Here is a 51,939-nt window from a genome sequence, read left to right on the forward strand (position 1 = left end):
AAGAGACTAAACAAGCGGAAGGTGTTGGCTCCGAAAACCATGCGGCATGGGGGAGTGTAGAGCCCGAGGCGATGGGCCAACAGCTCTGGCCCCTGTTTTCCCCAGTAGCCACCCCAATCGCTGCCTGCACTGCCGAAGCCATCAAGGCTGCTGAACACGTCAAAGGTATAGGTGGCACTCATGGCAAGCCTCCGAAGCTGATCCGCTAGGTGCCACCTAGGATACGCTCAGGCGCTGGGCATATCTACGTTTTGGGTGCGCAATTGTCCGCGCGAGAGTTCCTTTCCGCTGGCCTCGTCGGTGATGACAACTTCCCACAACTGCTGGGTCTTGCCTTGGAACAGCGCCTTGGCCGCAACCTGCACGCGCGCACCGGTAGTGGGACGCAGGAAGTCGGTGGCATTGTGAACGCCCACAGCAAATTGATTGCGCTCTGAGACCGCGTAGCTGGCGCCAACGCTGCCGGCGCTTTCAATCATGGAGGCATAGACACCTCCATGTACGACGCCCCACGGGGTGTGGTGCTCTTCATTGAGATCGGCATGGCCTCGCACGGAAGTGGCGGTGATGTCGTCAAAGACCAGGCCAATGCTGTCAGTGAAGCGGCTGGTCTTGTCGGGGATTCGCTGTGCTGGGGAACTCACGGGTGACTCCAAAAGTGTCGGGGCGCGGTGCGCCTGTTCGAGTGGTGGGGCTTGCGGTTCAATTATTTGCACTTTACCTGCTGAAGTACGCGGCAATCCTTGCGGGAAGATCCTTGATGGCGAACCCTGGCGCCGATTTTCCACGAAGCGCAGATGCCGGAAGATATTTAGCCGTGCCATAAGTTAATGCGTTACGACGAAGATCACACCTTCATGGCCGGCTGAAGTGCCTGAAGCGGTCCGAATTGGTGAATAAAGGACTGTTCCGTGACCCTAAAACTGAGCCACTGTCGAATATTTTGTTGAATATTGCGATTTGAGAAGTGAATTGTTTGACGGTGCTTCGTCATGAGTCATATTGTTTTAAGCAGAATCAAGAGCATCAGCTAAAAGCCCTGGCTTGCTGATCGGCAACCCTCTCAACGGTAGTGGGGTGCTCCAGGTGAGGATTCGGTTTTGCGCCAAATAGTGTCAGAACAAGTACCGCGCACGGCGTGAAACCTCAGTGGCAACCGGATTCGGATCATCCCGAACCGCTGTTCCCGCTGGGTCTGACGCGGTGGGCAAGAACCGAAGGAATCGAGCCATGTCATTGAATCGTGAACTTGACCCGCTAACCCTACGCAAGGTTTTCGCTCAACATCCCTCAGGCGTGGCCGCTCTGTGTGCAGAAGTGGACGGCGTGAAAACCGGCATCGTTGCATCCTCATTCACTGTCGGGGTTTCGCTGGAGCCGGCATTGGTGATGTTTGCAGTCCAGAAGACCTCCAACACCTGGCCGAAACTGCGCGAGGCCAGCCACATTGGTGTTTCGGTTCTCAGCGATCTCAATGGAGGGGTCTGCGCGCAGATCGCTTCGAAGAAGGGCGATCGATTCCTCGGCGTGGATACCGTGGTTTCCGAGCAGGGCGCTCTGTTCATTGAAGAGTCCACCCTCTGGCTGGAAACGTCGATTTACAACGAAGTCGAAGCTGGTGACCACTGGGTTGTGCTTTTGGAGGTGCATGGGCATCACACATCACTGCACTCGCCGCAGATCTTCCATGATTCCCGATTTCATTCAATCCCAGTTCCTGAGCTCGTCTAAATCTTCTGAGGGGTAGTTTCCCGAAGGCCCGGCGTGGATTCCCTGATGGTGATCTGCTCCGGGCCTTGTCGCGTTTCGGGACGCGTTCAACGCCAGGCAAATAGTTATCCACGGTGTGGATCGCGACCGCTACGCGAAAATGTGGACTATTGGCCATAACTTGCCGAGTTGGCCGTGCTAAAGGCCGGTGACTAAGCCTTTTATGATTCCGTAGATATCCACATGGTTATCCACACGACTGTGGGCATGATGTGCAGAACTGTGTGAAAACTGCAATAAACCCTGTATTGCGGGCGTTTTTGGGTGTTGATAACTACTGGGAACATATCGCTATCTTCAATAAAATATTTACCTGTCCACAGATGTGAAAATACAAAAAGCCTAGTCAATAACTATTACTGTTGGGTACTTGACAATAATCCACAGGGTTCTCCCCAGACAGTGAACAGGCTAGTCCACAGCTGAGGGTATGTTATGCACAAGACCTGTGGATAATGGGGTTTACGTGGGTAAACATCGGCCCTACTGTTGGCTTTGGGGCAGAAATATCCACAGACGTAATCCATTGAACTGTTGGCATCAACTAGCAGGTTGGAACGTTGCCATCTGGCAAGGAAGATTTTTCCCCCTGGGGTCAATAGGGGATGGAAGTGTCTGCAATGAGTGCTGAGCCGGTTTACGAAGGACGAGAATCCGACGCAGGGCGCAAGCCGCCACAGGACGTCGAAGCCGAGATGTCCGTGCTCGGTGGCATGATGCTATCCAAGGACGCCATCGCCGACGTCGTTGAGGCGCTGCGCGGAACCGACTTCTACCGTCCGGCTCACGAATCCATCTACGAAGCCATTATCGATTTGTACGGCCGAGGCGAACCTGCCGATGCCGTGACCGTGGCCGACTTGCTGACCAAGCGCGGCGAAATTTCCCGCGTGGGTGGCGCTGCCTACCTTCACAACCTCATTCAGCAGGTGCCCACCGCCGCTAACGCCGGCTACTATGCAGAAATCGTGCGCGAGCGCGCCGTCTTGCGCCGCCTGGTGGACGCCGGAACCCGCATCGTCCAGATGGGCTACTCGCCCGATGGAGAAGTCGATGCCATTGTCAACGAAGCGCAAGCCGAGGTTTACAAGGTTGCGGAAAACCGCAGCAGCGAAGACTACGTACGCCTCTCGGACATCATCGAAGGCACCGTAGACGAAATCGAAAACGCCGCGAACGCCGGCGACGGCATCACCGGCGTGCCCACCGGGTTCTACGAATTCGACGAGCTGACCCAGGGCCTGAAGGGCGGCCAGATGATCATCATCGCGGCCCGTCCTGCAGTGGGTAAGTCGACCTTCGCACTGGACTTCGCCCGGTCCGCCGCCATCAAGAACAACATGGCCACCGTCTTCTTCTCCCTGGAAATGGGCCGCAATGAAATTGCGATGCGCCTGCTTTCGGCAGAAGCCTCCATCCAGCTCCAGGACCTGCGCAAGGGTTCGGTGGAGGACGCGCAGTGGACCAAGATTGCCACCACCATGGGCCGGTTGAATGAAGCGCCGCTGTTCATCGACGATTCGCCGAATATGTCCATGATGGAAATCCGCGCAAAGTGCCGCCGCCTGAAGCAGCGCAATGAGCTGCGCATGATCATCCTCGACTACCTGCAGCTGATGAGTTCGGGCAAGCGCGTGGAATCACGCCAGCAGGAAGTTTCCGAGTTCTCGCGTAACCTCAAGCTGCTGGCCAAGGAGCTCGATGTTCCGCTGATCGCGCTGTCGCAGCTGAACCGTGGTTCCGAACAGCGAACCGATAAGCGGCCAATGGTTTCGGATCTTCGTGAATCCGGTTCCATTGAGCAGGACGCCGATATGGTAATCCTGCTGCATCGTGATGATGTGTATGACAAGGAAAACCGTCCAGGCGAGGCCGACGTGATCATCGCCAAGCACCGTGCCGGTCCCACCAAAACCATCACCGTGGCATTCCAAGGCCACTACTCGCGCTTCAGCAATATGTCCTCCGAGGGTTAATCCCAGTCAGAACCGACATGGCAGCTACTAAGCCGGCGGCTTGCTGGCTATAGTGGGTGCCATGTTCGCTTCTTTGCAGGCCTTGCTTTGGGGCACGGTAGCCGGATCGGCGCTGTTGCTGGGATCTGGCGCCGCCTGGTGGCTGAAAATTCCGAAGGTCTGGGTTTGCGCGATCATGGCCTTCGGCGCAGGAGTGCTGGTCAGTGCACTGAGCTTCGAGCTTGTACTCGAGGCCTTCGAAACTGGCGGGCTCCTGGCAACCGCGGCCGGTGTGGTGGTGGGCGCCGCGCTGTATTTCTCGGCCAATCGGGTACTGGCCTGGCGCACCACAAGGCGTCAAAAAGCCTCGGGCAGCGCTCGGGGCGGCGAACCTGCGGGCACCGCTTTGGCGGTGGGAGCCTTGATCGACGGCATTCCCGAATCCGTGGCACTGGGCCTGAGCGTTGTAGCTAGCGCGAGCATCAACCCCGCCATGCTCATTGCCATTTTCATTTCCAACATTCCCGAAGGGCTGGCCAGCACGGCTCAAATGAAGAGCGCCGGCCGCAAAGGTTCCTCGATTGCCCTTCTGTGGGGTTCCATCGCGATTTCTTGTGGGCTGGCTGCCTTTGTCGGGGCACTGGCCATGCAATCCATGCCTGAAGAAGCCCTGGCCTTCGCCACGGCAGTTGCCGCAGGTGGAATCCTGACCATGATTGCCGACTCGATGATTCCCGAAGCCTATTCTGTTGAACATGACTACACCGGGCTGCTGGTCACCGGAGGCTTCCTGTCGGCCTTCGCCCTGCATGTTCTGGGCGGATAGCAGAAAACTGGCATGATTAGGGCATGCCCCTAAGACGTAGTAGCCACAATCCTGCGCCAGCTACAGAAACCATTTACGCACCGCAATTCTTGGCCACCACCATGGGCATGTTTGTTCTGGTGTTCCTCGTTGCCTTTGAATCCATGGCGGTCACCACCGTGATGCCGATGGTTAGCGAACTGCTCAACGGCGAACGCTATTTTGCACTGGCCTTTGCCGCCCCGATTGCCAGTGGCATGCTCGGCATGGTTGCCGCCGGTGAAGTCACCGACCGCTGGGGACCGAAGCATCCCTTGTTCATTAGCGTCGCGATTTTCTGCGTGGGCTTGCTGATCTGCGGTTCCGCAGCGAATATGCCGATGCTTATTGGCGGGCGCATCCTGCAGGGCGTCGGAGGCGGTGCCATCACCGTGGCTATCTACGTGCTGATTGCCCGTGCCTATCCAGGCCAGCTGCATTCAAAAATCTTTGCACTCTTTGCCACCGCGTGGGTGCTGCCAGCGATGGTTGGCCCATGGCTGGCCGGCCTGATGGCGGTGCACCTCGGCTGGCGCTGGGTCTTTTCCGGCGTGGCCGTCTTGGTGATCGTCGCCTTCTGCGCAATGGTTCCGGTGCTCAATTCCCTGGATTCCGAGCGCAACCAGGAACTTGGTCCGGTATCGGTCAAGCGCCTGGGGCTTGCCGGGCTGACCGGGCTTGCCGTGATCTCCATGAATCTGCTGGGCAATTCGAACAGCCGCTGGTCGCTGGCCGGATTAGCGCTGGCGCTGGTGGTCGCATTGGTGGCGATTCGCCCGCTGCTGCCGCGTGGGACGTTCCTGGCGCGCCGCGGCCTGCCTGCTACCATCACCACCAGGATCTTCATTACCGGCGCCTTCTTCGGGGTGGAGGTTTATCTGCCCTATCTGCTTCGCGAGGACTACCAGCTCGCCCCGGACCGGGCCGGATTGATCCTGACGGCCTCGGCCCTTTGCTGGTCGATGGGTTCATGGCTCCAGGGAAGGCTGGGGGAGAAGGTCGCTTCCTCAACCTGCATCACCGTGGGCGCAGTGGCCGGGAGCGTGGCCATAGCCACCGCATTGGCCACCGCGCTCTTCCACCCGCCGGTGCTCGTGCTGGTGTGCGGCTGGGCGGTCGGAGGCTTTGGCATGGGGATGATTTTCCCCCGCCAAAACGTCAACATGCTGGCCTTGTCCACCAAGGAAGAACAGGGCTTCAACTCTTCGGCGATGTCCGTGGCGGACTCGCTGGGCAATGCCGGGGCCACAGCCATCGGCGGCGTGATCTTTGCGCTGGCCGCTGCAGGCACGGGCTTCGTTGCGGTCTTCAGCTTCAGCCTGGTCCTGGTCCTGGTTTTGATCGCCATTTCGCCGCGGACCAAGGGTGCCCCGGCCCTGGCAGCACGCTAGCCGCGCGGCAAGATCTCCAGGTGCGCCCTGGTTGGCTTCGCAAGATGCTGGTCGTACTCGCTGTGCTTGGCCACGTAGCCCTTGACATAGGGGCAGACCGCCACGATTTTCGCTCCGCTGGCGATGGTGTTCTGCAGCGCGAATTTCACCAGGACGCTGGCTAGTCCCTGTCCGGCGTAGTCCTCATCCACGGTGGTGTGGAAGAAGATCCGCTCGGTTCCTTCGGCTCCATCAAAGTCCCGGTAGTGTGCCGCGCCGATGATCTTGCCGTTATCGTCAAGGGCGAAGCGCTGGCGCTCGGGAAGGAAGACTGGCTGGATTTCACTCATGTTTGGTGTCCTTTGGGTCAGGAAGGGTTCACGCGCGGACGCAGGCGAACGGTGGGAAGGGCTGGGGCGGGCAGGGCCGCCGGGGTGCCAGGCGGAAACGGTCCGAAGCGATCCTCGGACGCATCTCCTGGTTCTGCTCCGATCTCGGCTTGCCACTGCGCGCGGAAGGCGAGGACTTCCTCGTGGGTGCGGCCCACAAAGTTCCACCACATCAAGATGTCTTCCTTCAATGGTTCTCCGCCGATGAGCAGGGCCAGCACCGGTTCGTCGCCGGAAGCCAGGCGCAGGGTGGTGGAACCAGTGCGCACGAACCCGAGATCGCGTGGGGCCAGCTGGTGCCCGTTGAGCTGCAGGGCGCCCGAATCCAGGAGGATTCCGTGCTCATGATGCTCCGGGACCAGGATCTCAATCTGGGTGTTCGGCTCCAGACGCAATTCAGCGCCGCCCAGCTCCGAGTGGGTCACGATCGGGGAGGCGGAGCGCTGCCCGGAGATTTCGTAGCTGCCCATGAAAACGGACATGGACCAGCCTGGCCCAGAGAGCGGTTCTGGCCGATAATTTTCAAAGGTGTGTTCCATGTCCCGGGCGTGCTCGGGCAGTGCAGTCCACAGCTGGGCGCCGTGCAGAATGGTGGTGCCATCGGTGAGGATTTCGGAGTGGCTAATGCCGTGCCCGGCGGTCATGAGGTTGACCTCGCCCGGGCGCACGGTGGCTTTGAAGCCTGCCGAATCCATGTGGTTGATTTCTCCGGTGAATAGCCAGGAGACCGTTTGCAGCCCGGTGTGGGGGTGGCGTGGAACGTTCATGCCGCCGGTGGCTTTGACGTCGTCGGGGCCGTAGTGGTCCAGGAAACACCAGGCACCGATGAGGCTGCGCTGCTTTTGCGGCAGGGTGCGGAATACTGTCATGGCCCGGGGACCGCCCAACGGGACCTCTCGAGGCGTCAAGACTTCAACCTCGGCATGGGATGTGACTTCACTGCAGTTGACTTCTGCCGGGCTGTGCTCGAGATTGCTCATAAGCCAAGGTTATTCACTGCACCGGGCTTTGGCTACAATCGACTGGCGGTTAGGCCGGGGTACGATCAAGGCACCGGTATTGCCCCGATTTCAAGGAGTTTGCAGCAACGTGGACAGCACTATTCTTCCGGAGGATGATCTTCTCAAGCTGGAAAAGCAGGTGTGCTTTGGTCTGGCGGTTGCCTCTCGAACGGTGATCTCTGCCTATAAGCCCGTGCTGGATCCACTGGGCCTGACCCACCCGCAGTACCTGGTGATGCTGGCGCTGTGGGATTCTGGCCCGATGAGCGCCCGTGAACTGAGCGAGCAGTTGCACCTGGATCCTGGAACACTGTCTCCGCTGGTCAAGCGGTTGGAGGCCGCCGGCCTGGTGGACAAATCCAAAAATCCGCAGGACGAGCGCGCAGTCGTCCTCCAGCCCACTGGCAAGGGTGCTGAACTTCGCAAGGAGGCGCTGAAAGTTCCGCTGCAGATGATGTCTCGACTCGAGCTATCAGAGAAGGACGTTGTCGAGCTCAGGGGCATCCTGGACCGCCTGATCGCCGCTGGCGTCAATGCGCCGAAGGAGTAGCCAGCCATTTAGTTGGTGCACCAACTAATAAGGTATGCTGGGACAAAAGCACCAACACCCACGCATACTGCAGAGGACCACTCGCATGGATGAATCTCCGCTGCCAATCATCACCGACACCACCGGGTTGAGCATTGGCTATCGCATTCTCTGGCGCCTGAAGTATTTGGGACTGAGCATTTTCGGTCCTGCGGAACGCCGCGTGGAAGCCAGCCCTCGCGAGCGGATCAAGTGGGACCGGGCCATGAAGGTCAAGGCGGCCCATGAGGCCGCGGGGACCCAGCCTGATGAGCAGACGCTGTACACGGCCAGCCGGCTGGAACCGCGTCGCCGCCAGCAGTAGCCAGACACACCATCTCCATGAGCAAGGCCACGTCGCCCAGGGTTGATCCGGGCACAGCTTCGCAGGGTGCGGCAAGAATGCCGCGATACCATTTAACTCATGGAATCGATGACTGAACTGGTGATCGCACGACAGTTTTCCGCCCCGAAAACCGCCGTGTGGGCAGCCTTCGTAGAACCCGAAATCATTGCCCAATGGTGGGGACCACAGGGGTGGGCCGTCAACGAGGAATCGGTTGTTTTTGAAGCCAAGGTCGGCGGCCGCCATGAACTGGAAATGGTTCAGATCGAAAACCCGGAGGCCAAGGTTCCACTCAAGGCCGTGCTGACTTCCTTCGATGAATACGAGTGCCTGGTCAGCGCCGATGGCCCGCATGAGATGACTCTTGACCTGGTCATTGAGACTCGTATCGAATTCAAGGAGTTTGCGGGGCAGACCATGCTGACCCTGACCCAGGGACCGCTGCCCTATGAAGTAGTTGATTCCAGCACCAAGGCTTGGCATTCCGCCTTGGGCAAGCTTGAAGCGCTGCTGGCCGAGTACTTCTAGATCTCTAACCCGATGGCCGGCTGCTGCACGAAGTAGCTGCGGATTTCCTTGATTTTTGCGGCTTTGGCGGCAGACGCGAATTTCAGCACATGGCTGAAGTGGACCACTGAATGTTCACTGTCGCAGGACCGGCCGTCGGCGCTTCCTTCTGGACCGTGGGTCAGCACGCTGAAAAACTGCACAGACCCGGCGGCCGGTGCTTCGAGTATCCACTGCCGCACCGCATCGAAGCCCTCCAAGGACCCTTTGCCCGCGATGTTCCACTGGATATCCTCTGAAAACCACTGTTCAAGCAGGGGCAGGTCTTTGCCATAAGCCGCAGCCAGGACGTCGGTAATGATCCGATGGCGTGGAGCGTTGCCGCAGGTTGCCGGAATCTCGACATGCATGGTTTCCTCCTAGCCTCGTCCGATATACGGCATGCCACCGGCCGTGATGGTGAATTGGTTGATTGAGGTGCCCAGGGGCACGCCGGCGATATAGGCGATGGCTTCGGCGGCCTGTTCCAACGGGAATGTCGGTTCAACAATCCGTTGCCCGCTGGGCTGCAGGGCGCCGTTATTCGCCCCGAAATCATCAAGCAAGTCGCTGGCCGTGTTGCCGATATCCACTTGAGTGGCACGGATCCGATGCGGGCGGCCATCAAGTTCCAAGGCCTTCGTTAGCCCCGCGATCCCGTGCTTGGTCACCGTGTAGGCCACCGATTTCACCCGTGGAACCTGTGCAGAAATCGACCCGTTGTTGATGATGCGGCCACCGCCGTTGGCCTTGAAGTGCGCAAAGGCGCTGCGTGCGGCGTTGATGGCTCCGGTCAGATTGATCTGGCACACCTGATCCCACTGTTCAGGGCTCAACTCGTCTATGGAAACCGAGGGGCCAAAGATGCCAGCGTTATTAAAGAGCACGTCGACAGTTCCAAAACGGTGTTGTGCTGCCGAGAACAGCTCATCGACGGCGCCGGGATCGGTGACATCGGCGGGATGAACCAAAGCCGAAGAATGGGACTGCGCGGTTTCTTCCAAGGTGGTCTTGGTGCGTCCCGCCAGAGCGACATTCCATCCCTGGGATAGGAGCAGGCGAGCCGTGGCGCGGCCGATGCCCGTGCCAGCGCCAGTGATCACGATTGTGCGGCCTTGCTCAACTGGGCGAGAGGACTGGGGCATCATTTCTCCTTGCAGGATTCCATCAACATCGGTGTTAACGTGCGTGCTCCCATCCTAGGAATCCGCGCTCGCAATGCCCAGCCGGTGTACCGGATGTTGCGTGACCACCAGATTTCTTGCGTTACAGTGAGCGATAAACTGGGTTTCTAATCCTGATGGCCCATGGCGAGGTGGCGGCAGTGCAAAAGGAATTCAATGATTCGGCGGCGACTGCGGATGAGCGAGCCGCGATGCTCAAGGAGCGCGTGTATGTCACCTTCACCGCGCTCGCCGTGATGATTGCTGCCGGTTCCCACGGTAGCGCCCCCACTGCTGGCGGTGCCGCGCTGAGCCTGGTGGTTACGGTGGCAGCGGTGCTGATGGCGGGCCTCGTTGCAGATGTCATTGCGCACTCCGCTATTCACGCCGCGTTGGTTACGCGAGCGGAGCTGAAGCATCTGCTCAAGGTGGTGTGGGGCGCAGCCGGTGCCGTTTTCGGCCCCTTGGCTTTGCTTGGGCTCAGCGCGCTCAATGTTCTTGAGGTTCCGCTGGCGTTGCACCTGGGCCAATGGTGGCTCGTTGCGGCGCTGGCCTTTTTTGCATTCCTGGCGATGCGTCGCATGCGCCTGGGCTTATGGCGCACTGCGGTGCTCATGCTGCTGCTGGCCGCGGTTGGCGTGGTGGTCATCTTGCTGCAATTGCTGGCGCATTCCTAAGCAAGCATGACCCGGGCTGCCGGCACTAGCGGTCGGTGGCCGACCCGAAAATCTTGTTCCACAGCGACGGTGCCGAGCTGGTGATTTTCGGCTGCCGAACAATATCGGGATCCAGATTGTCGATGGATTGGAACAGTCCCGTGCGCAAAGCCGCGGTGCCGCCCAGCGGGCGATTCCCTTCGGTTGGGCAGGTAATCTTTGTCTGGTTGATGGTGGCCATCGTTCCCTCCTTCGTGTTGCAACACTTCCGCATTGTGAAATCTATATTTTATCTAGTGAAACTAGTATGCGAGCTTCGAGGTGCCGTTGGCAAGGGGTCTGAGCAAATAGTTTCCGGGCTACGTGAAAGCCTCGAAACAAAATAAGGGCGTGTAAATTTTTTGGTTTTGCTCTTGACGCACCCGCTGTGAAATGGATTACAGTTGAGCAACAAGGTTCCACGAAACCAGCATCGAGTCGAAACCGAAATCAATATTTTCGGTGGTAAGGGTGTTCAGCCAAGGTCCGTGGAATGTCGACCGATGAAATGAGCTGATCACCCGATGCACCTCGACGCATTCAACGAACTCTCCGCAGCTGAAGCCGAAGCCCTTCTTCGGCCCTGCGTTGATGCAGACCGTTGGATCCACGAACTGATCTCGGCTCGTCCCTTCGCAACTCGGGACGAGCTGACTTCTTATGCCATGAATGGCATCGCCCCCTTTGATCCGCAGGAGCTGGACGCCGCTTTGGCGCAGCACCCCCGCATCGGTGAACGTGCCGAGGGCCAAAGCAAAGAAGCAGATCTTTCTCGTGGTGAGCAGGCCTCGCTGAACCTGGACGACGATGCCGCCGCGCGCTTGAAGGTGGCAAACCGGAACTACGAACAGCGATTCGACCGCGTGTTCCTCATCCGTGCCGCGGGTCGCAGCACCGAAGAAATCCTGGCCGAATGCGAACGCCGACTGGACAACGACGAAGCAACCGAACTTGCCGAAGCCGCCACGCAGCTACGCGAAATCGCGGTCCTTCGGCTCAACGACCTCCTTACCAAATAATTCCCTCCGACTATTAGGAGACGACCATGGCAGATGGCAGCGCAGAACGCAGTCACATCACCACCCACATACTCGACACCGGGACCGGGAGGCCTGCCTCCGGTGTCAAGGCCACGCTGGAAGCCAAGACGGCATCCGGCTGGCAAGAAATCGGAACAGGTTCAACCGATGCCGATGGACGCATCAAGAACCTTGGACCGATACAGGTTGAAGAAGGCCGCTACCGGATTTCTTTTGAAACCGGGGACTACTTCGGGAAGCAGGGAACGGAAAGCTTCTTCCCCGCGGTAAGCATCGATTTTTTCGTGAACAACGTCGATGAGCATTACCACGTACCTCTTCTTATCAGCCCGTTTGCCTATTCCACATACCGAGGGAGTTAGAACAATGACTACCGAAATCACCGCCCCAGCCCAGACCAAGATCGTGCTCGGATCCAACCAGTACGGCAAGGCGGAAGTTCGCCTGGTCAAGATCACCCGCGACACCGATCGCCATCAGATCCAGGACCTGAATGTCACCAGCCAGTTGCACGGCGACTTCACCGCCGCGCATCAGGACGGCGACAACGGCCGTGTCGTCGCCACCGACACCCAGAAGAACACCGTCTACGGGCTGGCCCGCAACGGCGTTGGAGCCATCGAGGAGTTCCTGGTGCAGCTCGGCGAGCACTTCACCGGAGAATTCGACTGGATCACCGGAGGCCGCTGGGCAGCCCAGCAGTTCTTCTGGGACCGCATCAACGACCACGACCACGCCTTCTCGCAGAACAAGTCCGAGGTCCGCACCGCAGTGCTGGAAATCGACGCACAGGGCAAGAAGTCGATCGTTGCTGGTCTTGAAGACCTCACGGTCCTGAAGTCCACTGGCAGCGAATTCCACGGCTTCCCACGGGACAAGTACACCACCCTGAAGGAAACCACGGATCGCATCCTTGCCACCGACGTGACCGCACGCTGGCGCTACACCGAGGAGGCTGTCACCGAAGGCATCGACTTCGACGGAGTATATGCCTCGGTGCGCAACCTGCTGCTGACCCACTTCGCGCAGACCCACTCCTACGCACTGCAGCAGACCATGTTCCAGATGGGCCAGGCAGTGCTTGAAGCCCATCCGGAAATCGCCGAAATCAAGATGTCCCTGCCGAACAAGCACCACTTCCTCGTGGATTTGGAAGCCTTCGGCCAGGACAACCCCAACGAGGTCTTCTTCGCTGCCGATCGCCCCTACGGCTTGATCGAAGCGACCATCACCCGTGAAGGCACCGAGGCGAATCACCCAATCTGGGCCAATATCCCGGCATTTATCTAACCTGACAGCGTTGAGGGTGTGCCGGTGCGGACACACCGGCACACCCTTGGCAGCGACTGACGTAGGAGGTCAGCCTTGAGCGCTACACCTGATGAATCTACCAAAGCCATCCGGCCTGAGGACGCAAAACTTTCCGTCGGGAAGAGTTTTGCCTATGGCTTGCAGCATGTTTTGACCATGTACGGCGGCATCATCGCCCCACCACTGATCATTGGCAACGCAGCTGGCGTCTCACCGGCAGAGATCGGTCTCTTGGTAGCGTGCTGCCTCTTCGTTGGCGGACTGGCCACTATTCTGCAAACCGTCGGCATCCCGTTCTTCGGAGCGCAACTGCCACTGGTTCAGGGCACGTCCTTCGCGTCCGTGGCCACGATGGTGGCCATCGTCAATGGTGGCGGGGGTATCCAGGCGGTCTTCGGCGCCGTGCTGGTCGCAGCGCTCATCGGCTTCCTCATTGCCCCGTTCTTCGCCCGAATTATCCGCTTCTTCCCGCCGGTAGTCACCGGCGTGGTCATCACGATGATCGGCATCTCGCTGACCCCGGTGGCCGCCAACTGGGCCATGGGCGGGGACGCCAAGGCCGATGACTACGGTTCGTTGTCAAACATCGGGCTGGCCGCTGGAACGCTCCTGGTAGTCCTGCTGCTGTCCAAGGTCGGCAATGCCGCGATCTCCCGGATGTCGATCTTGCTGGCCATCGTGCTGGGCACGGTAGCTGCAGCGTTGCTGGGCATGGCGGATTTCTCCCAGGTCGGGAACGGCGCGATTTTCGCCTTCCCGCAGCCGCTGGCCTTCGGCATGCCGGTGTTTGAAATCGGCGGCATCATTTCCATGACCATCGTGGTGCTGGTGATTTTGACGGAAACGACCGCGGATATCCTCGCGGTGGGCGAGATTGCCGGGTCAAAGATTGATTCCAAGCGCATCGCCAACGGCCTTCGCGCCGATATGGCTTCCTCCGCTGTGGCACCGATCTTCAATACCTTCACCCAGTCGGCCTTCGCCCAGAATGTCGGACTGGTGGCCATCACCGGCATCACCAGTCGTTTCGTGGTGGCAGCCGGTGGCGGCATCCTGGTGGTGCTCGGACTGTTGCCGGTCCTCGGACGCGTGGTCGCAGCCATCCCGACTCCGGTGCTTGGCGGCGCAGGCATCGTGCTCTTCGGCACGGTAGCGGCCTCGGGAATCCGAACTTTGTCCAAGGTGAAGTACGACGGCATGAACCTGGTGATTGTCGCGGCCTCGATTGCCTTCGGCTGCATTCCAATCGTGAAAACTGACTTCTACGCAGGATTCCCGACTTGGTTTGAGACCATCTTCCATTCCGGAATTTCTTCAGCAGCCATCATGGCGGTACTCCTGAACTTGCTGTTCAACGAATTCACTTTCGGAAATACCAAGAATGCTTCGGTGTTCTCAGCGGCACCGCCGCGGATGGTCAAGCGGGACGAAATCTGTGGCTTGATCGAAGGAGATCATTTTGAAAACGGCAAGCTGATCGACAAGGAAGGCTACGAAATTCCTGTCGTCTCGCCGGATGAATTCGAGAAGATTCAAACCGGGCAAATCCAGATGCCCCTGCCAAAACTGAATCAGCCTGGCCTAGAGCACTGATAACTTGGGATGCAGCCGACAGAATCATCTGTCGGCTGCATCTTTTTGTGAACCGTGGATCAGTTGATGAACACGTTGTTTATGGCGTCATTGGTCTTGTCCAACGTGGACGCCGGCTTGCGATTGGCCCATAGATCCTCCATCGCCGGAATGATCAGGGCGGTCACATCGGCGCCATAATCGGTCACTGGCAAGTAGAACGTATTGCCTTCTTTCACAGGACCGGTAAATGCCTCTGGATCCAATCCCTGTTCCGCATAGATCTTCGAAGTTATCTCGGTTGCATCCCGCCGCGAGGGGAAAACAACGCCCGCCTTGGCAACGATGGTTTGGCATTTCTCACCGGCCATATAGGCCACCCAACGAGACGCGGCTTCAGGATTGTCGCTGCTTTTCACCACTGAGTCGGCGAGGCCGTTGATGGCGGACTTGCTCGTCCCATCCGGGCCCTTGGGCAAACGGGCTGCGCCGATCTTCGTTTCGCCCGAGGCATACGAGGCGTTCATCCAGGCCCCATCGGTGACCATGGCAACCGAACCAGAGGTAACCTGTCCGATCACGCCATCGGCAGAGTTGAACTGGCCGTAGCGTGGCATGAAACCCTTGTCTGAGAGGCCGAAATACCAGTCGAGGGTCTCATGGATTTTTGGATCGTCGTAGTTGTAGTGGGTTCCCCACAACGGCTGGTTTGTTGCTTGCCACCCATTGGTAGCCGCGAAGCCGGCCCACTGCGATTGTCCAGCGTTATCCCCGCCGGCGCTGGACAGCCCGAGGCCGTACACCTTGACGTTGTTCTTGTCGAAGCCTGGCTCGTCGCCGCGCACTCCATTCGCGTCAATGCTCAAGTGTGCAACGAGCTTCTCAAAACTGCCGCCGTCGGACGGGCTCCATTGGGAATTGGAGACATCTTCAGCCTTAACACCGGCTTCGGCGAAGATCTTCTCGTTGTAGTACACAGCGATGGTGTCCCAATCCTTGGGCATGCCGTACTGCTTGCCGTCTTGCCCGGTCCACAGGTCCTTGAGCCCGTCCTGGAAGGCGCCTTGGTCCACCCCTTGGATGTCCTTGAAACCATCGAGGGGAGCCAGAACATCCAGCGAAACGAATTGCGGATACTTCGACACGTGGTTGGTAAAGGTGTCGGGTCCTGTGCCGGCAATGAAGCTCGCGGTGAGCTTGCTCCAGTAGTCATCCCAGCCGTACTGGGTGATCTTGACCTTCAGCTCGGGATTCTCCTTTTCAAACTGGGTGGCGCATTTTTGGTACGCCGGCAGCTGGCTGGTGTCCCACAGCCAGTAGTCGATGGTGTTGGAGGACGAAGAATTCTCGACGTCAGCGGCGCATCCTGTCAGAGCCAACGCAGCGGTGGCGAGCACCGCAGCCATACGGCGTCCGCGGGTGGAGGAACGAAGTTGAGTGGGTTTCATGACAATCTCCTATTTGATGCCGCTGAAGCCGATGGAGTTAACGATGCGCTTGGCGAAGACACCGAAGAGAACAATCATTGGCAGTGCCGCGATGAGCGTTGCCGCCATAAGCCCGGCCCAGTCAGTTCCCGATTGCGGAGACTGGGAACGGAAGACGCCCAAGGCGACGGTGAGCACCCGCGAAGAATCCGTGTACGAGACCATCAAGGGCCAGAAGTAGTCATTCCACGAAGTGATGTAAGTCAGGATTCCCAGGGTGGCAATTGGCGAACTGGACATCGGAAGAACCACGCGGAAGAAGATCCCCACCTTGGAGACTCCATCAAGCAAAGCAGCCTCTTCGATTTCCTTGGGCACATTCAGGAAGAACTGCCGGAAGAAAAATACCGCAAAAGGGGTCATGAACATGGTGGGCAGCGCAATTCCCACAAGGTTGTCGATCAGGCCTAGTTGCTTGATCAAGACAAAGTTTGGCAGCAGGGTGAAAATCGAGGGAACCATCAGGCCGCCGATGAAAATGGCAAAAACCTTGTCTCGTCCAGGCCAGGTCAAGCGGGAAAAAGCGAAGGCTGCCATCGCGGAGAACGCCAATTGGCACACGGTGATAAGTGTTGAGACAAATACCGAGTTCAGCAGGTACCGCCAGAAATTCAGCTGCGTGCCCGACCCGCCTTCGGCAATTGCCTGCTCCGTGTCCTGCAGGCCCAATACCCGCTCAAAGGCGCCCAGGGTGAATTCTGGCGGCAACCAGGAAGCCGGATTGGCCTGCAGCCCGGGATTGGTGGACAGTGCGGTGCGCAGCATCCAATAGAAGGGGAACAGGGTGACGATAATGACCAGGATCATGACCGCCCAGGCCACAATTCGTCCCGGTGAGACCTTCCGGCGATTTTTTGTAAGCTTTGGTGCCACATCCATCGCTGCGCGTCGAGCTGTTGTTGTTGTCATGGTGAACCGCCGTTAGTTCATGTCGCTAGACCCGGCGCGGGTCAAGCGGAATTGGATGAAGGTGATGATGCCTAGCACGAGAAGCAGGGCTACAGACATGGCCGAGGCATATCCAAACTGGAAACGTCCGAAGGCAACGTCATAGATGTAGAGCTGCAGGACGTTGGTGGCGTTGGCCGGACCGCCCCCGGTGGTCACCGCGACGGTGTCGAATACCTGGAAGGAGCCGATGACCGTCATGATGAGCACCAGTGCAAGGATGGGGCGAAGCAGCGGCACTGTTATCGAGAAGAAGGACCGGAATTCGCCGGCTCCGTCTAGCTTGGCTGCTTCAAAAACATCGTTGGGCAGCATCTGCAGACCGGCAAAGATCAACAGCGCCGTGTAGCCGACGTGGCGCCATACGTTGATCAACGCGATGGTTGGAATCGCCCAGGTTTCATCGGAGAGGAAGCCAATCTTGTCCACGCCAATCCACTCGAGAATCTGGTTGGCTACACCAAACTGGACATCCAATACCCACAAGAAGACGATCGCCGTGACCACGTTGGACACCAGGTAGGGCATGAGCACGATGCCGCGCAGAATTGTGGACTGCGTTAATCGGTGCATGAGCAGCGCAATGAGCAGTGCGACCGCTGTCTGCAAGCCAATATTGATCACCACATATTCGACGGTGACCCGCATGGATTGCCAAAATACGGGGTCGCCGAACATGCGCGTGTAGTTGGAGAAGCCGACAAATTCGGCGGGGGTCAGCAAGTTGTAGGAGGTGAAGCTGAGCCAGATTCCCCGCAGGGTTGGCCAGACCAGAAACACGAGAAAGCCAATGGCTGCTGGAGTCAGGAAGATCAGGGCCAGGCGCAAGTCCTGGCGTGAACGGCGGCTGCGCTTTGCGGCGCCCAATGAACGGTAGGGGGCGGTGGAACTCATTTGGATCCTTCATTGCTGACGGCGCGCAGGTGCAGGATGCGCAGTGATTCTGGGTTGAGCCAGGGGCTGAAGACTCCGGCTTTTTGCAGCCCTGCTCCATTGAGCGTGGCTGGTTCCTCCACTGGCCACCAGCCTGGCAAACGCATGTTCAATTCGCGGTGAGCGGACTGCGGGTGGCGCTTCTGGTACTCGGCGCTCGCCGGGAATCCGGGTGTGACGTCGACGATTTCGTAGTTCAAGGAGTTATCCAGCCCGGCAAATCTGAACTTCCCGATGGGATCCGTGTCCGCCAGGGCCAGGCTCACGACGGCAAAGAGCGCTTCGGTGCGGTCTTGGCTGACGACTCCGTGGATGTCCAAAGAGGAATCGAACTGGTCAACGCGCACGAGGCGCCCGGTGTGCAGCAGCTCGCGATGCAGCTTGTGGAATTCAATCCAGGCTCGCAGTTCCTGCATGTCCTCCAGATCAGCTTCTGTCAGGTCCCACTCGATGCCCATATGTCCCCAGAATGCGGTGCCGGCACGGTAGTGCAAGCTGTGATTGCGGTGGGTGGTGTGCGATGCGCCCGAGGCAACATGCGACCCCATGAGTTCTGCGGGGATCAGCTGCTGGGTCCAACGGTGGATCTGCTGGCGCTCGAATGGATCAATGTCGTCAGATGCCCAGACGCGGTCCGTGTATTCCAGGACTCCGAGATCCACGCGGGCACCGCCTGAGGAGCAGGATTCGATTTCCAGCTCGGGGAAGCGTTCCTTGAGCTCGGCCATCAGCCGGTACGCGGCGTGGGTCTGGGCATGCACAGATGCCTTGCCAGTGAGCTGATTGCCGGCTTCAAGCAAATCGCGGTTGTGGTCCCACTTGATGTAGGCAATGTCGTGGGCCTCAAGTACGGCAACCATCTGGTCGCGCACGTGCGCGTAGGCTTCTTCAATGGCCAGGTTCAGCACTTGCTGGTTTCGGCTTTCATGCGGAAGCCGGCCGCTGGGCGCCATGATCCATTCGGGATGGCTGCGGGCAACCTCGGAATCCACGTTGACCATTTCTGGTTCAAACCACAGGCCGAACTCCATGCCCAAGGAGGTGACGTGCTCAATCAAGGTGTTCAGGCCCTGCGGCCATACCTCGGGTGACACGGTCCAGTCGCCGAGGCCTGAGGTGTCATCCCGGCGTGAGCCGAACCAGCCGTCATCAAGTACATAGCGTTCTACGCCAAGTTCCGCAGCGCGATCAGCCAGCAGCTTGAGCTTGGTTTCGTCGTGGTCGAAGTACACCGCTTCCCAGACATTGAGTGTGACTGGACGGGCGCGACGCGGGTGCGCGGGGCGGGCGCGCAGCCAGCTGTGCAGCCGGTGGGCCTGATCATCCAAGCCGTCGCCGTAGACACCGTAGATCCACGGGGTGCTCAGGCTCTCGTCCTGGTTGAGCTCGATTTCTCCGGGCATCAGCAATTCGCTGGCGCCAAGCGCGCGGTTGCCATCGTAGAGTTTTTCGGCCCACACGCGCTGATTGCCTGAATATCCCAGGTGCAGGCCCCAAAGCTCTCCGCTGGCAAAATTGAACCCTGGTTCTCCAACGTTCAGCACATAGCTGGAGTCGGCTCCGGTGCGCCCCTTCCGGTTTTCGCGCAGGTGGGTGCCGATGGTGAGTTCGCGACGTTGTGGAACGCGTTCTTTGCCCCAGTGGCCGGCGAAGTCGAGGATTTCGCTGGCATTGGTAGGCAGTGGGAGCAGCAGCCCAAGCTCATGGACCTGATACGTGCTGGCTTCGGTATTGCGCAACGTCCCACGGGCCCTGAGGACTCCCTGTTCGGTGAGTTCGATATCAACGTCCAGCTCAAGTCCGGACTCGGTGTCCGAGGCGTTGACGCTCAACGTGGCGGCGGCAGCGGTTGTCAGCTCTCCGGCCAGGCGGGCCTTTTGCGTATCTGCGGTTTCGAGCGTTGCCGAAGAAACAGTGAACTGTGGCGACCAGTCCCGACCTGCCCGGGTGCCACTGAGCCCGGGGCGTCCTGCCCAGCCGGCGTGCTGGGAGCCGAGGATGTCTGCGCGCACCGCCAGGTCCTGGTTGTTCGAGGTGAGGTGGTTGATGTTGGCGTCAGCGAGGCTGCGAGCCTGATGGGAATTCAGCTCTCCGAGGCTGGCGCCCCAATGAACGATGGATGGCAGTTGTTGCCAGCCAAGATCGATCAGCACTGACACGTTGCCACTGTTCAAATGAACAAGGCGCTGTGCGTCAATGTTTAGTTGTTCCGCATGATGAGTCATGGTGCGTTCCTCTTTGAGTAGCGTAGGGCAACGTTGTCAGTTGGTGTGCGTTAGATCATAATAGAATGAACATAATCAAACAACAAGGGTGTTGAAATAAACAGACTTGTGTTTATATTGTGAAGACGAACCAACAGTGTCGCGCTGTGGCGAGGAAGATATGGAGACCCTGTGAGTGAGAACCTGCCCGGCCGTCGCCGACAACTGATTCTTGAGCGCGTGCGCGCTGCCGGAGCGGCCAAGGTTGCGGACCTTGCCGCCGAATTTGGCGTATCAGACATGACGGTGCGACGTGACCTCAACCAGTTGGTCAAAGACGGAGAGCTGCACAAAGTTCACGGTGGCGCCGAGTTGCAGCCCGGATCTTCGGCGGATGAGCCGGGGTTCCACAGCAAATCTGCTCTTCAGCTGCCTGAAAAGGCAGCCATTGCAACGGCGGCTGCCAAGCTGGTTGAACCAGGAATGTCGGTCTCCCTAACCTCGGGAACCACCACTTTTGCGCTGGCACGAGCCTTGCGCCAGATCCCGCGCATCACTGTCGTGACCAACTCGCCACGCATCGCCGACCTGCTCCAAGACGCTCCTGCAGAAGGCCAAACCGTTCTCTTAACCGGTGGCCTGCGCACCGTGTCAGATGCCCTGGTGGGGCCCTTGGCGACGGCAGCGATTTCTTCCCTGCACGTGGACCGATGCTTCATGGGTGTCCACGGATTCAGCATCGAGGATGGCCTGAGCACGCCAAACATGATGGAAGTCGAAGTAAACCGCCTCTTCCTGGAACGCAGCAACAGCCGCATCTTGCTGGCCGACCATAGCAAGTGGGGCACCAAGGGCCTGTATCGAATTGCTGAACTCGACGCCATCGACACCCTCATTACCGATGACGCCCTGTTGCCAGCGGACGTCGAAGCCCTTGCCGAACACATTCAAGACCTGAGACTGGAGAAAGCCTGATGGCAGCCGAGAACCTAGCGTCCACAATTCACGCCGGACAGTGGGCCAGCCATCGCTTGGCCGATGGCCGGGAAGCCGTGTTCTTCGCGGACGCGGGCCACGCGCTTCCCAAGCAAATCACTGATGAACGCGAACTGGATCCTCGAGGCGAACCCGGTGAACTGCGCTATGACCGGCTGACCGGCGACTGGGTGGCCGTGGCAGCGCACCGCCAGTCGCGCACCTACCTTCCGCCCAAGGACCAGTGCCCGCTGTGCCCGAGCGTTGATGGGCGGCACAGCGAGATCCCCACCGAGGATTTCAACGTGGTGGTCTTTGAAAACCGCTTCCCATCCCTCGGACCAGCCCTTGGCCAGCTGCCAATGCCATCAACGGATGCCCAGCTTCCAGACGCACCGCACAGCGCCGTAGGGCGTTGCGAAGTCGTAGTTTTCACTCCTGATCACGCAGGCTCCTTTGGCTCCTTGAGCGATACCCGTGCCCGTACAGTTGTGGAAGCGTGGGCGCAGCGAACCCGCGAGCTCTCGGCCCTGGACGGCATTGAACAAGTATTCATTTTTGAGAATCGCGGCCAGGATATAGGTGTCACCCTGCATCACCCGCACGGCCAGATTTACGCCTATCCGTACGTGACGCCGACAGCCAAGAAAATTGCTGCGCAGGCCCGCGAATACTACGAGAATACGCACAAGACCTTGCTGGGGCAGATCCTGGAATCAGAGATCAACGACGCAGATCGCATTGTCGCTCGTGGTGAGCATTTCACCGTTTTTGTTCCCTATGCAGCACGATGGCCGTTGGAAGCCCACCTCGTCCCGCACCGGCATGTGCCGGATTTTGCGGCCTTGACCGAAGAGGAAAAAGACGAATTGGCGATCATGTATCGGGATCTGCTGCGCCGTTTTGACGCGCTCTATGACACGCCAACCCCATACATCGCAGCCTGGCACCAAGCACCGCTGAATGAAGCAGACCGGGCCGCCACTCGATTGCACCTTCAGCTGACCAGCCCGCGGCGAGCCGAAGACAAGTTGAAATTCTTGGCCGGATCCGAGGCAGCCATGGGCGCCTTCATCAATGACATTACGCCGGAACAGACAGCAGCAAGACTGCGCGAGGTAAACCTATGAACAACAGCGACAGCCCGGAAACGGCACAACGAATTGCCAACTTGCGGCAGAAGTTTTTCAAGCTTTATGGTCATCACCCCGAGGGCATCTGGCGTGCGCCGGGACGCGTGAACCTGATCGGCGAGCACACCGACTACAACATGGGCTACGTCCTGCCCTTTGCCATCGACAAGAATGCCCTGGTGGCCATCCGGCGCAAATCCCAGCTGGAGCCGGAGCCGAACATCCTGAGTTTTGCATCAACGTATGGCCAAAACACGTCTCCCGAAGTCACCAGCGTTCCAGTCGATGGCCTCGCGCCAACTTCCATTTCCGGCTGGGCTGCTTATCCTGCGGCGGTGGTGTGGGCGTTGAACCAGCTGGAGGGTGTCGAGCTGGCCGGTTTTGAGTTGCTGGTGGATTCTGATGTTCCGGTGGGTTCGGGGCTGTCTTCTTCCCATGCGCTGGAAGTCGGAACGATTGTTGCGCTCAACGACCTTTATGAGCTGGGGTTGTCGCTCACGCAGATGGCGCAGTTGACGCAGCGGGCTGAGAATGAGTTTGTGGGTGCTCCGACGGGGATCATGGATCAGAGCGCTTCGCTGATGTCCCATGCTGATCATGCGTTGTTCCTGGATTGCCGTTCCATGGATTCCCGGGCGGTGCCGTTGCCGTTGGCGCAGAATGATGCTGTGGTGTTGGTGATTGATACTCGGGTGGAGCATTCGCATGTTGATGGCGGGTATGCGGCCCGCCGGCGCAGCTGCGAAGAAGCCGCCGCGGCTCTGCAGGTTTCCTCGTTGCGCGAGGTCGGCAGCGTTCTTGAGCTCGAGGATGTCGAGGACCCCTTGGCTCGACGCCGCGCAAAGCACATTGTCACCGAGAACCAGCGGGTTTTGGAAACCGTGGCTGCCCTCGAAGCAGGCGACCTGGAAGCGGTAGGCAAGCTCTTGTACCAATCCCATGTATCCATGCGTGATGACTACGAGATTTCCTGTGAAGAACTGGATGCAGCGGTCGAAGCATCCTTGAAGGCTGGCGCAATTGGCGCACGAATGACCGGCGGCGGTTTTGGCGGAAGCTCCATCGCGCTGATCAAGCGCGACCACATTGCATCGGTCAGCCAAGCGGTTAATGACGCATTTGCGAAGGCCGGATTTGAAACCCCAAATATTTTCACTGTCATAGCTGATGAAGGAGCGGGCAGGGCATGAGCTGGCTGGTAACCGGAGGAGCCGGATATATCGGGTCGCACGTGGTCCGTTCACTTTCCAAAGCTGGAATGGACCCGGTCATCGTTGACTCCATGTCCAGTGGCGTACGTCGATTTGTCCCGGAGGACCTGCCGTTCTATTCGGCCAGCGTCTTGGATGCCGACAAGCTCGCCGAAATCATGGACCGGCACGAGATCACCGGGGTAATCCACCTGGCGGGTTACAAATATGCTGGTGAATCGGTGAAAAATCCTCTGTTGGCCTTTGAGCAGAACGTCACCGGCACCGCTCACTTGCTCCAGGCCATGGAGCAGTCAGGCGTGCAGAATATGGTGTTCTCCTCATCGGCAGCGGTGTATGGCACGCCAGCAGCAGCCATTGTCACCGAGGACACGGGAACGTTTCCGGAATCTCCCTACGGGCAGAGCAAGCTCATCGGCGAATGGCTGATTCGCGACCAGGCGGTAGCCAGGGGCCTGAAGCACACGTCATTGCGCTACTTCAATGTGGTCGGTTCGGGCAGCGAGGATCTCTACGACGCGAGCCCGCACAATCTCTTCCCGCTGGTGTTCGCCGCGCTGAACGGCTCGCGAACGCCAAAGATCTTTGGCACCGACTACGACACCCCCGACGGCACCTGCGTGCGCGACTACGTGCACGTCGCCGACCTGGCCCTTGCCCACGTGGCAGCGGCCCGGAAGCTGGAAGCCGGACAGGAACTGGAACCGGTCTACAACCTGGGCTCCGGGGATGGGGTTTCGGTGCGCCAGATCATGGATGCCGTTGCCCGCGTCACCGGCATCCCATTCACCCCGATCGAGGAACCGCGCCGTGCCGGGGACCCGGCCCGGATCGTGGCCGACGGGAAACTGGCCGCCCGCGACCTGGACTGGGCCATGCGCCACAGCCTGGAGCAGATGGTCGCCAGCGCCTGGAAGGCCTCGGGGTCCCGGGCCTGAGAACAGGCCCGGGCTCAGCAGGGCGCGGCTACAGCGCGCCCTGCGACATCCCGGCAGGCAGCGGGGTCATCTTGGTGACCTGTGCCGGGGCGGCAAGGAACGGCTCGATGAGCGAACCGAGGCGTTCCACAGCAGGCCCGGCGCCGTGGGCGTCCAGGTCGGCATGGGTGGTCCACTTCTCCAGCATCGTGATGGTGCCGTCTTCGGCATCGTGGATCGCGTAGAGCTCGCAGCCTTGTTCTTCATGAACGGCCGGGATGGCTTCGCGCAACGCGGCGATCAGCTCATCCTTGGCGCCCTCGCGGGGCGTGAAGACGGCGGTGACGATGGTCGTGGTCATATTCGCTGTTCCTGATTCTTTGCAGATTGCCCGGATCGCGCTGCCTGTGGCGGCGCTTTCGCCAGCCTATCGGCCGCGGCAAGACAACTCGGGGTGCCCCGCCAATGGCGGGGCACCCCATATTGCCTCTTCAGCCCTGGCGCTAGCGCATGCCGGCGCTTTCGGCTTCCAGCTCGCGGGAGCGATCGCGGGCCACCTCAAGCACGGCCACCGCCCGCCCGGCCAGCGTGCCCCGGCCGCCCGGTGCATCCTCCCCGCCGATGACCTGGCCCTCGAAGCCTTCCAGGCTCAGCTCGGTGTTGGTCCGGTTGATCAGGAAGGCGTAGTCGGCCTCCTCGCCGCGGCGCAAGGCGAACTCAACCTGGCCGCGCAGCTGTTCGGGCAGTTCGGACTCGATGCCTGCGGCCTCCAGCAGCTTGTCCAGGACCGCCGCGCGGGACTCGGCATCCAGCCGGGTCGCCACGTAGCTGGCGCTGCCGGACTCCAGGGCGCGGCGGGTGACCGCTGGCAACCCGCCGAGCTCCTCGTCCTGCTCAAAGGTGGCGAGCACCGCGACCTCTTGCGCGATGACATCCACGATCTCGGTCCACAGCTCGCCCTGGCCCGGCACTGCGCCAAGGGATACCGATTCGCCGTGGTGCAAGGGGCGGAACTCCTCGACCCGGATGCCCAGCACCTCGCGCAGGGCGCCGGGGTAGCCGCCCAGCCAGGCATGGTCATTTTCATCGACGATGCCGGAGAAGTAGGTGGTGACCAGGTGCCCGCCGGACTGGGCGTAGTCCTCCAGGCGCCCGGCCAGGGGCCGCGGCACCGAATACAGCACCGGCGCAATCACCATGTCGTATCCGGAGAAGTCGTGGCTGGCTGGCACCACATCGGCACGCACGCCGGCGTCGATCAGCGCGCACCACCAGGCGAAAGCCTCGTCGCGGTAGCGCAGCCGGTCGGTGGGGTGCGAGTCCAATTCGCTGCCCCACCAGGACTGCCAATCGAACAGGATCGCCACGCGGGAGGGTGCACGGCCGCTGCCCAGGACCGGGCCGAGCTGGCCCAGGCGCTGGCCCAGGGCCACCACGTCGCGGAAGATCCGCGAGTCAGCGCCGGCGTGCGGCACCATGGCCGAGTGGAACTTCTCCGCTCCCGCGGCGGACTGGCGCCACTGGAAGTAGCAGACCGCGTCGGCGCCATGGGCCACATGGGTCAGCGAGTCGCGGGCCAGCTCTCCCGGGGCCTTGGGCCGGTTGACCGGCTGCCAGTTCACCGCGCTGGTGGAATGCTCCATCAGGAACCAGGGTTCCCCATGCGCCACCCCGGAGGTCAGCGCCGCCGAGAAGCCCAGCTCGTCTCGCGAGCGGCCCACCGGCTGGCGGTAGTGGTCGTTGGAGACGAAGTCCACTTCCTGCGCCCAGTCGGCGTAGTCGGCGAATCCGGTATCGCCCATGATCATGAAGTTGGTGGTGACCGGGATGTCGGGGGTGATGCGGCGCAGCACCTGGCGCTCGGCAACCAGGTACCCCTTTAACGCGTCGGAGCTGAAGCGGGCGAAGTCCAGTTGCTGGGTGGGGTTCGGGAAGGCGGCGGCCTGCCGCGGCGGCAGGATGTGCTCGAAGCTGCCGTACTGCTGGGCCCAGAAGGCGGTGCCCCAGGCGTGGTTCAGCGCCTCGATGCTGCCATAGCGTTCGCCCAGCCAGAGCCGGAAGGCCGCCGCGGCGTCATCGGAGTAGTCGTAGGCGTTGTGGCAGCCCAGCTCGTTGTTCACATGCCAGGCCACAATCGCCGGGTGGTCCTTGTAGCGTTCGGCCAGCTTTTCCACCAGCGCGAGCGCGTACCCGCGGAACACCGGGCTGGTTGGGCGCCAGTGCTGGCGGCCGCCCTGCCACAGGGTGTGCCCTTCGCTGGTCACCGGCAGAATTTCGGGGTGCTTGATGCTCAGCCAGGCCGGCGGCGAGGCGGTGGCGGTGGCCAGATCCACGCCGATCCCGTTGGCGTGCAGCAGCTCCAGCACCTCGTCGAGCCAGGCGAAGTCCCAGCTGTCCTCGGTGGGCTGCAGCTTGGCCCAGGAGAAGATCGCGACGCTGACCACGTCCACCCCTGCCTGGCGCATGAGCTCGACATCTTCTTCCCAGACCTCGCGGGGCCACTGCTCGGGGTTGTAATCGGCGCCGAAGGAAAGGCGCGGCTGCTTCGAATCGGGAGTTCGCAACCAGCGGTGGTGTTGCATGTAGTGGCCTCCTGGCTCACGTCGGGGAAAGGTGTGGTGTTCGGCCGCGGCGGTGGCCGCGATGGAGCGTGGCTACTTGGCGGTGAAGCCCTGGTCGGTGGCGTAGCCCTTCAGGGCGTCCTGCCAGCCCGCCAGCCCATCGCCCAGGGTGGTGTCGCCGATGTAGGCCTTGCCCACGGTGTCGTTGAAGATGCTGTTGGCGTAGGCCTGGAACGGCAGGTAGGACCAGCCTTCGATCACCGAGGCGGAGGATTCGGAGAGGACCTTGTTGATCTGCTGCCCGCCGAAGTAGTCGAACTTGCGATTCAGGAACTTTTCATCTTCCAGGTCCTTGGTGGTGGCCGGGAAGGCGCCCTGCTCGATGCGCAGGTCAGCGCCCTCGCCGACGGTGGCGAACTGCAGGAAGTCATAGGCCAGGGCGGCTTTTTCGCTGTTCTCCATAATGCTCAGGCCGCTGCCGCCGTTTTCCGCGGTGGCCATGGTGCCGTCTTCCCACTGCGGCATCGGGGCTACCCGCCAGTCTCCGGAACCATCTGGCACGCCGGATTCCAGGTTGGCTGGCATCCACGCGCCGGTCACCAGGGAGGCGATCGTCCCGTCGCCCAGGCCCTGGTACCACTGGTCGCTCCAGGAGGTGATCGGGGCGACCAGCTCGTCATCGAGCAGCGGCTGCCACAGCTGTGCGACCTTTTTGCTGCCTTCATCGGCCAAATCGATGCCCACCTCGGTGCCCTGGGTGTTGAACGGCTTGCCTCCGGCCTGCCAGATCAGCGAGGTGATGAAGCCGGCATCGCCGGTGTCGTTGACCATGTAGGCCTTGGGATCGGCCTGGTGCAGCTTGCGGGCCGCCGCGGCATACTCCTCCCAGGTTTTCGGCACTTGGATGTTGTGCTTCTCGAAGAGGCTCTGGTTGTAGAACATCGCCATGGGCCCGGAGTCCATGGGCAGCCCGTAGACCGAGCCGTCGGTGCTCATCCCTTCCCAGGGGCCGGTGGCGAACTGGCTGGCCAGCTGGTCCGCGCCGAATTCGTTCAGCTCGGCCAGGGATTCGCCGAGCTCGAACTGGCCCATGGCGAAGTATTCGATCTGCGCCAGGTCCGGTCCGCCGGAGCCTGCGCTGATGGCGTTCTGCAGGGCGGTGTACTGGTCATTGCCGGTGCCGACGTTCACCAGGTCGATCTTCACCTCGGGGTGTTCGGCCTCGTAGGCATCGACCACCGCGTCGAGCGTGGGCTCCCACGCCCAAATGGTCAATTCCCCGCCCTCGGCGGCGGCCTCGCTGGGGTCCTGGCTGCCGCCGCAAGCGGTGAGCCCGAGGGTTGCGGACAGTGCCAAGGCGGTGCCGGTGAGCAGGCGGCGGCTGGTCTTAGAAGACATGTTGGTGTTTCCCGTTCGTTTGGTTGGAAATTCTGCGTGGATTGCTGGGTTATTCCTTGACGCCGCCGGCTGAAAGGCCTGACTGCCAGTAGCGCTGGAGGAAGAGGAAGGCGATGATCAGCGGGATGATGGTCAACAGCGAGCCCATCAGGACCAGGTCGAAAATCGCTTCGCCGCCGGCGGTGGCGGCCTGCGAGTTCCACTGGTTCAGTCCCAGGGTCAGCGGGAACCAGTCGGGATCGCGCAGCATGATCAAGGGCAGGAAGTAGTTGTTCCAGGTGGCCACCATGGTGAACAGCAGCACGGTGACGGTGCCGGGGGCCAGCAGCGGCAGGCAGACCTGCCAGAAGGTGCGCAATTCGCTGGCCCCGTCGATGCGCGCAGCCTCCATGAGGTCCGCGGGGATGGCCTCCTTGGCGAAGGACCACATCAGGTACAGGCCGAAGGGGGAGATGAGCGACGGGATGATGATGGCCCACGGGGTGTCGGTCAGGCTCATGCTGCTGAACATCCAGAAGGTGGGAACCGCCAGCGCGGTGCCCGGCACGGCCACGGCGCCGATGACCACGGCGAATACGGTCTTCTTCCCGGGGAATTCGAATTTGGCCAGCGCATAGCCGCCGAGCACGGCCAACAGCGTGGCGCCACCGGCTCCCGCGGCCACATACAGCAGGGTGTTGCCCAGCCAGCGCAGGAAGATCCCGTCATCGTAGGACAGCGCGCGGGCGAGGTTCTCGAAGAAGTTGAACTCGCTGCCGAACCACAACCCGAAGGTGGAGAACAGGTCGCCCTGCGATTTGGTGGAGTTGATCAGCAGCCAGATCAGCGGGATCAGCGAGTACACCAGCACGATGCCGGTCACGATGGTCAGCAGCAGGCTGCGCTTGGGGCGGCCCGGGGTGTGCAGGGTCCCGCGGCTGCGGGCTGCCGCTGGTCGGAGTGTTGTCAAGGCCATGTTCAGGCTTCCTTCCGCATGCCGCGCAGCTGCACGGCGTAGGCGATCACCATGGTGATCACGCCCATGACGATGGCCACGGTGGCCGAGTAGTTCTGCTGCTGCCCGGCGAAGGACAGCGAATAGGCGTAAAGGTTGGGGGTGTACGCGGAGGTGATGGAGTTGGGAGCCAGGGCTTGCAGGATGCTCGGCTCGTTGAACAGCTGGAAGCTGCCGATGATCGAGAAGATCGTGGCCACCACCAGGGCGCCGCGGATCGCGGGGATCTTGATGGCTCCGATGACCCGCCACTGGCCGGCCCCGTCGATCGCCGCCGCCTCATACAGCGAGGAGGGGATCACGCGCAGCGCGGCGTAGAAGATCAGCATGTTGTAGCCGACGAACTCCCAGGTCACGATGTTGCCGATGGAGGCGAGGATGATCTGCGGTCCAAGCAGGTCGGGGATGCTCCAGCCGAAGAACTCGTTGATCTGGCCTACCAGCCCGAAGCGCGTCCCGTACATGAAGCCCCACATCAGGCTGGCGACCACGGCGGGAACCGCGTAGGGCAGGAAGACCGAGATCCGGAAGAAGTCGGATCCATAGAGCCGCCCGGAGTCCACGGCCAGGGCCACCAGCAAGGAGATGCCCAGCATGATGGGCACCTGGATGGCCAGGAACAAGGAGACGCGCAGCAGCCCGCCCCAGAAGACCGGGTCGCTGAAGGCGCGCAGGTAGTTGTCGAAGCCGACAAAGGAGGTGCCGCCGACCAATTGCGTATGGAACAGGCTGAGGTAGATCGAGTAGGCGATCGGGGCGATGAACACCAGCAGGAAGACGGCCATGAACGGGGCGAGGAACCCCCAGCCGGTCCACCGTGCGCGTGATGCGAAGCTGCGTTGCCTGCGTGGCGCCGGCGTAGTCCGCGCGCTGTGCGGGGTGCGGGGCGCGCGGGCCGGCGGCGACGTAATCGTATTGGTCATGCGGATCCTTAGTTCAGCTCATCCGCCGTCCGTTGACGGGCCGATGTTTACGTAAACATCCTAGGATGTGATTTGCGTTACGCCAACCCCCAAATTCTTTTTCGGCGGTAATCTGTCATTTATGACTAGTGGATATCCCCTTCGCGAAGGGCGGAAGCGCCATGTTTCCATGGCCGATGTGGCGCGTCGCGCCGGAGTGTCGGCCCAGACGGTGTCCCGGGTCTCCAACGGCTACCAGGGCGTGGTTCCGCAAACGCGGGAACTGGTGCTCAAGGCCATGGATGAGCTGGGATATCGGCCCAACAGCGCCGCCCGGGCGTTGAAGCTGGGATCCTTCCACACCATCGGCGTCATCACCTTTTCGCTGGAGACCCTCGGCAACCATCGGACCATCCAGGCGATTTCCGCCGCCGCGGCCGGGGCCGGGTATGCGGTGACGCTCATCCCGGTGGACCTGCCGACCCACGGCGGGGTGGAGCACGCCTTCGGGCGGCTGGGGGAGCTGGCGGTGGACGCGGTCGCCGTCATCGTCGAGGTCCACCTGCTGGACCGCGCCAAGGTGGTGCTGCCCCGGGGCGTGCCAACCGTCGTGGTTGACTCCGATGCCGGAGATGCCTACACCGTGGTGGACACCGACCAGGCCGACGGTGCGCGGCAGGCAACCCGCCACCTGCTCGAACTGGGTCATCGCAGCGTGCGGCACCTGGCCGGCCCGGAATCCTCCTATGCCGCCCAGCGGCGCGTGGACGGGTGGCGTGACACCCTGCTGGAAGCAGGGTGCGAGGCCAAGGAGGTGGTGCGCGGAGACTGGAGCGCCGAGTCCGGCTATGAAGCGGGCCGGATCCTGGTTGCCGACACCGAGTGCACCGCGGTGTTCTGCGCCAATGACCAGATGGCGCTGGGGCTCTACCGCGCGGCCGCCGAAGCCGGGCGGCGCATCCCCGAGGACCTGAGCGTGGTGGGCTTCGATGACTCGGCGGACACTCCCGCGTATTCGCCCCCGCTGACCACCATCCACCAGGATTTTGCCGAGGTCGGCCGGCGCAGCGTCGCGGCCATTTTGGAGCAATTGCGCACCGGCGAGCAGAAGCCGGGAACCTCCATTGTTCCCACGCGATTCGTCCAGCGCGCCAGCACCGCGGCTCCACGCGCCGGCAGCTGATGGCCGACTGAATTTTGTGCGCCCCGGGTTGCCCAGGGGGTTCACAAGTCGCGCGATTCCGACTATGTTTACGCTAACATCACGTCGATGCGTGGTGCCCGGCCGGCCGCCACATAGTCATTCGCACGATTCGAAAGGCAACTATGCCAAATCTGTCATGCCATGTAAGACGCGCCATCTCTGTCATCAGCAGCAGTGCTCTTGTGCTCGGAACCCTCAGCGCGGCAGTGCTGGGCGGCGCCGCGCCGGCCGCGGCGGAGGTAACCGGCGCCACGGTGCAGCTCAAGCCCAACCCCTCGTACCAGGGGCCCGAATTCCAGGGCTGGGGGACCAGCCTCGTCTGGTTCGCCAACGCCACCGGAGGCTACCCCGAGAAGGTGCGCCGGGACCTGTTCGACAAGGTCTTCGGCGCCGAAGGGCTGAACCTGAATATCGCCCGCTACAACATCGGTGGCGGCAACGCCACGGACGTGCCCGGCTACCTGCGCCCCGGCGGAGACGTCGAGGGCTGGTGGAACCCGGAGGCAGGAAAAGACGCCGGCATCACCTCCAGCTACGAGGACCGCGAGGCCTATGCCGCGGCCTGGGATCCCGAGGATCCGAACTCCTATGATTTCGATGCGGATCAGACCCAGCGCTGGTGGCTGGACGCACTGGCCGCTGAACGCGATGACGTGGTCTGGGAGGCCTTCAGCAATTCCCCGCCCTACTTCCTGACCCAAAGCGGCTTCGTCTCCGGCGGCATCGGCGACGGCAATGCCGAGCAGCTGGCGAAGGAGGACATCGACAAGTATGTTGCCTACCTGGCCACCGTTGTCCAGGAGCTCGAAGCCCGGCATGATGTGGATTTCTCCACGCTGGATCCGTTCAATGAACCGAACACCAACTACTGGTCCACCCGGCTGGGCGAGGACGGCTGGCCCACCAGCGCCAGCCGGCAGGAGGGCGCGCATATCGGGCCGGAAATGCAGAATCTGGTCACCAAGGCGCTGGCGAAGAAGCTGGAGGAATCCGGCACCGACGTGAAGATCTCGGCCATGGACGAGACTAACCCGGGCATCTTCGCCAAAAACTGGGAGAGCTACGACCAGCAGGCCCGCGACGCGGTATCCCAGCTGAACGTGCACACCTACGGGACCGGGGACCGGCGGGTGGTGCGCGACATCGCCAAGGCCGCGGACAAGCCGCTGTGGATGAGCGAGGTCGAAGGCGACTGGGACACCAGCGGCGGGCACAACCTGACCAATATCGACAACGGCATCGGCATGGCCGGGCGGATGATCGATGACCTGCGCGAGCTGGAGCCGAACGCCTGGGTGTTCTGGCAGCCGGTGGAGGACCGCTACAATATGGAGCGCGTGGAGAACCTGAACTGGGGCAGCGTGCTGGTGGACTTCGACTGCAATGCCGAGGGCAATTCCCTTCGGCGCCTGGCCGACGGCGACGCGGATCCCTCGTGCTCGGTGGCCACCAACGCCAAGTACAACACCGTGCGCAATTTCACCCACTACATCCTGCCTGGCGATCACGTGATCCCCTCCGGAAGCAACCGCGCCACCGCCGCGCTGGATGCCGACGGCAAGGGCCTGGACGTGGTGCACATCAACCCGTCCGACCAGGCCGAAACCATCGAGCTGGATCTCTCGCTCTTCGGCAAGGTGCGCAAGAAGGCCAGCGTCACCCCGCATGTCACCACCGAGTCGCCGGCCGACGCCCCCGAACAGGGCGCCCTGGTGGCCGGCCAGGCCGTAGCAATCGACCCGGCCACGAAAAAGGCCGAAATCACCGTGCCGGCGAAGTCCGTCACCACGCTGAGCGTGAGCGGGGTATCGGGCATCGCCGATGAAGCCGCGCCGGTGCGCGACGGCGGGCGCTATACCCTGATCGGCGGGCAGTCGCAACTCGCGCTGGCCGCTGGCGAGGGCGGGGCCACCATCGAGCAGCCCGCAACCACCGCCCAGGAAGCCGAGGCGCAAACCTGGACGGCCACCCGGCTGACTGGCGGGAGCAGCAACCGCGAGCGCATTGCGCTGACCGACGGTGCGGGCAGGACGCTGGGCGTGGATGACCAAGGAGCCACGCTCACGGTTGCCGGCGGCGAGCCGGCCACCGACCGGAGGCTGCAGTGGATCCCGACCACCACCGACGGATCCACCTGGTCGCTGGTCAACGCCTCCAACGGGTATGCGCTGGACGTGAATGGCGAATCCACCGAGCCCGGCGCGAGCGTCGGGACCTGGCGCTCCTCGGGCGGCGGCAACCAGCAGTGGGACCTGCGCAGCATCGAACCGGTGGGCGTGCATCCCGAAGCGGTGCAAACCCTGCCCGGTGTCGAAGCCGAGTTGCCGGCGGAAATCACCCCGCTCTACGCTGGCGGAGCCGGTGCCCCGGTGCCCGTGGACTGGCAGGCCTCCGGCATTGACTGGAACGCCGAGGGCACCTGGCACATCCCCGGGCGCGGCACGGATGTCTTCGGCAACGAGCTGAAGGCGGACCTGGCCATCGCCATCGGAAGCTTCAGCGCCACCGACCCGGTATCGGTGACCAGCTTTGCCGGCGCGCCAGCCGACCAGGTGATCTCCGCGCTTCCGGCGACCGTGCCCGCCCAGGTGGGCGCCGGGGCCCAGCGCTTCGACACCCCGGTCCGCTGGGACACCTCCGGGCTGAGCGCCGACGCATTATCCAAGACCGGCACCCTGGCCATCACCGGGCAGGCCGAATCGAATGATCCGGACGCTGCGCCGCTGGAGGCGCGGGCCGCGGTCATCCTCACCGCACCGGCGCTGGGCAACATCGCCCCGGAATCGACGCCCAGTGCCAGCTTCACCGAGCCCGGGTATTCGGCGGGAGCAACGATCAATGGCGACACCCGGGACAAGGCCTGGTCCAACTGGAAATCCGGCGACAAGAACGAGCAGGATACGCTCGGCTACGCGCTGGATGCGCCCACCGCTATCGAGCAGGTGGCCGTGCACTTCTACCGGGATGGCGGGCATGAATCCTGGGCCCAGTCGCTGAGCGTTCAAACGCGCACCGGCGGGGGCGACTGGGTTGCCGCTGGCGAAGATCTCCAGATCGATGCCCCGGATGGCGGGGCACCGGTGGCCACGGTGGACACCGGCGGCGTTGTTGCCGATGAGCTGCGCGTTGTGCTCACGGCCCGCGAGAATACCCACATGATCGTGGCCGAGGTGCAGATTCTTGCCGCGGCTCCCAGCCCTTCAAGCGAATCGATCCTGGCGCGGCTGATGGTCGACGGTGTGGACGTGGCCGGCTTCGACCCCAAGGCCACCAGCTATGCGCTCGCCGGCGTGCGCGGCGGCAGCTTTCCGAAGCTGAGCGCCGTGGCCACGGATTCCGCGGCCGAGGTGGTGATCACCCAGGCCTCGCGGCCGGGCCGCACCGCCACCGTCGAGGTAAAGGCCGAAGACGGCACCAGCACCAAGTACGCCATCAAGTTCACGCCCGGGAAACCGGAGTAGGGGCCGCTGATCCGGCCACTAAGTGACGGCGCTGCGGGCGGCTACCCCAAGGGGCAGCCGCCCGCAGTTGCCCTGGCTTTCTTGAATGCCGGCAGTGCGTGGAGGGTGTCTGAAACAGCACAGGAGGACCACTGGCGTTTTCCGAGGGTCTAAGCTGGATGACTGTGAGTCCAGCTAATCTTTCCATCGGCGTTGACATCGGTGGCACCAAAATCCTTGCAGCTCTCGTGGATGAAGAGGGAAATGTCTACGGGCAGATCCACCGCGAGACACCCAACCACGATGTGGCCGGGACAGAACGGGCCCTGGCGGAGATGATCCGCGAGCTCTCCGAGGGCAACGACGAGATGCCGGTGGGCATCGGCGCCGCAGGCTGGATGGACCGCAAGGGAAAGAACGTCCTGTTCAGCCCGCACCTTTCGTGGCGCAATGAGCCGGTGCGTGATCGCCTGATGCAACTGGTGGGGCACGAAGTCACGCTCGTCAATGATGCTGACGCCGCCGGCTGGGCCGAACACCGTTTTGGCGCCGGACGCGGCGAAAGCGACATGGTCTGCCTGACCCTGGGCACCGGCATTGGCGGGGCAGTGATCCTCGGAGGCCAGATCCACCGCGGCAAATCAGGCATCGCCGGGGAATTCGGGCATCAGGTCATTGTTCCCGGTGGCCATCGGTGCGCCTGCGGCAACCGGGGCTGCTGGGAACAATACGCTTCTGGAAATGCCTTGGGCCGTGAAGGCGCAGAACTCGTGCGCAGCAAGTCGCCCGTGGCTTTCCGGCTGCGCGAAGCCGTCGGGGATAACCCCGAAGCCGTCACCGGAGCGGAAGTAACCCGCCTGGCAGCCCAGGGCGACCCGGCCTGCGAAGACCTGATTGCCGATATGGGTGGCTGGCTCGGCTTGGGCATCTCGAATCTGGTCTCGGTGCTGGATCCGGGCACCATTGTGATTGGCGGCGGCTTGGGCACCGCATCAAAGCAGCTGGTGGCCACCGCCGAAGAGACCTACCGCCGCACGCTCTCTGGCCGAGGCTACCGTCCTTTTGCGAAGATCTGCCAGGCCGAATTGGGTCCGTCCGCGGGGCTGATTGGCGCCGCGGACCTGGCCCGCTTCAACCTGAACGGATAAAAGGCCGCTCGTCCGGCTGGCACTGCCATGCCGGACGAGCAGCGAATTTCAGCGCATTGCCGAGGCGCTGCGCTGTGCATGCAGCACCTGCGAGGAGAGCGGATGCTCCCCGGGCAGACCCGGAAGCAGCGCCACCCCGTCCAGTGGCGTGCCACCGGCAGGCAGGATGCGTGCCTGCGGCCACTGCTGGAGCGTTTTGCCGCGCAGCAATCCATCGACCATCTGGTTCGTTGCGATATTGCCGACCCAGCTGATCGCCGGAGCGCAGCCGGGGGGCCACCCGACGCGGCGCAGCCCGGTATCCAGCGAGTGGACCAGCTCATCGCAGGCCTGTTCCACGATTCGCCGCGCCACGGCATCGCGGCCTGCCAGCTCGATGACCTTTCGAGCGTATGAGGCCACGAAGGCAACACGCTGTTCCATGGACTGGATCTGGATATAGGCGCTCTCCACGTCCGGGAAGTCGGCCTGCAGCTCGGCGAGCAGTCCGGTGTCCTGCCCGCGGCCATCGTGCGCCCGCATGGCCGCTTCCAGCCCGCGGCGCCCGATCCAGTATCCGCTGCCGGCATCACCGAGCAGGTGGCCCCACCCGTCGATGCGCGCGAATCCGGTGGGCCCGGTGGACAGGGCGACCACCCCGGTGCCCACGGCCACGCACGCCCCTGGCTGTTCCCCCAGGCAGGAGAGGTAGCCGGAGATCGAATCATGGGCCAGATGCAACGAACGCACCCCCAGGCCGGCGCATTCCTCCAGTATGCGCGCGGGGTCGATCGCTTCGGGCAGCAAGCCGGAATAGCCCGCTGCCACGCGGATTGGCCCGGCCTGCGGCCGCTGGCTCAGCGCGGTGCGGATGGCCCCGCTGATCTGCTGCTCCAGGGGCTCGCCGGTGCGCACCGGCGGCAGCACGCCGGTGGCATCGCCGATCCGGAAGCGGGTGGAGCTCTGGCCGCCGTCGATGGCCAGCAGGGGTAGTTCGGTACTCATGTGGTCGGCTTTCTGTGCGGGTGGGATGGGACGGCGGGCTAGCGCTGGGTTGCGCCAGCGAGCGCGGAGCGGTGCGAGAGCTCGACGGCCCGCAGGTCATTGGCCGTGCGCAGCACGCTCGGGGAGAGCAGCTGCTGCGGATCCGCCAGCGGCGGGCAGTGCACCACGAAGCTGGCCTCGGCCCCGGCCGGCAAGCTGACCAGGCCCTGTTCGACGCTGGCCTCGGGGTGCACGCGGTCCACGAGCAAGGTGGCATCCAGGGCCAGGGAAAGCGCGCTCACGCGCACCTCATAGCCATCGGCCAGCTCCCGGACCACTCCACGCAGCGGTGCCGGATCCAGGCTGAGCTCCACGTCGGGGGCGAAGAGGTGCACGGCATGCTCCTGGCCCACGGTGGCCACCAGCACCTCGTTGCGCACCTGGCCGGGGGCGCACAGCGCCGGGTCGATGGATACCGATTGCACCGATCGGGCAGGAACCAGCACCCGCTGTTCAACGCTGTGGCGCGGCTTGCCGTCGAACCCCTGCAGGGACAGCGACAAGGTTCCGGCCCACGGCTCGGCATGGTCGTTGACCAGGCTCAAGTGCAGCTGCCCGTCCCGCTCGCCGAAGGAGAGCATGCGCGGCGCATTGGCCAGGCGCAGCGCATGCCACAGCGGCTTGGGGCGCTCTTCGGAATCGACGGCGGCCCAGGAGGTCACCGGCCAGCAGTCGTTGAGCTGCCAGACAATGGCACCGGCGGTGCGCGGCCACCACGAGCGATAGTGCTCGATGGCGTAGCGCACGGCGCGGGCCTGGTTCAGCTGGGTGGCCCAATGCCAGTGCTCGAAGTCCGCGGGGACCCCCAGGTGCGCGGCGAGGCCGCGCTCCAGCTTGGCATTGCCGTCGTCGGCCTTCTGGTGCACCAGGAACACCGGGTCGCGGCTGGGGTCCGGCGACTGGGCGAGCGGTCCGCCATCGCTGCTGTGCACCCAATCGCCCAGGGTCCGCCAGGTCGGCGGCCCCTGGAAGCCGAATTCGGAGCAGAAACGGGGAATGTCGCTGCGGTACTGCAGATAGTCGATCCGGTTCCAGACCTCCCACTGGTGGTGGGTGCCGTGATCCGGGTGGTTGGGGTGCAGCTCGCTGGCCGCCCGGTGCGGGGTGTAGGGGCTGTTATCGCAGTATGGGCGGGTGGGGTCCAGCTCGGCCACGATCTCGCGCAGCATTTCGTGGGCGAAGTACCCGCCCCAGCTGCGCCCGTCAAGGGCCTGCTTCCACTCCCAGTCCTCATGGCCCCAGACATTCTCGTTGCCGCCGTTCCAGATGGCCAGGGACGGGTGCGGCATGAGCCGCACGACATTCTCCCGCGCCTCGGCGGCCAGCTCCTGGGTGAAGGGCTCCTCCTCGGGGTACGCGGCGCAGGCCAGCAGGAAGTCCTGCCAGACCAGCAGGCCCCGCTCGCTGCAGGCGGTGTAGAAGTCCTCGCTTTCGTAGATGCCGCCGCCCCAGACGCGCAGCAGATTCAGGTTGGCGCCCAGCGCCTGGTCCAGCCGGCGTTCGATGCGCTCGCGGGTGATGCGGGTGAGCAGGTGGTCATCGGGAATCCAGTTGGCGCCCTTGATGAACACCGGCTGCCCGTTGACCTTGAGCAGGAAGGCGGTGCCGTGCTCGTCTTCGCTGGTGTCCAGCTCGATGGTGCGGAATCCCACGCGGCGCGCCCAGTGATCCAGCGGCTCGGTGCCCTCCGGTTCGCCCAGGGCGACCTGCAGCTCATGCAGCGGCTGCGCTCCGTAGCCGGCCGGCCACCACAGCGGTGCCTGGGGCACGGCCAGGGACAGTGTTGCCTGGCTGCTGTGCGCGGGGATGCGCACGGTGGCGCTGGCACCCAGGATGCTGGCGGCCAGCTCCAGTTCGCCCGGCTCCTGCAGGCCCGAGCGCTGAACGTCCACCTGCACCTCGATCTGCCCGGTGCCCGCCGCGTCCACGGTGACCAGCGGGCGCACCTGGGCCAGCCGGGCCACCTTCCAGCGGTGCACCAGCACCGGCTTGTAGAGCCCGGCGGTGCGCAGATCCGGTCCCCAGTCCCAGCCGAAGCTGCAGGCCATTTTGCGGATGAAGTTGAAGGGCACGGGGTGGTAGGCGCTGGGGCGGTCGCCGAGCCGTTCGCGCTGCGCCTGGGCATAGGCCGTGGCCGAGGCCAGGGTGACCGCCAGCCGGCGGGGCTTCCCGTCGGCGTATTCGCGCACGTCGAAGCGGTAGCTGCGGTGCATATTGGCGGTGCGGCCCAGCTCCTGGCCCTCCAGGGCCACGGTGCCGATGGTATCGATGCCCTCGAAGACCAGGTCCACGCGTTCGCCCGCGTCCGCCGGATCCAGCTGCAGCACGCTCTGGTAGCGCCAGTCCATGTGGTGCATCCAGCTCAGCTTGGCCTCGTTGGCATCGAGGTAGGGGTCGGGGATCAGCCCGGCGCGCAGCAGGTCGGTGTGCACGCTGCCGGGCACTTCAGCGGGCAATCCCGCGGGCAGGTCGATGGCCGGCTGTCCTCCGGCGGCCTCCAGGCTCCAGCCTTCGGTCAATGGGTAGGTGTTCATCTAGCGGTTCCTAACGGTGAGCGGCGGGCAGCTGGGTCTCGGTGCGATCCAGCTGTTCCCAGCCGCCGGTGAAATGGTTGAAGCAATTCGTGTTGTCGATCCGGGCGCGGTCCACCCCGAGGCCGGTGTTCAGCACCTGGCCCACGCGTTCGGGGTCCGGGGCGGCCTGCGCCAGCAGCCGGGTGTAGTCGTGCTGCGGGTTCAGGATCACCTCGTCGGAGGGGCCGCGCTCGACAATCCGGCCCTTGTAGAGCACGAGGATCTCGTCGGAGAAGTGCCGTGCGGTGGCCAGGTCGTGGGTGATGTACAGCACCGCGAGCTGGTCTTCGCGCTGCAGCCGGGCCAGCAGGTTCAGCACCCCGAGGCGGATGGAGACATCCAGCATCGACACCGGCTCGTCGGCGATCAGCACCTGCGCCCCCGGTGCCAGCGCGCGGGCGATCGCCACCCGCTGGCGCTGCCCGCCGGAGAGCTCGTGGGGCCGCTTGGCGGCGATCTGCCCGGCCGGTTCCAGGTTCACCCGCTCCAGCATCTGCAGCACCCGCTGATAGGTTTGGCCCTTGCCGGCGGTGCGCTGGTGGATGCGCAATGGACGGGCCAGGTGGTGCTCGATGCTGTGGAAGGGGTTCAGCGAGGCGAAGGGGTCCTGGAAGACCATCTGCAGATGCCGGCGATAGTGCGCGTCGGCAACCTGCCGCTGCTGCCCATCGAGCACCTCGATGCTCCCGGAGCTGGGTTTCTCCATGCGGGTGAGCAGCTTGGCGATGGTTGATTTGCCGGAGCCGGATTCACCCACCAGGGCCACCGTCTTGCCCGGGGACAACTCGAAGCTGACCCGGTCCACGGCCCGCAGGGTGCGGCGCTTGAGCCCGCCGCGCAGCGTGTAGTCCTTGCTCAGATTCTCGACGCGAACGCTGGTCATGATTGCTCCTGGGGGTCATCGGCGGTGCCGCCGCGCACAAAGGCCCCGCGGTCCCCGCGCAGGCTCGGGAAGGAAGCCAGAAGCTTCCGGGTGTAGGGATGGGCGGCCTGCCGGTAGAGGGTGGCTGCCTGGTCCAGCTCGACGATTTCGCCGCGCAGCATCACCGCGATCCGGTCGCTGATCTCCAGCAGCAGCGGCAGGTCGTGGGTGATGAAGATGACCGCGAAGTCCAGCTCCTCGCGCAGCCGCACGATCTCGCGCAGGATATCGCGCTGCACCACCACATCCAGGGCGGTGGTCGGCTCGTCCATGATCATCACCTGGGGCTCGAGCAGCATCGCCATGGCGATCATCACGCGCTGGCGCATGCCCCCGGAGAGCTCATGCGGGAAGGAGCGCAGCCGGCCCGGGTCCACCCCCACGCGGGTGAGCACCTGCGCGCTGCGTTCCCGGCGGGCCGCCCGGGTCATTCCGGGGGCGTGGGCGCGCAGCGTGTCATCGAGCTGGGCGCCGATGCTGCGCACCGGATTCAGCGCGTTCATCGCGCCTTGGAAGACCATGGAGAGCTTTTGCCAGCGGAAGTCGCGCAGCTGGCTCTCGCCCAGGCCCAGCAGGTCCAGTTCCTGGCCGCTGCTGTCGTGGAAGAGAACCTGGCCCGAGGAAATCCGGGCCGGCGGCTGGTGCAGCCGATTGATGGCGTAGGCCAGGGTGGTCTTGCCGCAGCCCGATTCGCCGGCCAGCCCGAGGATTTCCCCGCGGCCCAGCTCGAAGGAGGCATTCTTGACCGCGGTGACCGGGTTCTGGGATTCGTAGACGACGCTCAGCCCGCGCACGCTGAGCACCGGCGGCTTGCCGGTGGCGCCCGCTTCGAGGCGTTCTGGGGATATTGTGCTCATCGGGCTGCTGCCTTCCGTGGTTGTGCGCCCGCCGCCCTGGCGGCTGCGCGCGAAAGTTTCCGTGCCTCGCGCACGCTCTTCAGCTTCGGGTTGATGATCTCGTCGATGGAGAAGTTCACCAGCGAGAGCCCCATGCCGAACAGCGCGATCATCAGGCCCGGAGGCAAGAACCACCACCAGGCGCCCAAGGGCAGGGCAAAGCCGTTCTGCGCGAAGTAGAGCATGGTGCCCAGCGTGGAGGAACTCGAAGCCCCCAGGCCCAGGAAGGACAGGCCCGCCTCGCCCAGGATGGCCGCGATCACCGCGAAGACGAACTGCGAGGCCAGCACGGGCAGCAGGTTCGGGAGGATCTCCACGACGATGACCCGCCAGGCGCGCTCGCCGGAGACCTTGGATGCCTGCACGTAGTCGCGGTTGCGCACCGAAAGGGTCTGCGCCCGCAGCACGCGGGCGGAGGCCGCCCAGCTGGTCAGCGCCAGGACCACCGCGATGGTCCACAGGCCGCGGCTTTCGCGCGGCACGAATCCGGAGATGACGATGACCAGGGGCAAGCCGGGGATCACCAGGAACACGTTGGAGAGCAGCGAGAAGCTTTCGTCGGCGAAACCGCCGAGGTAGGCCCCGTAGATGCCGAAGAAGGCCGAGAGCGCGGTGGCCAGCACGCCCACGATCAGCCCGATCTGCAGCGAGCCGCGGGTGGCGTAGGCCAGCTGTGCCAGCACATCCTGGCCGGTCTGGGTGGTGCCCAGCAGGTGCTCGGCTCCCGGGGAGCTCAGCCCGATATTGCTGATCGCGTTGGGGTCCTGCACGAAGAGCGGCGCGAGCAGGCCGAACAGCGCGATGCCCAGGATCAGGCCCAGCCCGATGACCAGCCACGGGGTGGGAGAGGGCAGCAGCATCCGCCACGCGGCCTTGGGGGCCGTGGCGCGGCCCGCGGGTTCCGGCGCCGGATCCCCTCCGGTGTCCGCCAGGATGCCGCTGGTGGTTTTGGTGTCGTTAAAAGGTGCCATGTCGGTTTCCATTCCTAGCCGCGGGCCCGGGTGCGCGGGTCGACCAGGCCATAGATCAGGTCGACCAGCAGGTTGGCCGCGAGCACCGCGACCGTGATGTAGAGGAACACGCCCTGCATCAGGGCGTAGTCGTTGTTGGTGACCGCTGCCAGCAGGCGCGAGCCGATGCCCGGATAGGAGAAGACCTGCTCGGTCACCACCGAACCGGAAACCACGAAGCCCAGCGAAATGGCGAAACCGGCCACGGAGGGCAGCACGGCATTGCGGGCGGCGTAGTTGCGCAGGATCCAGCGTTCGGGAAGCCCCTTGGCGCGGGCGGTCAGCACGTAGTCCTCGGAGAGCGTAGACACCATCATGTTGCGCATGCCCAGCAGCCAGCCTCCCAGGGCGGCGATGACAATGGTCAGTGCCGGCAGGACCGCATGCTCGATCGCGGAAAGCAGGAAGGGGCCATTGAATCCGGGGTCGAGCACCACGTCATAGCCTCCCTGCGCCGGGAAGAGGCCCAGCCCGCGGGAGAGCAGGTAGACCAGCACCAGGGCGAGCCAGAAGTAGGGGACCGCGGCCAGCAGCGTGGTGGCCGGGACCAGCGAGTCCAGCCAGGTCCCCGGGCGCCATCCGGCGAAGGTCCCCAGCAGGATGCCGATCCCGGCGGCCAGAATGGTCGAGACCCCCACCAGGATCACGGTCCACGGCATGGAGGCTCCGATGACCTCGGTGACCGGGGCCGGGAAGTAGCTCACCGAGACGCCGAGGTCGCCCTTGAAGAGGTTGCCCAGGTAGCCTGCATATTGCACGATCAGCGGCTGCGAATCATCGCCGCCGAGCAGGATCGAGTAGGCCTTGCGGGTTTCCTCGGTGACGCTGCCGCCGCGCTGCTGCAGCTTGGCCAGCAGGATATCCACGGGATCCCCCGGCAGCAGCCGGGGGATGATGAAGTTCAGGGTGAGCGCTGCCCAGAGGGCGATGGCGTAGAAGCCCAGTTTCCGGATTACATAGTTCACAATTGCACCTGTTGCCTTGAGTGGTTCGAAGGAATGTCCCGCGCCGGGGACCGGGGGTCCCCGGCGCCGGGGAAATCAGCCTTGGACCGGCTTCAGGGCCTTGAAGACCTGTGCGGCATCCAGGCGCGACCAGACGGCGGGGAAGGCGTAGGTGTCTTCTGCGGTGGGCCATCCGGTGAACTTGGCCGTGTTCCACACGCTGGTGGTGCCGCCGGTGAGCACCGGGATGTACGGCATGTCCGCGACGATCTGCTGCTGGATCACGTCGTACTGCTGCTGGCGGGCCGCGCTGTCTTCAAACGGGATGGTTTTCAGCGCGTTGATCGCCTTGTCGACGCTGTCGTTGGCGTAGCGGGAGTAGTTGTTGCCGGAGGTCTTGCCGACTTTCGCGGTGCTTTCCGAGGAGAAGAAGTAGTTGTACACGTAGTACGGGTCTGGGGCGGGGCCTTGCCACAGCGAGTCGATGGCCAGCTCGAACTCGCCCTTGGTGCGCTTGTCGGTCCACTCGTTCCACGAGGACTGGGCGGCCTGGATCTGGATGCCAGCGGCCTTGGCCTGCTCGGTGATGGTCTGGATGGCGGTGATGTAGTCGGTCCAGCCGGTGACCACTTCAATGGTCAGCGAAAGCTTTTTGCCGTCCTTGGCGAAGATGCCATCGGCGCCCTTCTTCCAGCCGGCTTCCTCAAGCAGCGCGGCCGCGGCCTGCGGATCCGCGGTTTCCGGGGCAACCGCTGGCTGCACCTTCTGGGAGATCCATTGCGATTGGGTATCGGGCAGCGCGAAGGATGGGGAGATCGGCGCGGCGGTGTTTTCGTACGCCAGGGTGTTGAGCTGGGTGCGATCCAGGGCCAGGTAGATGGCGCGGCGCACCGCAGGATCGGTTTGCGCCCCGGTGCAGCCCAGCTTGACGTTGGCGCAGGTGGCCAGCACCTGCTGGCTCTGGGCCACGGTCAGCTTGGCGTAGTCCGGGAAGTTCGTGGAGACGTTCTGGATGTCGGGGATCGGGCCGGTCTGCCAGTCGATGGTGCCCTGCGCAATGGCGTCGGCGCCGGCAGTGTTGCCGGACAGGGCCAGGTAGCGGATGTTTTTCAGTTCGGGTTCGCCGCCCCAGTAGGACGGGTTGGCTTTCAGCGTGAAGGCCTGCGGCTTGAAGTCGGCGAGGGTGTAGGCCCCGGTGCCGACCGGTTTTTCGATGACGTCCGTCTCCGGGTTCAGCTTGGCCCACAGGTGCTCCGGCACGATCACCGCCTGGGTCAGGATGTCCGGACCGGAGACGAAGGCGCTGTCCTTGAAGTTGAAGGTGATGTGGGTGTTATCCACGACCTTGACCTCGCCCTTGAACCCCAGGCTGTTCAACGCGGGGTGCTTCTTGAGCAAGTTGAAGGTGAAGGCCACATCATCGGCGGTGAAAGGCTCCCCGTCGCTCCACGTCACGCCCTCGCGCAGGGTCACCGAGAGCGCGGTGCCATCCTCGTTCCATGAGGATTCCGTGCCCAGCAAGGGTTCGGGCTTGGCGTCTTTTGCGGCCTTGTTCAGGTAGAACAGCGGTTCGAAGATGGTGCCCGGGCCTGCGATCTGGGAAGGCGAGAAGGGGTTGAAGTTGATCTGGTAGTCACCGGCCTGGCCGGTGTAGGCCACCAGGGTGGCGTCCGCGGCGTCGGCCTTCGGCTGGCCGGATCCGGCGGAGGAGCATCCGCTGAGAGCCAGGGAGAGAATGCTGGCGCCGGCTGCGAGGGCGAGCATGCCGCGATGGCGCCGCAAGGTGCCCGGTTGCGAGGAGGGGAACATGGAGTGTCGCTTTCATCGGATCGGCCCTGAGCGCCGATGTGGTTGATTCTGTGTCGCAAATCACGACTCATTAAGAAGTTAGGTGATTAAATTAAGTTGGTCAAGATAATATGGAAGAGAAGTTCATAGTGTGACGCAGAACAAGGCGAGGGCCAGCAAGGAGGTGCAAGGCAGCGATGCAGCGCAACAGCGTTCCGCCGACCAATCGGGAAAGACTGCTTGACCTGCTGCGAGTGTCCGGAACCAGCAGCCGGATTGACCTCGTGGAGGCGACCGGGCTCACTGCCGGGACCATCAGCAATCTGGTGCGGGTGCTCGTGGAAGAAGGCCTGGTCGAGGAGACCGGGCGTGCCGCGTCCCGTGGCGGGCAGCCGCGCCGGATGCTCCAGCTGCGTGCTGATTCGCGCTGCGCGGTGGGTGTCCACTTCGAGCGCGGCGGCATCGAGCTGGTGCTCACGGATTTCACTGGCCGGACCATTGGCGCATCGCGCGTGGATTCCGATCAGCGCCTCGCCCCTGCCCGGCAGCTGGAAGCCGTTGGCACCAGGATCCTGGCCATGGCCGATGCCTGCGGGATCGCGCCGCACCGCGTGCTGGGCATCGGGCTGGTCGCTGAAGGGCCGCTCGACGTGCCCAGTGGCACGCTGCTGGCCAACGAGGCGGATGCGCGCTGGCAGGGCCAGCCAATTGCCGGGCTGCTCGAGCGCCAGGCGGGTTTCCCTGTGCGCCTGGTGCCCGTGGGCACAGCAGCAGCCCTGGCCGAGCGGGTGCTTGATGGCGGACGCCGGCAGCCCTTCGGCGTGATCTATCTGGCCAGTTCCATCGCGGCCGGGGTGGTGCATGAAGGACAGGTGTTCCGCGGGGCAGATGCGCGCCCGGTGGAATTGGGCCACATCACCGTGGACTTCAACGGGCCGCCGTGCCCCTGCGGCAACCGCGGATGCCTGTCCCAATACAGCTCAGGTGCCGCATTGGCGCAGCGTGCCGCGAGCCTGCCCGGCCTGGCCGAAGCACTGGCAGGCGGGGCTGGCAATCCGATGGCCGATGTCCAGGCCATCGCCGAGCAGGCAACGCGCGGCCATCCCCAGGCCCGCGCGCTATGGAAGGAAGCGGCCCGCGGGCTGGGGCATGCCGCGGTGAGCCTGGTCAACCTCTTCGGGCTCGAAACCGTGGTGCTGGCCGGCCCGGCGCTGGCCGGAGCCGGGGACCTGCTGCTCGCCGAGGTGCGCTCGATCGTGCAGGCCAGCTCCTGCCACCGGGCATTGAGCCCGGTGCAGGTTGAACGATCAAGGCACGGCCCGCTGTCTGCCGCCACCGGCGGCGCCTTGCAGGTGCTCTGCGCCAGCGATGGAACCAGAACCCAAGAACCAACCCACCGAATGATGGAGAGATCATGACCCAGGAGTACAAGGAATTCACCGTCTTGAGCCGCGATGGGGCCAGCCTCATCCTGCACCACCGACCCGCAGGACTGCCCGAGGTCGTGCACTGGGGCGCCGAGACCGGCGAGCTGGCAGAAGCGGAGCTTCGCGCCCTGGTGGCCGCCGGGGCACGCCAGGAGGAGCGGGGCACCGTTGATGCCATCTGGCAGCCGAACCTGCTGCCCACCCAGGGCGACGGCTGGGCCGGCCGGCCGGCGCTGCTGGCCACGCGTGCCGGGGCGCCGATCTTCCCCCGGTGGATCACCCGGGAAATCACCGTTGACGGCTGCAAGCTGCGTATTGAAAGCGGCGACGCCGCCAACCAGCTGGCGATGCGCAGCGAACTGGATCTGCTGGCCGGAGGGGTGCTCACGCTCAGCCATGAACTGGTCAACGAGGGAAGCGGCGAAGTTGAGGTGCAGCATCTGGAGTGCGTTCTGCCGATTCCCAAGAACGCTGACCACCTGAGCATGTTCAGCGGCCGCTGGACCCGTGAAAAGGCGCCGCAAACCATCCAGATGCCGCGCGGCGCGGTGGTCCGGCAAACTCGGCGCGGCCGTGGCGGGCACGATGCGCCCTATCTGCAGATCGCCTCGGCGGGGGTGCCGCAGGAGCGTGCCGGCGAGCTGTGGGCCGTGCATCTGGGCTGGAGCGCGGACTGCACCTATCGCACGGACCGGATGAGCGAAGCACTGACCCTGATCGGAGCCGGAGAGCTGTTGCAGCCAGCAGAAATGCGGCTGGGCGCCGGTGGCGCCTACCGCACCCCGAAGGCCTGGTTCGGCTATTCGGGGCAGGGGCTGGACGGGCTGAGCGCAGGATTCCACACCGCCCTGCGCGCCCGGGAACAGCACCCCAGCACGCCAAGGCCGCTGGTGCTCAACACCTGGGAAGCCGTGTACTTCGATCATCAGCCGCAGACCCTGATGCGCCTGGCGGAATTGGCCGCGCAGGTCGGGGTGGAGCGCTTCGTGCTCGATGACGGGTGGTTCATGGCCCGCCGCGACGACACCAAGGGGCTGGGGGACTGGGAGGTGGACCGCGCTGTCTGGCCCGACGGGCTGGGTCCGCTGGCGGCCCGGGTCCATGAGCTGGGCATGGAATTCGGGCTCTGGTTCGAACCCGAAATGGTCAATCCCGACTCCGATCTGGCGCGCAATCACCCCGACTGGATGCTGCACAATGCCCAGCATGTGCACAACCCGCCAGCGGGGCTGTCCTGGCGCTCGCAGCATGTCCTGGATCTGGCCAACCCGCAGGCCTACGCGCATGTGCGCCAGCAGATGGGCGCGCTGATCCAGGAGCTCGGCATCGATTTCATCAAATGGGATCACAATCGCGACCTGATCGAATCGCTGCACGGGCAGCGTCCGGGAACCCACGAGCACACGCAGGCAGCCTACCGGTTGATCCGCGAGCTGAAGCAGGAACGCCCAGGGCTGGAAATCGAATCCTGTTCCAGCGGCGGGGCGCGCACGGACCTGGGCATCCTGGAATACGCGGACCGGGTGTGGGCCTCGGATTCCAACGACGCGATTGAACGGCAGGACATCCAGCGGTGGACCCAATTGCTCCTGCCCCCGGAGCTGGTGGGAGGCCATATCGGCCCGGCCACCTCGCATAGTTCCGGGCGGACCCTGGACCTGTCCTTCCGGGCCGCCACGAGCCTGATGGGCTCGGCCGGTTTCGAGTGGAATCTGCTCGAATGCAGTGAGCAGGAATTGCAGCAGGCGCGCGACTTCGCCGAGCTCTACAAGGAGGTGCGCGGGTTGCTGCACACCGGTGTGCCGGTTCACGCGCAGCTGCTGGATCCGGCGCTTCGCGTGAGCGGCGTGGTGGCCCAGGACGGCAGCGCAGGGTTGTGGACCATAGCCACGGTGGCCACCTTGGAGGAGGCGCTGCCCGAACGGATCCGGCTGCATGGCCTGAAGCCGCACTCCCGCTACCGGGTTCGCGTCCGCGAGGAGCTGGGGAAGGCGGAATTCGGCTGGATCACCCCGCAGTGGATCGCCCAGGGCGATCTGGTGCTGCCCGGGAGGCTGTTGGAAATCCACGGGCTGCAAATCCCGCTGCTCTGGCCCGGCCAGGCGCTGATCGTCCAGGTGGAGGAGGTGCCCGCCTAGGCTTTGGCGGGCGGTGCTGCCGTGCTGCCGCGCACCACAATTCGCGCGGTCGGCACGTGCACCACCGTCTGCAGGTCCCCGGCATGGGTGCGCAGCAGCACCTGGGCCAGGCGCTGCCCCAATTCGAAGACATCCAGGCTGACGACCGAAATCGGCGGTTCGGCCAGGCGCGCGTCGGGCGAATCATCCCAGGCCAGGATGGAAAGATCCTGCGGGATGCGCAGTCCGAGCTCGCGCGCGGCAGCCAGGCCGCCCACCGCCATGAGGGTGTCATCAAAGATGATCGCGCTGGGACGCGGGTCCGCGCCCAGCAGCTCGCGGATGCGCTGGGCCCCGGAGCCCGGAGAGTAGCTGCCTTCCAGGCTGGTGCCAGCAATCCCGAAACGCGCCAGGGCCTCGCCGAATGCCCGGGTGCGCGCCTGGGTGTGGTGCAGCTGGGCCGGGCCGGAGACCCGTCCAAGCCGCTGGTGGCCCAGGCCGGCCAGGTGCTCCACGGCCATCAGCATGGCCCCGGAGTTATCCACCTCCACCAGGGAGACCCCCTCGATGTGCGGTCCGCCCAGGACCACCACCGGCAGGCCCAGCTCGCGGCAGCGCAGCACGCGTTCATCGTTTTCGGCGATATCGGCAATGATCACGGCGTTGAGCATGCCGCTGCTGGCCCAGTCCCGGTAGGCGGCCAGCTCTTCGGCGGCAGAGCCGAAGCGGCGCAGCAGCACCGAGGCATCATGCTGGTCCAGGGCCTGCTCCAGGCCAAGGAGCAGCTCCTCGAAAAATGGATCAGGGTCGTGGGGCCCGTTTTTCATCTGCACCGCCAGGGCGAAGCGGGGTCCGGGCGAAGTGCGCGCAGCGACGTTGTCCATGTGCAAAGTATCGCATCGAACCGGCATACTTGGCACATGAGCAACGTTCTTCCACCATCACCGGCCCAGTCCAGTCGAGTCCTCGTCTTGGATCGGGTTCGTGCGGAGGGACCGGTCAGCCGCGTCGAGCTGGCTGGGCATACTGGGCTGACCCAGGCTTCCATTTCCAACCTGGTCAAGACCCTGCTTGCCGAGGGCCTGCTGGTGGAAACCGGAGAACGAACCTATACCGGGGCCAAGGGAAAGCCCCGTGTGCTGCTGGGCCTGAATCCGCAGGCGCGCTACAGCATCGGCGTGCAGCTGGGCGCCGACTGGATCGTCATGGTGCTCACCGATGCGGCGGGCACGGTGATGGCCCGAACGCGCATGCGCGGAGCGCGATCCACCGCGCCGGTGCGGGTGGTTTCGGCCGTCGCCACGCAGATCGAGGCGCTGCTCGCGCTCTCCGGGGTCGACCGGCAGCTGGTGGCAGGCATCGGACTGGCGGTGCCGGGGATCATCGATTTGCAGACCGGGGCGATTCTCTCCTCGGCAAGCCTGCCGCTATGGGAGCTTTTTGCGGTCCGCGAGGCGTTGCAAAAGGCCACCGGGCTGCTGACCCTGGTCGACAATGTGGCTACCGCCGCGGTCATGGGCGACTACTGGAGCGGCGCGATTCCAGAGGCCAGCGCGCACTGCACCCTGTATATGGGGGCCAGCATCAATACCGGGCTGCTCATTGACGGGACGGTGTACCGCGGGGCGAGTTCCAATACCGGGCTGCTGGGGCGGGCGAGCTTCGAACGCGCCGCCGGCGAACGGGCCACCGTGGAAGAAGTGGCTGGCCCGCGGGCCGTGGCCGTCCGTGCCCGGCAGGAGCTGGCGGCGGGCCGCCAGACCATTGCGGTCCTCGATGACCCAGCCAATCCCTTTGCGGATTTTGCGGCGATTGCCAGCGCGGCGGTGCATGGGGACTCGCTGGCCCTGGAGCTGATCGAAGAGTCGGCACAGCATATTGCCACCGTGGTGGTGGCCATGGTCAACATCCTCGACCTGGATTCGGTGACGTTGGCGGGCCCCTCGCTGAGCACCGCCGGATCCCTGTATTTAACGCAGATCCGGGACCGCATCAGTGCCGAGGCCTTGAGCGCGCCGAAACATGATGTGACGGTACGGCTCTCGGCCCAGGTGACTGATGCGGCCTCGGTGGGTGCCGCGGCCCTGATGCTGCAGCACAGCCTGGCCAAGCCTGCAGGCTAGGCCGGGGGACTACCGGGCGCGCAGCTCATCCACGTAGAAGCTTCCGCTCGTTGATGGAGCCTCGGGCACCTGGTTGATGAAGATGTTCAGCTGCGAGAGGTAGGCAAGGTCTTCCTGGGAGATACGGCGGTCTGCGTTCTGCGTATCCCAGGGGGCCGGCCGGAAATCGGCAAAGGGGATCGACAGCTGCTGCCCCTCGGTGCCTTCCATTGACGGGTAGGCCTCATAGGCGACGCCGCCGGCGACCAGCTGCAATACCAGCTTCTGGCCCGAGCCGTCGGGCTGGAGCCAGAGCGATAGCCGGTCGAAGCTTGACCAGTCGCCTTCGATGCGGCGGGTGATTCCGGTGTAGCTTTGCAGCCCGAAATCGTAGTCGAAGCGCAGCGAGCGTTCGCCGGCTCCGACGGGGTCCTCCGCCAGCGAGATGGAGTTGGTGCCCACTGCGCTGTAGCTTGAACGCAGTTCGGAATCGTCGGCGTAGCCTTCGAAGTCATCAACTACGCCCGGGGCTGAGGCTGGCTTCTGGCCCAGCACCAGTTGCCCGGTTTCTTCCAGTTTCCGCTGGCCGGGCAGCGTGGCGCGCAAGTCAAAAGCAGTCCTTTGGTTGACCAGCTCTTCTTGCGGAACCTCCAAGGTGCCCACGTGGTAGCCGGAGGCGGCATCGAAGTTGAGCTTGATGGGAGGATGCCCCGAGAGGGTGAAGTCGACCGTGGCGGGCTTCGGATTGGTCCCGGTGAGCTTGGCCCGCACGGTGGTTTCGGTGTGCGTGATGCGTGTGCCGTTCGCCGGCGTGACCAGCCGCAGGCTGGCCGGGTGGGCCGCGGCCTTGGTCTTTCGCTCAAAGACATCCCGGGGCGAGAGCTGCGAGCTGAAGACGGAGAACTCATCCTCTGCGAAAGCGCGGAAGTCCTGGAGCATCTCGTGCTCAGCGAGCTCGCCGGTGGCCGGATAGGGGACGAAGAACTGCCCGGTGCCGTAATTGGTCCAGGTCAAGGCCCAGGCCATGCGACGTGCCTGCGGGTCGGCCTTGATCGCTTTGAAGACCTTGGTGTACCAGTTGATGGAGGGATTTTCTCCGTTGGCTTTCAGTG

At 63.4% G+C, this 51,939-nt stretch carries 47 protein-coding genes and 1 riboswitch (1 of these 48 only partly in view); of the genes, 22 read left to right on the top strand and 25 right to left on the bottom strand.

What is annotated here, in order from left to right; all coding sequences use genetic code 11:
* Both H6F58_RS14915 and H6F58_RS14920 read right to left on the bottom strand, forming a co-directional pair.
* Positions 1-182 carry the start of a dihydrofolate reductase family protein gene (locus tag H6F58_RS14915; protein WP_195182062.1) on the bottom strand. The gene continues 409 nt to the left of window position 1, outside the view, so the window shows 182 of its 591 coding nt (coding positions 1-182); the start codon lies at positions 180-182; its stop codon lies off the left edge, out of view.
* Between the two features lie 45 nt (positions 183-227).
* Positions 228-644, bottom strand: coding sequence for a PaaI family thioesterase (locus tag H6F58_RS14920; RefSeq protein WP_195182063.1), 417 nt, complete (start codon positions 642-644; stop codon positions 228-230).
* A 371-nt stretch (positions 645-1,015) separates the two neighbouring features.
* Positions 1,016-1,133, top strand: a riboswitch (SAM riboswitch).
* Positions 1,134-1,230: 97 nt separating this feature from the next.
* Between H6F58_RS14920 and H6F58_RS14925 the strand changes: the two genes are divergently transcribed.
* The 4 genes from H6F58_RS14925 to H6F58_RS14940 all read left to right on the top strand — a co-directional run bounded on the left by H6F58_RS14925 (position 1,231) and on the right by H6F58_RS14940 (position 5,960).
* Positions 1,231-1,731, top strand: a complete 501-nt coding sequence (locus tag H6F58_RS14925; protein ID WP_060703196.1) for a flavin reductase family protein — start codon at positions 1,231-1,233, stop codon at positions 1,729-1,731.
* A gap of 659 nt (positions 1,732-2,390) precedes the next feature.
* Positions 2,391-3,746, top strand: coding sequence for a replicative DNA helicase (gene dnaB, locus H6F58_RS14930; protein ID WP_060703562.1), 1,356 nt, complete (start codon positions 2,391-2,393; stop codon positions 3,744-3,746).
* A 61-nt stretch (positions 3,747-3,807) separates the two neighbouring features.
* Positions 3,808-4,551, top strand: a complete 744-nt coding sequence (locus H6F58_RS14935; RefSeq protein WP_195182064.1) for a ZIP family zinc transporter — start codon at positions 3,808-3,810, stop codon at positions 4,549-4,551.
* A gap of 23 nt (positions 4,552-4,574) precedes the next feature.
* Positions 4,575-5,960, top strand: coding sequence for an MFS transporter (locus tag H6F58_RS14940; RefSeq protein ID WP_195182065.1), 1,386 nt, complete (start codon positions 4,575-4,577; stop codon positions 5,958-5,960).
* Here H6F58_RS14940 and H6F58_RS14945 read toward each other — a convergent pair.
* Together H6F58_RS14945 and H6F58_RS14950 are read right to left on the bottom strand one after the other, a co-directional pair.
* Positions 5,957-6,289: a GNAT family N-acetyltransferase gene (locus tag H6F58_RS14945; protein ID WP_146277122.1), complete on the bottom strand. Its 333-nt coding sequence runs from the start codon at positions 6,287-6,289 to the stop codon at positions 5,957-5,959. The two genes, H6F58_RS14940 and H6F58_RS14945, sit on opposite strands and share 4 nt — an antisense overlap.
* Positions 6,290-6,306: 17 nt before the next feature.
* Entirely contained in the window at positions 6,307-7,308 is a 1,002-nt protein-coding gene (locus H6F58_RS14950) for a pirin family protein (RefSeq protein ID WP_195182066.1), read from the bottom strand.
* Between the two features lie 109 nt (positions 7,309-7,417).
* On the opposite strand from H6F58_RS14950, the gene H6F58_RS14955 reads away from it, so the two are divergent.
* From H6F58_RS14955 to H6F58_RS14965, 3 genes are all read left to right on the top strand, one after another.
* Complete coding sequence (locus tag H6F58_RS14955; protein WP_195182067.1) at positions 7,418-7,879, top strand: MarR family transcriptional regulator; 462 nt, start codon at positions 7,418-7,420, stop codon at positions 7,877-7,879.
* A gap of 85 nt (positions 7,880-7,964) precedes the next feature.
* The gene (locus tag H6F58_RS14960; RefSeq protein ID WP_060703185.1) at positions 7,965-8,222 is read left to right on the top strand and encodes a hypothetical protein; all 258 of its coding nucleotides are present in this window, start codon (positions 7,965-7,967) and stop codon (positions 8,220-8,222) included.
* Between the two features lie 99 nt (positions 8,223-8,321).
* The gene (locus tag H6F58_RS14965) at positions 8,322-8,771 is read left to right on the top strand and encodes an SRPBCC domain-containing protein (RefSeq protein WP_084793338.1); all 450 of its coding nucleotides are present in this window, start codon (positions 8,322-8,324) and stop codon (positions 8,769-8,771) included.
* On the opposite strand, the gene H6F58_RS14970 is transcribed toward H6F58_RS14965, so the two are convergent.
* The gene (locus H6F58_RS14970) at positions 8,768-9,160 is read right to left on the bottom strand and encodes a hypothetical protein (protein ID WP_195182068.1); all 393 of its coding nucleotides are present in this window, start codon (positions 9,158-9,160) and stop codon (positions 8,768-8,770) included. The two genes, H6F58_RS14965 and H6F58_RS14970, sit on opposite strands and share 4 nt — an antisense overlap.
* 9 nt (positions 9,161-9,169) lie before the next feature.
* On the bottom strand, positions 9,170-9,937 hold the full coding sequence (locus H6F58_RS14975; protein ID WP_244652621.1) for an SDR family oxidoreductase: 768 nt from the start codon (positions 9,935-9,937) through the stop codon (positions 9,170-9,172).
* Between the two features lie 176 nt (positions 9,938-10,113).
* Here H6F58_RS14975 and H6F58_RS14980 point away from each other — a divergent pair, with 176 nt between their 5' ends.
* The gene (locus H6F58_RS14980; protein WP_146277112.1) at positions 10,114-10,629 is read left to right on the top strand and encodes a hypothetical protein; all 516 of its coding nucleotides are present in this window, start codon (positions 10,114-10,116) and stop codon (positions 10,627-10,629) included.
* A 25-nt stretch (positions 10,630-10,654) separates the two neighbouring features.
* On the opposite strand, the gene H6F58_RS14985 is transcribed toward H6F58_RS14980, so the two are convergent.
* Positions 10,655-10,849 (bottom strand): hypothetical protein, encoded by a 195-nt coding sequence (locus tag H6F58_RS14985; protein ID WP_146277111.1) that lies wholly within the window; start codon positions 10,847-10,849, stop codon positions 10,655-10,657.
* A gap of 322 nt (positions 10,850-11,171) precedes the next feature.
* Here H6F58_RS14985 and uraD point away from each other — a divergent pair, with 322 nt between their 5' ends.
* The 4 genes from uraD (at position 11,172) to H6F58_RS15005 (ending at position 14,591) form a co-directional block, all read left to right on the top strand.
* Entirely contained in the window at positions 11,172-11,666 is a 495-nt protein-coding gene (gene uraD, locus H6F58_RS14990; RefSeq protein WP_195182069.1) for a 2-oxo-4-hydroxy-4-carboxy-5-ureidoimidazoline decarboxylase, read from the top strand.
* A 26-nt stretch (positions 11,667-11,692) separates the two neighbouring features.
* Positions 11,693-12,049 (top strand): hydroxyisourate hydrolase, encoded by a 357-nt coding sequence (gene uraH / locus H6F58_RS14995; RefSeq protein ID WP_060703179.1) that lies wholly within the window; start codon positions 11,693-11,695, stop codon positions 12,047-12,049.
* Positions 12,050-12,053: 4 nt separating this feature from the next.
* Positions 12,054-12,977, top strand: coding sequence for a factor-independent urate hydroxylase (gene pucL, locus H6F58_RS15000; protein WP_146277105.1), 924 nt, complete (start codon positions 12,054-12,056; stop codon positions 12,975-12,977).
* A 75-nt stretch (positions 12,978-13,052) separates the two neighbouring features.
* Entirely contained in the window at positions 13,053-14,591 is a 1,539-nt protein-coding gene (locus H6F58_RS15005) for a nucleobase:cation symporter-2 family protein (RefSeq protein WP_236995222.1), read from the top strand.
* Positions 14,592-14,650: 59 nt separating this feature from the next.
* Here the strand turns inward: H6F58_RS15005 and H6F58_RS15010 are convergent, their stop codons facing one another.
* From H6F58_RS15010 to H6F58_RS15025, 4 genes are read right to left on the bottom strand one after another with little or no spacing between them, the layout of a single operon-like run.
* On the bottom strand, positions 14,651-16,018 hold the full coding sequence (locus tag H6F58_RS15010) for a sugar ABC transporter substrate-binding protein (protein ID WP_195182070.1): 1,368 nt from the start codon (positions 16,016-16,018) through the stop codon (positions 14,651-14,653).
* A gap of 9 nt (positions 16,019-16,027) precedes the next feature.
* On the bottom strand, positions 16,028-16,966 hold the full coding sequence (locus H6F58_RS15015) for a carbohydrate ABC transporter permease (RefSeq protein WP_206693726.1): 939 nt from the start codon (positions 16,964-16,966) through the stop codon (positions 16,028-16,030).
* A gap of 12 nt (positions 16,967-16,978) precedes the next feature.
* Positions 16,979-17,899 carry a sugar ABC transporter permease gene (locus H6F58_RS15020; RefSeq protein ID WP_195182071.1) on the bottom strand — a complete coding sequence of 307 codons (921 nt, stop codon included), beginning with the start codon at positions 17,897-17,899 and terminating at the stop codon, positions 16,979-16,981.
* Positions 17,896-20,163, bottom strand: coding sequence for an alpha-galactosidase (locus H6F58_RS15025; protein ID WP_195182072.1), 2,268 nt, complete (start codon positions 20,161-20,163; stop codon positions 17,896-17,898). The genes H6F58_RS15020 and H6F58_RS15025 overlap by 4 nt, the downstream gene beginning before the upstream one ends.
* Positions 20,164-20,334: 171 nt before the next feature.
* On the opposite strand from H6F58_RS15025, the gene H6F58_RS15030 reads away from it, so the two are divergent.
* Genes H6F58_RS15030 through galE form a run of 4 tightly spaced genes read left to right on the top strand, consistent with a single transcriptional unit; the run spans position 20,335 to position 24,399 of the window.
* A complete protein-coding gene (locus tag H6F58_RS15030) occupies positions 20,335-21,117 on the top strand; it encodes a DeoR/GlpR family DNA-binding transcription regulator (protein ID WP_195182073.1) in 783 nt (260 codons plus the stop codon).
* Positions 21,117-22,247, top strand: a complete 1,131-nt coding sequence (gene galT / locus H6F58_RS15035; protein ID WP_195182074.1) for a galactose-1-phosphate uridylyltransferase — start codon at positions 21,117-21,119, stop codon at positions 22,245-22,247. Before H6F58_RS15030 ends, galT begins: the two co-directional genes overlap by 1 nt.
* Positions 22,244-23,440: a galactokinase gene (gene galK / locus H6F58_RS15040; RefSeq protein ID WP_195182075.1), complete on the top strand. Its 1,197-nt coding sequence runs from the start codon at positions 22,244-22,246 to the stop codon at positions 23,438-23,440. The genes galT and galK overlap by 4 nt, the downstream gene beginning before the upstream one ends.
* Complete coding sequence (gene galE, locus H6F58_RS15045) at positions 23,437-24,399, top strand: UDP-glucose 4-epimerase GalE (protein ID WP_195182076.1); 963 nt, start codon at positions 23,437-23,439, stop codon at positions 24,397-24,399. The genes galK and galE overlap by 4 nt, the downstream gene beginning before the upstream one ends.
* Before the next feature lie 28 nt (positions 24,400-24,427).
* On the opposite strand, the gene H6F58_RS15050 is transcribed toward galE, so the two are convergent.
* The 5 genes from H6F58_RS15050 to H6F58_RS15070 all read right to left on the bottom strand — a co-directional run bounded on the left by H6F58_RS15050 (position 24,428) and on the right by H6F58_RS15070 (position 30,254).
* Complete coding sequence (locus tag H6F58_RS15050; protein ID WP_195182077.1) at positions 24,428-24,739, bottom strand: putative quinol monooxygenase; 312 nt, start codon at positions 24,737-24,739, stop codon at positions 24,428-24,430.
* Positions 24,740-24,881: 142 nt separating this feature from the next.
* Positions 24,882-26,960, bottom strand: a complete 2,079-nt coding sequence (locus H6F58_RS15055; protein WP_195182078.1) for a beta-galactosidase — start codon at positions 26,958-26,960, stop codon at positions 24,882-24,884.
* 72 nt (positions 26,961-27,032) lie between these two features.
* A complete protein-coding gene (locus H6F58_RS15060) occupies positions 27,033-28,337 on the bottom strand; it encodes a sugar ABC transporter substrate-binding protein (RefSeq protein WP_195182079.1) in 1,305 nt (434 codons plus the stop codon).
* A 49-nt stretch (positions 28,338-28,386) separates the two neighbouring features.
* Positions 28,387-29,292 (bottom strand): carbohydrate ABC transporter permease, encoded by a 906-nt coding sequence (locus H6F58_RS15065; RefSeq protein WP_195182080.1) that lies wholly within the window; start codon positions 29,290-29,292, stop codon positions 28,387-28,389.
* Between the two features lie 2 nt (positions 29,293-29,294).
* Positions 29,295-30,254, bottom strand: a complete 960-nt coding sequence (locus tag H6F58_RS15070; RefSeq protein WP_171919848.1) for a sugar ABC transporter permease — start codon at positions 30,252-30,254, stop codon at positions 29,295-29,297.
* A 121-nt stretch (positions 30,255-30,375) separates the two neighbouring features.
* On the opposite strand from H6F58_RS15070, the gene H6F58_RS15075 reads away from it, so the two are divergent.
* The 3 genes from H6F58_RS15075 to H6F58_RS15085 all read left to right on the top strand — a co-directional run bounded on the left by H6F58_RS15075 (position 30,376) and on the right by H6F58_RS15085 (position 36,025).
* A complete protein-coding gene (locus H6F58_RS15075; RefSeq protein WP_244652622.1) occupies positions 30,376-31,416 on the top strand; it encodes a LacI family DNA-binding transcriptional regulator in 1,041 nt (346 codons plus the stop codon).
* A gap of 203 nt (positions 31,417-31,619) precedes the next feature.
* On the top strand, positions 31,620-34,898 hold the full coding sequence (locus H6F58_RS15080) for a glycoside hydrolase (RefSeq protein ID WP_195182081.1): 3,279 nt from the start codon (positions 31,620-31,622) through the stop codon (positions 34,896-34,898).
* 164 nt (positions 34,899-35,062) lie between these two features.
* Positions 35,063-36,025 (top strand): ROK family protein, encoded by a 963-nt coding sequence (locus H6F58_RS15085; protein ID WP_348536401.1) that lies wholly within the window; start codon positions 35,063-35,065, stop codon positions 36,023-36,025.
* Positions 36,026-36,073: 48 nt separating this feature from the next.
* Here the strand turns inward: H6F58_RS15085 and H6F58_RS15090 are convergent, their stop codons facing one another.
* The 7 genes from H6F58_RS15090 to H6F58_RS15120 form a co-directional block, all read right to left on the bottom strand.
* Positions 36,074-37,009 (bottom strand): BadF/BadG/BcrA/BcrD ATPase family protein, encoded by a 936-nt coding sequence (locus tag H6F58_RS15090; RefSeq protein WP_195182082.1) that lies wholly within the window; start codon positions 37,007-37,009, stop codon positions 36,074-36,076.
* 38 nt (positions 37,010-37,047) lie between these two features.
* On the bottom strand, positions 37,048-39,582 hold the full coding sequence (locus H6F58_RS15095) for a glycoside hydrolase family 2 protein (protein WP_195182083.1): 2,535 nt from the start codon (positions 39,580-39,582) through the stop codon (positions 37,048-37,050).
* A gap of 10 nt (positions 39,583-39,592) precedes the next feature.
* Positions 39,593-40,504 carry an ATP-binding cassette domain-containing protein gene (locus H6F58_RS15100; protein WP_060703162.1) on the bottom strand — a complete coding sequence of 304 codons (912 nt, stop codon included), beginning with the start codon at positions 40,502-40,504 and terminating at the stop codon, positions 39,593-39,595.
* Positions 40,501-41,400 (bottom strand): ABC transporter ATP-binding protein, encoded by a 900-nt coding sequence (locus H6F58_RS15105; protein ID WP_060703161.1) that lies wholly within the window; start codon positions 41,398-41,400, stop codon positions 40,501-40,503. Before H6F58_RS15105 ends, H6F58_RS15100 begins: the two co-directional genes overlap by 4 nt.
* Positions 41,397-42,410 carry an ABC transporter permease gene (locus H6F58_RS15110; protein WP_146277073.1) on the bottom strand — a complete coding sequence of 338 codons (1,014 nt, stop codon included), beginning with the start codon at positions 42,408-42,410 and terminating at the stop codon, positions 41,397-41,399. Before H6F58_RS15110 ends, H6F58_RS15105 begins: the two co-directional genes overlap by 4 nt.
* Positions 42,411-42,424: 14 nt before the next feature.
* Positions 42,425-43,414, bottom strand: a complete 990-nt coding sequence (locus H6F58_RS15115; RefSeq protein WP_060703160.1) for an ABC transporter permease — start codon at positions 43,412-43,414, stop codon at positions 42,425-42,427.
* 75 nt (positions 43,415-43,489) lie between these two features.
* Entirely contained in the window at positions 43,490-45,202 is a 1,713-nt protein-coding gene (locus H6F58_RS15120) for an ABC transporter substrate-binding protein (RefSeq protein ID WP_244652624.1), read from the bottom strand.
* Positions 45,203-45,378: 176 nt separating this feature from the next.
* On the opposite strand from H6F58_RS15120, the gene H6F58_RS15125 reads away from it, so the two are divergent.
* Positions 45,379-46,599, top strand: a complete 1,221-nt coding sequence (locus H6F58_RS15125; RefSeq protein WP_195182084.1) for an ROK family transcriptional regulator — start codon at positions 45,379-45,381, stop codon at positions 46,597-46,599.
* Positions 46,596-48,746 carry an alpha-galactosidase gene (locus tag H6F58_RS15130; protein WP_195182085.1) on the top strand — a complete coding sequence of 717 codons (2,151 nt, stop codon included), beginning with the start codon at positions 46,596-46,598 and terminating at the stop codon, positions 48,744-48,746. Before H6F58_RS15125 ends, H6F58_RS15130 begins: the two co-directional genes overlap by 4 nt.
* Here H6F58_RS15130 and H6F58_RS15135 read toward each other — a convergent pair.
* Complete coding sequence (locus tag H6F58_RS15135) at positions 48,743-49,609, bottom strand: substrate-binding domain-containing protein (RefSeq protein ID WP_195182086.1); 867 nt, start codon at positions 49,607-49,609, stop codon at positions 48,743-48,745. The genes H6F58_RS15130 and H6F58_RS15135 overlap by 4 nt on opposite strands.
* A 36-nt stretch (positions 49,610-49,645) precedes the next feature.
* Here H6F58_RS15135 and H6F58_RS15140 point away from each other — a divergent pair, with 36 nt between their 5' ends.
* Positions 49,646-50,848 carry an ROK family protein gene (locus H6F58_RS15140; protein ID WP_195182087.1) on the top strand — a complete coding sequence of 401 codons (1,203 nt, stop codon included), beginning with the start codon at positions 49,646-49,648 and terminating at the stop codon, positions 50,846-50,848.
* 9 nt (positions 50,849-50,857) lie between these two features.
* Here H6F58_RS15140 and H6F58_RS15145 read toward each other — a convergent pair.
* On the bottom strand, positions 50,858-51,939 hold a 1,082-nt coding region (locus H6F58_RS15145), incomplete at its 5' end, for a carbohydrate binding domain-containing protein (protein WP_206693727.1).

This window comes from Glutamicibacter sp. FBE19, from assembly GCF_015524875.1.
Lineage (GTDB): Bacteria > Actinomycetota > Actinomycetes > Actinomycetales > Micrococcaceae > Glutamicibacter > Glutamicibacter halophytocola.

What these genes read in the sequence shown, in the direction of transcription:
- H6F58_RS14925 (WP_060703196.1), top strand. Translation starts at nt 1,231, where the DNA reads ATGTCATTGAATCGTGAACTTGACCCGCTAACCCTACGCAAGGTTTTC.
- dnaB (WP_060703562.1), top strand. Translation starts at nt 2,391, where the DNA reads ATGAGTGCTGAGCCGGTTTACGAAGGACGAGAATCCGACGCAGGGCGC.
- H6F58_RS14935 (WP_195182064.1), top strand. Translation starts at nt 3,808, where the DNA reads ATGTTCGCTTCTTTGCAGGCCTTGCTTTGGGGCACGGTAGCCGGATCG.
- H6F58_RS14940 (WP_195182065.1), top strand. Translation starts at nt 4,575, where the DNA reads ATGCCCCTAAGACGTAGTAGCCACAATCCTGCGCCAGCTACAGAAACC.
- H6F58_RS14945 (WP_146277122.1), bottom strand. Translation starts at nt 6,289, where the DNA reads ATGAGTGAAATCCAGCCAGTCTTCCTTCCCGAGCGCCAGCGCTTCGCC.
- H6F58_RS14950 (WP_195182066.1), bottom strand. Translation starts at nt 7,308, where the DNA reads ATGAGCAATCTCGAGCACAGCCCGGCAGAAGTCAACTGCAGTGAAGTC.
- H6F58_RS14960 (WP_060703185.1), top strand. Translation starts at nt 7,965, where the DNA reads ATGGATGAATCTCCGCTGCCAATCATCACCGACACCACCGGGTTGAGC.
- H6F58_RS14965 (WP_084793338.1), top strand. Translation starts at nt 8,322, where the DNA reads ATGGAATCGATGACTGAACTGGTGATCGCACGACAGTTTTCCGCCCCG.
- H6F58_RS14970 (WP_195182068.1), bottom strand. Translation starts at nt 9,160, where the DNA reads ATGCATGTCGAGATTCCGGCAACCTGCGGCAACGCTCCACGCCATCGG.
- H6F58_RS14975 (WP_244652621.1), bottom strand. Translation starts at nt 9,937, where the DNA reads ATGATGCCCCAGTCCTCTCGCCCAGTTGAGCAAGGCCGCACAATCGTG.
- H6F58_RS14985 (WP_146277111.1), bottom strand. Translation starts at nt 10,849, where the DNA reads ATGGCCACCATCAACCAGACAAAGATTACCTGCCCAACCGAAGGGAAT.
- uraD (WP_195182069.1), top strand. Translation starts at nt 11,172, where the DNA reads ATGCACCTCGACGCATTCAACGAACTCTCCGCAGCTGAAGCCGAAGCC.
- uraH (WP_060703179.1), top strand. Translation starts at nt 11,693, where the DNA reads ATGGCAGATGGCAGCGCAGAACGCAGTCACATCACCACCCACATACTC.
- pucL (WP_146277105.1), top strand. Translation starts at nt 12,054, where the DNA reads ATGACTACCGAAATCACCGCCCCAGCCCAGACCAAGATCGTGCTCGGA.
- H6F58_RS15010 (WP_195182070.1), bottom strand. Translation starts at nt 16,018, where the DNA reads ATGAAACCCACTCAACTTCGTTCCTCCACCCGCGGACGCCGTATGGCT.
- H6F58_RS15015 (WP_206693726.1), bottom strand. Translation starts at nt 16,966, where the DNA reads ATGACAACAACAACAGCTCGACGCGCAGCGATGGATGTGGCACCAAAG.
- H6F58_RS15020 (WP_195182071.1), bottom strand. Translation starts at nt 17,899, where the DNA reads ATGAGTTCCACCGCCCCCTACCGTTCATTGGGCGCCGCAAAGCGCAGC.
- H6F58_RS15025 (WP_195182072.1), bottom strand. Translation starts at nt 20,163, where the DNA reads ATGACTCATCATGCGGAACAACTAAACATTGACGCACAGCGCCTTGTT.
- galT (WP_195182074.1), top strand. Translation starts at nt 21,117, where the DNA reads ATGGCAGCCGAGAACCTAGCGTCCACAATTCACGCCGGACAGTGGGCC.
- galK (WP_195182075.1), top strand. Translation starts at nt 22,244, where the DNA reads ATGAACAACAGCGACAGCCCGGAAACGGCACAACGAATTGCCAACTTG.
- galE (WP_195182076.1), top strand. Translation starts at nt 23,437, where the DNA reads ATGAGCTGGCTGGTAACCGGAGGAGCCGGATATATCGGGTCGCACGTG.
- H6F58_RS15050 (WP_195182077.1), bottom strand. Translation starts at nt 24,739, where the DNA reads ATGACCACGACCATCGTCACCGCCGTCTTCACGCCCCGCGAGGGCGCC.
- H6F58_RS15055 (WP_195182078.1), bottom strand. Translation starts at nt 26,960, where the DNA reads ATGCAACACCACCGCTGGTTGCGAACTCCCGATTCGAAGCAGCCGCGC.
- H6F58_RS15060 (WP_195182079.1), bottom strand. Translation starts at nt 28,337, where the DNA reads ATGTCTTCTAAGACCAGCCGCCGCCTGCTCACCGGCACCGCCTTGGCA.
- H6F58_RS15065 (WP_195182080.1), bottom strand. Translation starts at nt 29,292, where the DNA reads ATGGCCTTGACAACACTCCGACCAGCGGCAGCCCGCAGCCGCGGGACC.
- H6F58_RS15070 (WP_171919848.1), bottom strand. Translation starts at nt 30,254, where the DNA reads ATGACCAATACGATTACGTCGCCGCCGGCCCGCGCGCCCCGCACCCCG.
- H6F58_RS15075 (WP_244652622.1), top strand. Translation starts at nt 30,376, where the DNA reads ATGACTAGTGGATATCCCCTTCGCGAAGGGCGGAAGCGCCATGTTTCC.
- H6F58_RS15090 (WP_195182082.1), bottom strand. Translation starts at nt 37,009, where the DNA reads ATGAGTACCGAACTACCCCTGCTGGCCATCGACGGCGGCCAGAGCTCC.
- H6F58_RS15095 (WP_195182083.1), bottom strand. Translation starts at nt 39,582, where the DNA reads ATGAACACCTACCCATTGACCGAAGGCTGGAGCCTGGAGGCCGCCGGA.
- H6F58_RS15100 (WP_060703162.1), bottom strand. Translation starts at nt 40,504, where the DNA reads ATGACCAGCGTTCGCGTCGAGAATCTGAGCAAGGACTACACGCTGCGC.
- H6F58_RS15105 (WP_060703161.1), bottom strand. Translation starts at nt 41,400, where the DNA reads ATGAGCACAATATCCCCAGAACGCCTCGAAGCGGGCGCCACCGGCAAG.
- H6F58_RS15110 (WP_146277073.1), bottom strand. Translation starts at nt 42,410, where the DNA reads ATGGCACCTTTTAACGACACCAAAACCACCAGCGGCATCCTGGCGGAC.
- H6F58_RS15120 (WP_244652624.1), bottom strand. Translation starts at nt 45,202, where the DNA reads ATGTTCCCCTCCTCGCAACCGGGCACCTTGCGGCGCCATCGCGGCATG.
- H6F58_RS15125 (WP_195182084.1), top strand. Translation starts at nt 45,379, where the DNA reads ATGCAGCGCAACAGCGTTCCGCCGACCAATCGGGAAAGACTGCTTGAC.
- H6F58_RS15130 (WP_195182085.1), top strand. Translation starts at nt 46,596, where the DNA reads ATGACCCAGGAGTACAAGGAATTCACCGTCTTGAGCCGCGATGGGGCC.
- H6F58_RS15135 (WP_195182086.1), bottom strand. Translation starts at nt 49,609, where the DNA reads ATGGACAACGTCGCTGCGCGCACTTCGCCCGGACCCCGCTTCGCCCTG.
- H6F58_RS15140 (WP_195182087.1), top strand. Translation starts at nt 49,646, where the DNA reads ATGAGCAACGTTCTTCCACCATCACCGGCCCAGTCCAGTCGAGTCCTC.